The sequence below is a fragment of the Carboxylicivirga litoralis genome (assembly GCF_025499605.1).
Lineage (GTDB): Bacteria > Bacteroidota > Bacteroidia > Bacteroidales > Marinilabiliaceae > Carboxylicivirga > Carboxylicivirga litoralis.
In genome coordinates, this window is record NZ_JAFMVC010000025.1 from 1 (window position 1) to 57671 (window position 57671).

Sequence of the window (57671 nt, forward strand, 5' to 3'; positions counted from 1 at the left end):
CAGTTGGCTATTGATGCTTTTAATCCGAGTGAAGAGATTCCACAAGTGGAGGGAGCTACACATGTTCGTTTCATTCTGGCGACAGCTGCGGTTGACTTTGGCAACCAGAGCTACGAAGTGGATGTGAAAGATAGTGCAGATGTGGAATTATCTGCATTGGAGCAGGCTGCTATCAATCTGGATAGTGCGATTTCTGCTGATTTACCTCATCCGGTATTTATCGTGGTTGGTGTTGAATACCATCAGGAGGTGAATGGTCATATGTATCCGATTCAGACAAAGACGCATAATCCAATGGCGATTGTGGAGGTGGATAAGGTGTAACCACCTTATAGAGATTAGACATGAGTTGATTTACAGCTTGGCTTAAAAAAGACTTAATATGAGTGAGGCTTCATTGAATGGTAGTGGGAAAGTTGGTTTCCTGGGTGGCACCTTAATTAGTGTGCTGAATGGGATATCATTTGAGGGTGTTGTGGAGACGGTGTTTTATACGATACTTGGGACGGTGGTGAGTTTTGGTGTATCGTGGTTGCTGAAGTATTTTTTGAAGAATCACTCAAGGAAAGATTCATAGTTTTATCGATTAGGTTTCCCGATTAAATTCATCTAAGATTTTGATAACAAAATCAAGATTCTCGAACTCGGGGCAGGTTGGTTTTGGCGACAACGGTCGTTGATAAAGTGTGTGTTGGAGGGCTCTTGGATTGTTGGATTCAAGAGCCTTTTTTAAGTAGTTGTCTTACTCCCGAAGTATCGGGACTATTCGCTCCGGGTTTGCTCGAGCCGCAAGGGCTTTTACTTTTGTTCATGATATATTTAATTGTTTATTGTATTCACGATTTTCAATTCTCCTACAGTCGAGAAAAGTAAACAAAAGAGTCCGCTGATTGCACCATTCGATGACCCACTATGCAAACGCTACAGGAAAAATTTAAAGGATTTACAGCTTGGTATCAAATTTTTCTCTCCTACGCTTATTGCAGTGGGTACCCCATCTGCATTGGTGATATCAGAAGGGTAAATTTTAAAATGAGATGAAGATGAAGTTTTTAGAGAAGGTGACGGCTTTGTTGGGAAATAGTGTTTTTAAGGATGTGGGTGAGCTCATCGACCGATTTGTGACGACCGGCGCTGAGAAGCGGCAGATAAAAACGGAGCTTTTGGAACTACAGCACCGGCATGAGGTGGAGGCTGTGAGACTATCCCTAGAGGCAGAGCAGGAGTTTAATCAGCGTATAAAAGACTTGGAGGGCACGGCTAAGGACCTGCATCAATCGGGGTGGTTGGGTAAGTTGGTGTTGTTTATGCGTGGTGCTCAACGGCCTTTGTGGGGCTATTTTGTGGCGTATATGGATTATATGGTGTTTGCGGGTAACTGGTCGTTGAAGGGTAATGAGAAACTTGAATCGGCATTTTGGATTATTAATTTTTTGGTGTTGGGATTCTTGTTTGGGGAACGGGCAGTGAAGAATGTGGCGCCGTTGGTGAGTGAAATGATGAAGAAGAAATGAATCCCCTGCCGGGTGGGCTTGCTCAAGCCGCAAAGGCTCCAACTTTTTTCTACAGTCAAAAAAGTTGGCAAAAAGTCCGCTGATTACACCATTCGATGACCCACTATGCAAACGCTACAGGAAAAATTTAAAGGATTAGCAGCTTGGTATCAAATTTTTCTTTCTTTCGCTTTTTCCAGTGGGGCCCCATCTACATTGGTGATATCAGAGTTGATTTACAGGATGGCTAAAAATTACATTATGGAATTAAAGGTTGTGAGATATAGTAGTTCTGAGGAGAGTACTTTGGGGCTGTTGTTTATTGATGGGGTGTTTGCCTGCTATACGTTGGAGGATGAGCACAGGGCGGTTAAGGTGATGGGTGAAACCCGAATTTCTGCAGGGCGTTATCAGGTTGAATTGCGAACTTTTGGAGGCCATCATTGGCGCTATCTGCGAAAATATGGTGCAGATTTTCATAAGGGGATGCTGCAGATTATGGATGTGCCTGGTTTTACAGATATACTGATTCATAAAGGCAATGACGATGACGATACGGCTGGATGTTTACTTGTTGGGGATAGTGCTAATAATAACCAGGTAAAGGATGGTTTTATCGGGAGTAGTACGATGGCGTATAATCGGGTTTATGCTGTTATGAGGGATGCTCTAATTAATGGTGACTCAGTCTATCTGCAAGTTTGTGATATTAATTGAAACTTGAATACATCTAGCCTTAAACCCTTAAACCACCTTTTTTACAGCCTGGCAAATAAGTCAAGGTTGAGGGCGTAGCCCGAACCCGTAGGGCTTGACCTTTACTATTTGTTAGGCTGGGAGATTTTTGTTTAAGGATTTGAAGGCGGGTACTGGATGTGAGATATACGATGTTAGATTTATGATGTTCGGTGTGAGGTGCTGCTGGGGAGTCAGGTTGAGATTGAAGTGTGATGGTTTATTTTTGCTTTTCGAAGTGTAGTTTATTGCACTTTTATACCGGAAAATACAATTAGGAATGCGAAATCATATAAATAGTGCAGTTTAATGCTCTTTTATTGTGTGTAATTAAATTATTCTCTATTTTTGGCATAAATAGAGCATTATGTTGCACTTTTCGGAATTAATAAAAACCATTAAAGCTCGTAGAGAAATGCTGCAGGTCAACCAGGAAATGCTAGCAGAACTATCGGGTGTAAGTCTTAGAACATTAAAACAGTTTGAGAGTGGGAAAGGCAATCCCACATTGCAGACGATTAGTAAATTAGCTGATGCACTAGGCTTAGAACTCACATTACAAGTAAAACAACTAAATCCTGATAAATGAGACAAGCTAAGGTTCTTTATAAGAATGAGGAGGCAGGTTTGCTTACTCAACTGGATAATGGAACATTTGTGTATCGTTACCATGATGCATGGTTTAATGCGACGGATAAACCACCTATAAGTCTTACGCTGCCTAAAAATCTGCAAGAATATCAGTCTGAGTATTTGTTCCCGTTTTTCTATAATATGTTGCCAGAAGGGACTAATAAACAAATTGTTTGTCATGCCATGAGAATTGATAAAGAAGACCATTTTGGCTTATTACTAACTACTGCGAGCTATGACACCATTGGTGCCGTTAGAATTATTAAAGAAAATTCTTAAAGTCACCTATCCCCGAGACAAGCCTACGGAGTATTTCGGCGACTTTATTTCTGCTATCGCAGAAAACCGAGTTTTCTTTTATTAACCCCTCTGACCGATATAAATCGGCCATCTCCCCTGAAATTCAAGGGAGAAAAAAGCGGACCCCGAGGCAAGCCTCGAGGAATCATATTGATTAAAACTGATAATACATGAGTTTACCTGATATCCAAAATTGCCCAGGCACATTGAAAGAAGGGAATAAAACCTATTCATCAACCGCTTTAAAACGAGTTTTTAAAGGGAAAAAGGTCAGTCATATACTACCTTATGAGTCGCCAGCTACCAACGAAGTAACAGATGAACTGTTTGAGGATAATCGAAAAAGGATGTCTATTTCAGGTGTACAAGAAAAGTTCTCTGTTTTGTTGGACAAGAACAAATTACGCCTCATTAACCAAGGTGAACAAGGACAATACATTCTGAAGCCTCAACCAGGTGCAGGTAAGCATCCTGAAATGATGCCTTCCAATGAGCATTTAACGATGCAGATAGCCAGGCAGGTTTTTAATATAGAAACTGCCGAGAACGCACTCATTTTTTTTAGGAATGGAGAACCAGCATATATTACAAAACGATTTGATGTTAAAGATGACAACACGAAGTGGGCACAAGAAGATTTTGCTTCGTTAGCACAAAGAACACCACAAACACATGGCACAAACTATAAATATCTGGGTAGCTATCTTGAATTATTTGAGATCATGAAAAAATTTGTTCCAGCCTACAATATTGAAGCTCCTAAGCTCCTAAAGATTATATTGTTTAATTACTTGTTTTCAAATGGAGATGCACACTTCAAAAACTTTTCACTCATACAAACTGAGTTCGGAGATTATAAATTGAGTCCGGCTTATGACTTACTAAATAGCCGCATCCATATTGAGGATAAAGATTTTGCACTAGACGATGGCTTGTTGCCTCCTGCCCAAGCGATTGGAAAAGTGAATGAGCAGTTTTATAAGCTTGGGCAGATGGCTGGAATAACGGCAAAATTGATTGATGAAATTTTTAATCTATTAACGTCAAAAAAGGATGAAGTCCTTCGTTTAATTAGCCACTCTTATCTGTCTGATAAATTGAAACGCAACTACGAACAGGCGTATTTAACCCGATTAAAAAAACTAAGCCGGAAATAACTGTAAGATTGCAAAAGACTTATAAAGTGTTAAGTACAGCGTGTTAATAATCAGGACAATTGATGTGGGTTTAATACATCGCTATCCTTTCTTTTAACAAACGAATTATGTCGCATTTTTAGTAAATATTTGCGACATTCCAAGTTTCAGTACGAATAGGGACAAGCGCCTGCGGCTAGCGTGGGGATGGAAGCGCAATGAACGAATGAAGTTGACGTAGCGGGACGCTAAGCCTAACAAATGAGTGGTTTGCGGTGGAATGGCGGGTCGAGCCGACTGCGAGTGGAGCAAGGGTGGCAGATTGAGAGCGACCAAAGGAAGTGGAAAGTGCCATAGCTTGGCAGTGGAAGTATGGAACGGACAAGCCGAGGGCTGGCGGATTATTTGCTGTGGGTGGAGTGAATATGGAGTGTGCGGAGAGCGACGTAGCGGGACGCTAAGCCAAACGTGGGAAAGGTAAGTGTGCACTTCGACTCCGCTCAGTGACCGGTTGGTTGCATATATAGTGACTATAATATCAGAAAGATGTTAGAAGTGCATACTTGCGTGGGGTGGCGAAGTGGCTGAGGCGAGTGAGTGGTTACCAGGTGAAGTATGAGCCGGGTAAATGCGAATGAGGTGAGGCGACTGCAGGTACTGGGGAGCGGAGTGTGAACGGAGGCCAGAGCAAATAATATGACCCGAAGGGCGTAGCAGCCCGATGCCCGCCGCGACTAGCAGGCGAGCCTAACACTGGCAGCGGTTGTGGTGAGGGTTTATTGGCAGAACAGACGTAGCGTGACGCTACGCCCAACGAAGTGGCGGAACGCCAGGCTGAGATGACAATGTGCCCGAGACACAAGGAGAGCTGCCGTGAGGAAGACCGTGGGAACTGCAAAGGGCATGACAGGCTCATCTCGACTTCGCTCGATGACCGGGTAATGTCGGTTAGAGCGGAGAGATTGACTTTAGTGAGCAGCGCTATTTGAATGCCTTTGATAATAAATAAGGAAAATAGGGCTGCGAAAGCCTGGCATGAGCTTTTGCTGACAAGGGATGACTCACACCGATGGACCTGTTAAAAGAATGTAAAAGTTATAGCGTGAGACTGTTTGGTGTGGGGATTGCGTTAAGGATTGGAGCATTTGTTTGAGCTCTTGCGGCGATAGACGGAAAGCGAGTGCGGAAAGCCTGACCGAAGGGAACGCCCAAAATCAAGAAAAGTATGTTATTCATAAAATCTAAATTTCTGATAGTATAAGGAAAGTTGTTGTGTCTCCATAAGTCATTAATTTATCTAACAACTCTTGTAAATGAAGTTGACTTTTAACCGTGATTTTAAGATGTATATTCTGACTGCCGGTAATGCGATGTGCTTCTTTTACTTCTGGGAAATGAGTTATTTTTTCGATGACGTGTTTCAATTTTCCAGGAAAGACTTTGAGCAACATAAATGCTTCTAATGTGTTTCCGAGCTTTTTATTGTCAATGATAATAGTATATTCTTTAATAATACCTGATTCTTCCAGTCTTTGAACTCGCTCTCTTACAGCCGAAGGCGACAGGTTTATTTTCCTACCTAATTCGGCAAAAGAAAGACGGGAGTTTTCTTTTAGTATCTTTAGTAGTTGCTTGTCTATTGTGTCTGCCATTGAATAAACTGATATATGATTAATATTTAATTGAAACAATGGTGAAATTAATAAAAAACCTTTAAATCAGTTTAGCTGAATAGGTCTTAGAGGGTAATTTTGCAAAATGGATGTATATATTCTCTTCTAAAATTAACCAATAAGGGTTATATGATACTACTTGATGAAAAATTTAAAGCTATTGATGCAGAAAATGCTCCTGGTCAGGAAATGCGTCAGAATGAAATAAATCTCGATTCAATTATGCTAGGTGAGAAATTAGACGGCGTAGCAGTTGACTTCTCGCATGGAGATATTGATGCTTTTACTCCCATACCTGAAACTGCTAAAGTATGGATGGAGAGTTACAGTAAGGGTAGTTCACAGGCCTATACTGAATATCGAGGATTGAGCGAGATACGAAGCAAACTATCAGAAAACCTTGCCGAATTTACCGGACGAATAATTGATGCCAATCGAGAGCTGATTATTACTCCAGGAACACAAGGAGCCTTATTTCTTGCATTAGCTGCTACAGTTACAGAAGGGGTAAAAGTTGCTATTGTGGAGCCAGACTATTTTGCCAATAGGAAGTTAATAAAGTTCTTAGGAGGAGATATGGTGGCTATACCTCTTAATTACCTGGAAGAAGAAACTTTAAATGGATTGGATTTAAAAATACTTGAAGAGAGTTTTAAGGGCGGTGTTAAGGTGTTTGTGTTTTCTACACCAAATAATCCAACCGGACATGTTTATTCTAAAGCAACTGTTCTGAAAATAGCAACTCTAGCTAAGATGTATGGTGTGACATTGATTGTTGATCAACTCTATTCAAGGATGCTATATAGTGGAGAATCCTTTTTTCATCTCCGATCTGCAGATGTGCAGCCAGATAACTTGATAACCATTATGGGTCCATCAAAAACAGAATCATTAAGTGGGTTTCGTTTGGGAGTGGCAGTCGGAACACCGGAGATAATTGATAGAATGGAACGTCTTCAAGCGATTGTTTCCTTGCGCGCAGCAGGTTATAACCAGGGAGTGTTAAGGAAATGGTTTAATGAGCCCGATGGTTGGCTGGATAATCGCATTTGTGAGCATGAAGCTATACGGGATGATTTGCTATATATTTTCAGATCGGCAGGACTAAAGGTTGCAAGACCACAGGCAGGTAGTTATTTGTTTCCACAATTGCCGCAGTTAAAAGTTGACTTAACAACTTTTGTGCGCTTACTACGCCATCAGGCAGGCGTTATTGTTACATCGGGAACAGAGTTTGCACCACTTTGTACAAATAGTATTCGCTTGAATTTTTCACAGAAGCATCATGTTGCTACTGAGGCTGTTAAACGAATTGTTAAAATGGTAGAGATTTATCGATTATGAGTACTATTACAGTACAACCGATACCCCAAGGGAAATACTTACCGGCTGTACGTCACAAGGATGTGGTATATACTTCAGGTATGACACCGCGAAAGGCAGGAAAACTGAAATTTATCGGGCAAATAAAAGCAGATAAACCAATTGATAGATATAAAGAGGCTGTGCAGCTTGCCACGTCAAATGCGATTGCAGCAGCTGAGTCATGCTTAAATGAAGGAGAACGATTGTCTGTAATACTTCGACTTAATGTTTATTTAAATGCAGAGAGGGATTTTTTATACCATGCAATAGTAGCAGATTATGCAACAGATGCTTTGATAGAAAAGTTTGGGGTGAAATGTATTGGGAGTCGGATAGCTATTGGTGTTTCTTCATTACCATCGAATGCAATGGTCGAAATCTCATTGATAGCAACGGTAAGTTAATATTGCATTTTATAAGTTAATAGTCTATTTGTATTGCATCTTAATTCTCTTTTTTCGTTTTATCTTTTATGTGTCTTGTTTTAATAAGGTTTAGAAAATAACAGGCATATATATGAGATTGCAGCTTATTTATAGTTTGGATTACTAATTTTTTATTTCATTTTATTTTATTCTTCCAAATAGTAAATCATCTGTATTGATTAGGAATAATAGTATTTGATATGATATTTGAATCACTATTTAGCTTTTTCTATTTTGAGTATTAGGTGTTCCGAACTAAAGTTTTTTTTTACTAAACTATGATGGAATCATATCTGCATGCAAATAAATAAGGAACTTTCATTTTTTTGAATACAATTAATGCAAATAATTAAATAGTCCATATTTAGCATTAAATATCCATTTGAAATTGCTTACTGTTAGGATAGTTTTGCAATGTTAACTAAAGTGTGTAAAAGTTAATTTAAACTAAATCATATGAAATCTAGGAACAGGAAAAATCTAGACTGTATAGGTTTAATGCCTATTAAAGTATTACTCCTGGCTTTGTTCTTTTTAGGTGCAACGGCTATAGACGCATCAAGTGCAAAGAATAAGTCGGGAGGAGTAAGTCAGCAGGTTACAAGAATTACAGGTGTAATTGTTGATAAAACAAATGCCCCGTTGCCTGGTGTTAGTATCATTATCAAGGGTACAGCAACAGGTACAATTACCGATATAAATGGTAATTATAGTTTAGACGTGCCAAACCAAGGTACAATCATCGTCTCATATATTGGTTTTGAGACACAAGAAATCGTTATTTCAGGTGGTGTTTCTGTGTATGATATCGTTATGCTTGAGAATACAGAGGATTTGGATGAGGTAGTGGTGATTGGCTATGGTACTCAAAAGAAAGAAACTGTAACGGGTGCTATGTCAACTGTTTCATCCAAAGAGATTGTTGCGCAGCCTGTTAGTACAGTAACTCAGGCTTTAGCTGGGCGCTTACCAGGTCTGATAACTAATCAAGCAGGAGGACGCCCAGGCAAAGATGCTCCTACTATTAAGATACGTGGTATTGGAACATTGGATGCCGGAGCTGGTTCAAATCCATTGATATTAATTGATGGAATAGAGAGGGATCAATTAGCTTTAAACTACTTAGATCCAAACGAAATAGAATCTTTGTCCATCCTTAAGGATGCCTCATCTACTGCTGTTTTCGGAGTTCGAGGTGCTAATGGTGTTATTTTGGTAACAACCAAGCGAGGAAAACTTGGGCCTGCAAAAATTAACTTTAAGGCTAATGTAGCGTTAGTCCAACCAACAGTGGATTATGATTTGATTAATAGTTACCAGCAAACTGCTTTAGCAAACGAATACCTAGGTTTCGCTGGTAATTCCACTGATCCGTCAGCTCCTTATCCACAGGCTGTAAGAGAACGATTCAAAGGCGTGGTTGATGGTTCACCTGTACAGGCAGGAGACGAGTATTTGTATCCCAGTACTAACTATGAAGATTTAATGTTTAAGGATAATGCGATGCAGCAGCAATATAACTTTACAATCAACGGCGGAACAGAGAGAGTAAAGTATTTTGCTTCATTAGGTTATTTCCAACAAGGTGGCTTGTTCGAAAATCTGAATCCTAACATTGATGAAACAACCAATTACGAGCGTTACAATTACCGAACCAATATGGACGTTAGCATAAGTAAGACAACGTTAGCAAAAATAAATATTGGCGGTAGTTATAACAGAAATGTAGGTTTAGGTCAGGGAGGGTCTGAACCATCTCGTTCATATTACTGGAACATGCTCAACCACTCGGCACCGTGGGATGGTTATATGCATGATGGAAAAGTAGTTATGTTGCAGGATAACGCCAACTCAGTATTGCTCAACAGTGATATCAGGGGTTATAATATTGAATTACAAAATACAGCTGATTATAGCCTTATTCTAGAACAGAAATTAGACTTTATTACTCAAGGACTATCTTTTAAAGGTACTGCTTCAGTCATAAGTTATTTCAGAAATTACATTAATCGAAGTAAGGATCCGAAGAAAATACCCGTTTGGAAACCAGATGTACAAGCAGATGGTTCAGTTGTGTTTTATCAGAACAACGAAGATGTTTTACCATATAACTCAACCAGTCAAGGTAAATCAAGGAAAGAGTATTATGAGGGAGCTTTAAATTATAAGCGAACGTTTAATAGCGACCACTCATTCACCGGCTTAGTCTTATTTAATGCTGAAAAGTCACATTTTTCACAGTCTTATTGGAATGAAATACCTCGTGCTTATTTAGGTATGGTTGGTCGTGTAGCTTATAACTATAAGAATCGATATATGGTGGATTATAACCTTGGTTATAACGGTTCAGAGAACTTTGCTGAAGGAAAGCGGTTTGGGTTCTTTCCTGCATATTCAGCAGGTTGGACTTTCACAGAGGAGCCATTTCTTAAGAATCTAATCGGTGAAAAAATATTATCCTATGGTAAGTTCAGATTCTCTTATGGTACGGTTGGAAATGATAAGATGAATCAACGTTTCCTCTACCTACCAGATAAGTATAATATGGATGTATATAATTATACAGGATGGAGAGAACTAGGAATTAATTTTGGAGTTCCGGGAGAGGTGCAAAAATACCCTGTTGCCTATCAGGGTGCAGCGGGTAATCCTAATGTTACCTGGGAAAAAGCGGTTAAAATCAACTATGGTATCAACCTTTCATTCTTAGAAGGATTGATTAGCTTAAAGGCCGATTATTTTACGGAAGATCGCAAGGATATCCTAATCAATCAAAATGTAGTTCCCATTTATCAGCAGACGGGTGCTTTGGCACTAAACCTTGGACGAGTTAAAAACAAAGGTTATGAAATTGAGCTTGGTTGGAACAAGCCAACAAATAGTGGAAGGTATTGGGTTAATATGAATTATTCCTTTGCCCGAAATGAGATTATTGAGATGGACGAACCGGAGCAAGAGTTTGACTATAGAGCTAAAACCGGAAGACGCGTGGGTGAGATATGGGGCTACCAGCAAGAAGATTATTTTAGAACAGTTGAGGAAGCAAACGCTTATAGACAACAATTATGGGAACGTTACAGTGAACTGAATCCAGGTGCAGATGAAGGTTCTTATCAGGCTTATGAAATTTTTAATACCGGAAGCGATGTCTCGGCCGGGGATTTGAAGTTTATTGATAGAAATAATGATGGGGTTATCAACAACCTGGATGCCGGTTACATTGATATGGTTAGTTTCCCTGAATCTACCTTTGCATTAAATGCAGGTGTACAATTCAACAATATTTCGTTGTCAGTGCTGCTGCAGGGTGCTACGAATTATTCAATCAATTCACGCACTAATTATAGTCCTGTGCCGACCAAAGGTTCTATTATGAATTATGTATTGGAACGCTATACACCTGAAAGGTATGAAGCAGGCGAAACGATTAACTATCCTCGTTTGACGCAAACTAATGATAACTGGAGTTTTAATGGAACCTACTGGTATCAGGATGCCACTTACCTAAGGATTAAGAGTGTAGAGATAGGTTACACCTTTGATAAAAACAATCAATTTATTGAAAGCCTAGGTCTTGATAACCTAAGAGTATATGCAAACGGTTTGAACCTACTAACATTTACCGATATAAAATATATCGATCCGGAAACAACCAATGGAGAACTACGATATCCTAGCTCTCGAATTTTTAACGTTGGTGTAAGTGTACAATTTTAATAGTTAATTGAATCTGATATGAAAAATGATATGATAAAATATTTTAAAATAGTTGGGTTCGTACTTGTATTGGCGACAATATTCGGAGCTTGTGAAGGTGATTTTTTAGAGAAACCTGCCGGTTCAGATGTTACAATAGATACAGTCTTTGTTTCAACAAGTAATGCCCAACAGTCCATCTTTTTACTCTACCATGACGATTATTTTGGTGCTGATAATATTGCACTCAATTGGTGGGATAATCCACAAGGATATGCTAGTTGGTCTGAGATTGGGGATGATTTATACCCTTCTCATAAAGGTTTGGGAAATAGTAAAAATTATATTGCCGGTTCAGTCAATTCAGCATCTAACCAGATGTATGGACTCAATTGGTTGTATTTTGCTGTAAGAGGTGCGAATACCTTTATTGAAAAGGCTGGAACAATTCCTACTGTTTCAGAAGAAGATGCTGCCTATGTGGATAAAATGACAGGGGAGGCACATGCCCACCTGAGCTATCAGTATTTCAAAGCAATGAAGTTATGGGGAACGGTGCCTTGGGTCAATAAGCGATTAGATGGTAGTGAAGATGTGATACCACGACCTAGTTTCTCAGACTTTGTTGATAGTATGGTTGTTCACCTGGATGTGGCAGCTAATTTGTTGCCTGAACAATGGGAAGATCGCTGGCAAGGACGCTTTACCAGTGTAGCAGCCAAGGCTTTAAAAGCAAAGATATTGGTTTATGCTGCCAGTCCTTTGTATAATGGTGAAACACCAGGTTATGCTTCCGGTTATGAACATCCAGAAGTATTGGGTTATGGTTCATTTAGTAATGAAAGATGGAAGCGGGCAGCTGATGCTTGTAGAGAGGCCATTGATGCTGCTCATGCAGCAGGTTATGGATTGTATAAAGGGTCAGGTGAAGAAAAGAATATCTATGATTTGGCTATAAAATTAACGAATGAGCACATACTCTATCAAACCTTTGAGACTGTCAATAGTGAGGGTGGATGGAAGTATTGTAATAATATGATGAACTGGCCTTATGGTATTGGTTGGTATAACAGAACCGATGTGATGTATCAGCCAACTATTCAGCATATCGATGCTTATCAGTTGAGCAATGGAGCTTTTCCAATTGATGGATACGAAAATAATGATCCAACAAAACCAATTATCTCACAGGCTGGTATTGATGCCGGATATACTGACCAGAATTATCATGCCAATCGTGACACACGATTTTATCAGAATGTTGTGTATCATGGCTCAAAATTCGGAGAAAACTATAACGATAAGCTAATCAATTTTGATGCCGATCCAACAGTGCCTGATCGGACACATGGTGACCACGCTGAGTTTAAAACCAGTTTTATGACACGTAAATTTGTGAATGAAGCTCTTGGTGAGAGTCAATCAATTACTTATCAACCGGTACATCCAATATTACGTTTAGCAGATCTTTATCTTTTATATGCAGAGGCATTGAGTGAGTACAATGGAGCACCAACAGCGGATGCCATTTTTTACTTAAACGAAGTTAGAAGTCGTTCTGGAATGCCTAATTATGATGCTGCAAATTATAAGGGAGCCACCGATAAAGAGAAGTTTCATAATGCGATTAAATATGAGCGTAAAGTTGAGTTCTTCCTTGAAGCACAACGTTACTTTGACTTACGTCGTTGGAAAGAAGGAGATGAGCTAACAACGTATATGGGAGGTGTCATTATCAATAATGGTGCTGTATCGCGTATCAACATTAATTTTAGTCGAATTTTCAACGAAAAAATGTACTTCCATCCATTCCATAGCAATTGGGTGAATAATACAGAAGGGTTATACCAAAACCCTGGTTGGTAAACATTATTATTAATGCTTAAATGTAAATATGATGAGAAAATATAATATAATTTACTTTTCATTCTTAATGTTGTTTGCCATAAGCATAAGTGGATGGTCGCAAACAGACAGCTTGAATGTTAATTCAGAAAAAATCGATAAGAAGGTGAATATTGCTTATGGGCAACAAAGCTTTGGCGAGTTGACATCTTCAATATCAACAGTTAGTGGTGAGGAGTTAGAAAAAAGCTCTGCTACTAACCTAGGAAATTCATTGTATGGAAGATTACCTGGCTTATTTGTCATTCAGGCGAGTGGTGAGCCAGGGAAGGATTTACCCTGGTTACGAATCAGAGGTGCATCTGTTAATCCTTTGATTATTGTTGATGGTTACGAACGTGACTTATCATTTATCAACCCGGAAGAGATTGAGTCTATTTCAGTTTTAAAAGATGGAGCAGCGTTGGCCATCTATGGCATGAAAGGTGCTAATGGAGCCATTGTTGTAACTACTAAGCGCGGTTTGGAGCAGAAGACACAAATCAGTTTTTCTGTTCAGTCAGGTGTGCAGATGCCATACGAAACTGTTGATGTGCTGGGGGCAAAAGAATATATGACCATGTATAATCAGGCGGCTGTTAATGATGGTTTGTCTGCAAAATATTCTGCTGAGGATATTGCTTCTGCCGGAACAAGCCCTCGTTTTCCCGATGTGAATTGGGAAGACGAAGTGATCAAGAAATTGACAAATGTTTCTAAGGCCAATCTTGGAATACGCGGAGGCTCCAATTTTATAAAGTATTTTGTCAATTTTGGCTTTCTATACAATGATGGCATTTATAAGCCGGAAAACCCGGATATGAATTCCAATGCCAATATGACACGTTTTAATGTGCGATCGAATTTTGATTTACAAGTGACTAAGAATACGATCTTTTCGATGGATTTAGCCGGAAACTTTGATAATAAAGGATACCCTGCTAATAATACATTTGAAATCTGGAACGCACTATATACCTTACCGGCAAATGCTTTTAACATTAAGAACCCAGATGGTAGTTATGGCGGAACATCACTTTTATTGAACAATCCGGTGGCAATGTTGGAAACATCAGGCCGTAATAAAGTGGTTGATCAGTATTTGAATGCAAGTTTTAAGCTGACACAGGATTTTGATTTTATTACTCAAGGTTTATCTGCAAGCATTGGTTATGTGCTAGACCATAGTGCTAATAACTCTGATGGAACCTGGCGATATTTTCAAGTGAAGCAAATTGCTCCCGGGTATGATGATAATTACGAGTATTATTCGTACAGAGAAAATACAGAATATAATAACTGGAGCAACGCTGCAAGTACGCGTTTTTCAGTATTTGATGCTCAGGTATTATATGAAATGCCAGCATCCAACGAGCATGAACTAACGTTTATGGCACGATTCCAAAGTGATAAGGAATCGAAGGCGAACACTGATTTAACGCCTTATGTGACGAATAGTGTTGGAGGACGTCTGAGCTATGCTTATGGCAACAAGTATTTGTTTGAGGCTGCAGCCAGCTACTATGGGTCTGACCAGTATGCTGAAGGTAATCGCTATGGATTTTTCCCATCAGCAGCTGCCGGTTGGGTTTTCTCAAACGAGAGTTTTCTTGAAGATTCAAAACTACTTTCATTTGGTAAACTAAGAGCATCTTATGGAATTACCGGCTTAAACAGATATGCCAGTGGTCGATACCCATACAATCAATTCTATACCGGAGGTGGTTCTTTCCCAATTGGTCAGGATTGGGAGATGATGTATGGTTTACAGCCCGGAAGACTGGCGAATGTTGATACAAAATGGGAAGTTTCTGAGAAAATAAACGTAGGTGTTGATTTGGAATTCATCAAACAATTATCGTTCACCTTCGATTATTTTATGGATAAGCGCACTGATGTACTTTATATAGATTACAGCAGACCAGCTGTTACCGGTGCAACCTTACCAATTGAAAATATAGGTGAGATTCATAATACTGGTTTTGATACTAAAATCGGATTTGTTTCCAAGCCAGGCGACTTTAATTGGTATGCCGATTTCATGTTATCCTATTTCGATAATAGCATTGAGGAGATGGGCGAATCGTTGAGTGAAGGCAATTTATCGCACCTTAATAAAACCGGAGACCCGTACAATGCCATTTATGGTTATGAAGTTGAAGGGTACTATGAAGCTGGGGAAGATGCTACTTTGGCGCCAATTCAAACTTTTGGACCAGTTGCTGAAGGTGATTTAAAATACCGCGACCTGAATGGTGATAACATTATTGACGAGCGCGATATGACAATGATTGGTAATCGATTGGCAAATATTGATTTAGGTTTAAAGATAGGATTCAACTATAAGAATTTCGATTTTGAAGCTCTATTTCAAGGACAAATGAATCGTGACATAACCATCCATGATAATGCCATGTATCAGCCGTTTATTAAAGGAAATGGAGTGACTGAGATAGCAAAAGAAGATGGATTTCCTCGTCTGAGCCTGACTAATATGAATAACTATCAAAGCTCATCGTATTGGGTTCGCAAAGCAGATTTTGTCAAGTTGCGCCACGTGGAGTTGGGTTATTCATTACCAGAACATCTGAGCAGCAGAGTTAGAATGGATAAGGTTCGATTATTTTTTAGAGGTATGAATGTGTTAACACTAAGCGATTGGAAATATACTGATCCTGAATTTTCATGGATTGGCTATCCTCCAATGAAGACTTATTACCTGGGTGTTAATATTAACTTTTAGTAAGCGCATTAAATCTGATAGATATGAATTATAAATATAAAATATCAACATTCTTCATTTTCCTTGTAGTCCTTTTTTCTGCATGCCAGGATTTGGATATGGAAATGGAAACAGCGGTCGATGATAATTTAATGTGGAACAATCCGTCGTACATTGACCGATATGTGGTGGATTTAATTAGTACAATGCCTAATGGTTTTAAACCTGAAGAGTTTGGCAACGGTATATTTTATGCCAATGCCACCGATGAGGCAGAAAATTCAAACGCCACGGCACTTGTTCAAAACATGAATACCGGCAATTGGAATTCGGTAACGAATACCAACCAAGCCTGGAACAAATATTACAGAGGTATTTATAAGGTCAATTTATTCCTTGAGAAAGCTAAGGATATAAACTATGAAACCTATACTCCGTCACAACGAGATATTTTTCTTCAACGACTGGAGTATTATAAAGCTGAAGCGCGTTTCTTAAGAGCTCTTTTCTACTACGAATTAATCAAGTATTATGGAGGCGTTGTTCTTATCGGAGATGAATCTATTCAATTAATGGAAGAGCTAGATAAACCTGCTTTTGACGCCAGTCGCTCATCGTTCACAGACTGTGCCGAGTATATCTTAAGTGAATGTGATTATTTAATTGATAATGAGTTATTGCCTTTGCTAGATGAAGGAGCTGATCAGGGACGACCAAATGGAACAGCTGTTAAAGCCATAGCCTGCAAAACTAATTTATTATTAGCCAGTACAGTTTATAATATGTCCATAACTGAAGGCTCTGCAGAGCAAATGGCTTATTGGAAAGAAGTATTGGACTTAGCACAAGAGATCGCTTTTGATAAAGTATTTACATTCGGACCTTATGATCAATTTGACGGCACAAGTCCTGAAATTATCTTAGGGTATCGTCAAAAGGAAATTAACTATATTGAGAAGGCTAACTTCCCTGTTGGCTGCGAAGGAGTTAATACCGTAGGAAGTAGTTGTCCTACTCAGAATTTGGTAGACGCCTACCGAATGGCTAACGGGATGAAGATTGATGAAGCAGGTTCTGGTTATGACCCAAATAATCCTTATGCGGGCAGAGATGAAAGACTATTACATACTGTTATAGTTAATGGCAGTCATTGGGACGAAAGAAATACCTCTTCGCGCACTGTTGAAATATTCCGAGGTGGCCGTGATGGGATGGATAGAGACTATGGTACCAAGACAGGCTATTATCTAAGAAAGTATTTGGATCCAACATTGGACCTTAGACAAGGTCAGGTGTCAAACAGAGAATGGCCAATATTCCGATTTGCCGATATCGTGCTTATTTGGGCAGAAGCAGCCAATGAGCTATATGGTCCATCTACTTTAGGAGAATCTTATTTGACTGCAATAACGCTTCTAAACCAAACTGTTGTTCGTCATGGAGGTTTGCCTGAGATTCCATTGAATAGTTTATCACAAAGCGAGTTCAGAGAACGATTGAGAGAAGAGCGTTTTATTGAAATGGCATTCGAAAATATGCGTGCCTGGGACTTACGTCGTTGGGGAATTGCTCCACAGGTGCTTAGTCAGCCGGTTTATAAAATGGAAGTGACAAAAAGTGTTGATGGTTCATACAATTACCAGAAGCAGATGTTAGAAGATAGGTATTTTGAAACCCACATGAATTTATATCCAATTCCACAAAGGGAAGTAAATAATGGATTGGTTCAAAATGCAGGTTGGTAGTTATTTATAACGAATACTAAACAATGAAATTATGAAATATCTAAGTTTTATTATAGCAGCTTTTATCTCGCTTTCTACGTTTGCACAAGGTAATGTGCCAATTAAAGCGGATGGAACAACAAAGTACCTCATCAAAGTATATGATGGCGAAACGAATGAGAAGGTCTTGTTTAATAATAGTGCTCATGGCGATTGGAAAACAAAAATTCAGGTGGCTGATGTCTTTGACGGTTCTATGCCTCAACTTTGGTCTTTTCAGGCAACCGAAATGTATCCAGGTTATTTTAGTGTTATCAACCATGATGAAGAGTTAGCAGAAAATTCATTTTTAATGTCGTGGAGCTGGCATGCCTATATGGGCAGTAACAGAGATCCTAAGACAGAGTTGGAAATGCAGTATCGCTTTGTAGAAGTGAGTGACGGTTGGTATGCTTTAGAAACCATTGAAAAACCTGCTGGTTTGTACAATCAACCCTACACGCCAGGAGCCGATGCTTTAAATTTAAAACCAGAAGGCTATGTGGCTTTTAGAGATGTTAAAAGTGCAGACATTACTGCGGATAACATGGTGAATAAAGTCTTCAGATTCGAAGAGTTTGACCCATTAAAGCTCTTTTTGGAGACGATTGTGCGTGGTCAGCAATTATATGATAATAATCCTGATGTGTCAGAATCTGTGCGACTAGAACTTTTTAAAGTGCTTGAAAAAGCCAGAGCAACAAGAGTGTTTGGTAACGAAAGTGAGATGTTAGCTTTACAACCCTACCTGGACGAGGCCATAAAAAAGTTCAGTGAAGCGTTGGGGCTAAACTCTATCATTGCAGATGCACGTTTATTCATTGCTAATTCAGCAGCAAAGCAGGCTGTTAAAGATGCCTTTAATGCCATTGTTGAAGAGGCAGAACTGTTTTTAAACGCCGATAATTTAAACTATTCGGAAATAGAAAGCGTAAAAAATAAGATAGCAAATGCTAAAGCTTTGGTTGAAGCCTTGGTAGAAGCCGAAACTTTAATTGAATCGACAACAGATTTTGAAGAAGCAAAAGCTGAGCTTCGTCTTGTTATTGAAAATGTTATTACTGCCTTTAGTAATTCAGCCATTTCGATATCAGAGTTAAATGCACTGAAAGTTGAAGTTGATGATGCCGTAAAAGCCTTTAAAAAGGCTTTAGAAGCAGGAAATCCGGCACTTGTCCTTACGAATGCTGATTTTGAAAATGATTTAAGCGACTGGAATGTAGAATCGCCGACACCAGGAGCCGCTTATCCTGAAAACAAAGGGGTAGACGGTAGTCGTAGCATTACTACATGGAATGGCTCAGCCTACCAAATGAAGATTTATCAATCCATCAGCAATATACCCAATGGTACTTACATAGTGAGTTGCTATGCTCATACTAACGGAACCAATACCATAGCCATATTTGCTGAAGATGGGGTTAATAGTAGTCAGTTACCGTTGGTTAATGAAGGTGGCATTACGAAACGTGTTATTGAGTTGGAAGTAACTAATGGTACCATGCAGTTTGGTATTATAGGTACAGGAACTGATAACGAAATACCTGCCGGAAACTGGGTTGTATTCGACCAATTTGAGATTAAGTGGAAAGGGGTTTTTACCATCCAGAATGGTGATTTTGAGGATGATTTAAATGGTTGGATTAGTGAAGCATCAGAAGGTGTTCCTTATATGAGCACAAAAGGCGTTGGAGGTTCTAAAAGTGTGACGATGTGGAAAGGTTCTGATTATAATGCTTCAACCTACCAATATTTAACTGATGTTTATAATGGTACGTATGAAATCAGTGCCATGATTAATGCACAGATGGATGATTTATTTGTGTTGTTCGGTGAATCAGAAGCTGTGGAATCAACCGTGTTGTTGCCAGCATCCAGTGAATTGATTAAAAATACTGTTACATGTGAAGTTACAGATCGAACACTACGTTTTGGGATACGAGGGGCTGGTGATGGGAATACTATACCTGCAGGACGTTGGGTGGTATTTGATGAGTTTGCAGTTAACATGAAAACCATTGTACCGGAGTATGTAGACGTTACGCCATCAGTTGCTTTTCGAGGACAGAGTGCATCAGAGAATATTGGTTCAAAGGAAAATAACATTGTATTCTGGCAAGTTAATCAGAACCTTAATATTCGTTCATCGGCGAATATCGTTGTGTGCGATGTTTATTCTATTTCTGGAGTTTTAGTTAAAAAAGAAACATCGGTAACCAATAACTTGTGTATTCCACTTCAGAAAGGTATGTATATCGTACGTACCAAAAGTGAAAATGGAATCGTAGAAAGCAAGAAAGTTATCATTAAATAGTCTGTCAATTGAATAAAGGAGATTCTTTTAAGAAGGATCTCCTTTTTCTATTACGTTACTTATCAAGGGTTTGTTATTCAACCTAAAGCAATTACTATGCAGTTTCGATTTATCTCCTTCCTGATTTTTGGTCTTTTCCTTATACCACTAAATATAGCTATCGCACAAGATGCGGTTAGTCCAATAGTCGATTATTCATTTTCGAACAATACAGTTGTTGATGAGACCGGCTACTCAAATCTTTCGCTTTTCAACCAAACAACACTGTATCAGGACTCAAAGCGAGGTTCGGTTTTACGTTTCTCTGCTTTATCCAAGAGTTATGCGGTATTTGATAAGCAATTATTAGATTCAGATAATTGTACCATTTCATTCTTCTTTTATTGGGAGAATTCCAACGCTACTTCATGGCATCAACTCTTCGAATTACATGATGCTACAAACAATACAAATCTCTTTTTTACACCTCAAAATGGCTGGAGTGGTCAATTGAGCTCGCTGGTTAGTGATAACAAGGACTATAACTTATATGAGGTCGTTAATGGAGATCAACTACCACAAGACCAGTGGAAACATATAGCTATCGTTTTTGAAGGAAAGCAAGTGAAAGTTTTCATTGACGGAACCATGGTTAATAGTGGTCAGTTGATGTGTACTCCAGGGTTAATCAAAAATGGAACATTATACCTTGGAGGAAACCCAAACCGCTCTGATAATTATTACATATCTGCCCGGTTGGATGAATTAAAGATTTTTGATAAAGCTTTGGCATCAAATCAGGTGTCGGCATTATTTCAGGAAAAAGAGATTCCGGAATCAATTGATGAAGCAACGAATTGGCAATCAGTTGGCAATCCCATTGAACTAACCATCGACCTTACAGATAAGAAGCAAACAATACGCAACTTTGGAGCATCCGATGGTTGGAATACCGAGAAGATTGGAAAATATTGGCCACAGGAAAAAAAGGAAAAATTGGCTGAGCTGTTGTTTAGTACAGAAAAAGATGCAGAAGGCAATCCCAAGGGAATAGGCTTGTCAGCCTGGCGCTTTAATATTGGGGCTGGCACTACAGAACAAGGCGATGCCAGTAGAATCTCAAATGAAGACCGAAGAACTGAAGGATTTCTTAATGCAGATGGCGAAACATATAACTGGAACAAACAACAGGGACAGCAATGGTTTTTGCGAAAGGCAGCCATCGATTACAAGGTTAATGATATTATCGGTTGGCAGAATAGCCCACCTGTTCAATTTACCAAGTACAACCTTGGGTTCCGTGAATATGGGGCTTCCATGTCCACCATTCTGAAAAGAGAGTATTTTGATGCGTTTGCCAATTTCCTTGCTGACGTTTCAGAGCATTTCGAAGGTGAAGGTATCACCTTTGACTACATTAGTCCTTTAAATGAGCCACAATTTTCATGGTCGCCCTCAGAGTTTAGTGGAACGGTAACACAAGAAGGGACTCCCTGGACTAATCAAGAGATACACGATGTTGTGTCGGCCATCGATAATGCATTTAGTGCAAGAGGAGTCGATACAAAACTATTTATTACAGAGGCAGCGTCTGTGTCACATCATCTCGGTGGAACAGGACATGCAGATAATCAGCTGTATAATTTCTGGAACAGCAACTCCTCTCTGTCACTTAATAATAAATCATCCTTGGCCAATATTGTATCTTTTCATAGTTATTGGAAAGACCATGGAGCAACTTTGATTGACACTAGAAGTGAGTTGAATAGTAAAATTCAGAATCTTGCAACAGTACCAGAGGTATGGCAGACCGAATATTCTATGCTGGGAACGGGTTATCGTCAAGGTTATCCGGATGGGTATAAACTTAGCGAAATGGAGTGTGCTTTATCATTGGCACGTGTGATTATGACTGATTTAAATGTGGCTAATGTTACAGGATGGCAATGGTGGACCACCTTTGAAAAAGGAAAACATGGAGGGGAATCGAGGTTTAGTTTAATTGAAGCCATTACCAATTCAGCTATGTCAGATGGTACTTATCATCTAAATAAACTCTTCTATGCATTGGGGCATTTCTCGCATTTTATCCGACCTGGCATGACTCGCTTGACTTATTCGCGTTCAGATAATTTAAACATTTATAATGAAGCGAATGATATCATGTATTCAGCCTATACCAATGCCGACCAAACTAAGCTGGTGATGGTGGCTGTTAATTTTAGCGATCACGCCAAAGAGGTTAATATAAGTTTTGAAAATGGGGATAAAAAGGTGGAAAATGAGCAACTGTTTCTAAGTAATGCGCATTGTAGTCTTGCCAATCAAAAGATTGGTTTGGCAACGAATAATATAACTGTACCTGCTCAATCTATAGTAACCTATACAGCCGATTTATCACCTGATGTATCGGTGTCAGACAATACTGTAGAATTGGATTTTAAAGTCTTTTTAAATTCTGGAACTAAAGAGCTTGTTGTTCAGCTGTCAGAAGGGCATCAACCGGAAGAAATACGAGTGTATGATATAACAGGTAACTTATTAGCGAAGAAAATGGTTCGAAAAGGGCAGAGGGAACTTGTAATAGGTGCTAATCAACTAAGTAGTGGAACTTATTTGGTATCAGGCTTTAACAGACAGACAATATTGACCAGGAAAGTAGTTGTTTTTGGCAATTAAGAAAATCACACTAATTGAGTTAGGATGAAGAATTTATTACTATTTATAGTTTGTATAGCAGGTGTATCTTGCATACAAAAAAATGGAGAAGTAAAAATCCTTGTTGATGAAACGACACAGTATCAAATCATGCAGAGCTTTGGTGCTTCAGATTCGTGGAGGGTTCAATTTGTTGGAGAAAACTGGCCTATTGAGAAACGTAATCGTATCGCTGAATTACTTTTTAGTATGGACATAGATAAGACCGGCAATCCCAGAGGGATTGGTCTTTCAAACTGGCGATTTTATCTGGGAGCCGGTTCTGCAGAACAAGGTGATGCGTCAGATATTCAGAATTTATGGAGACGTTCAGAGTGTTTTTTGGATAAGCATGGACAATATGACTGGAGTAAGTATAAAGGACAACGCTGGTTTTTAAATGCGGCCAAAGCTCGCGGCGTCGATGAGTTTACTGCCTATACTATTTCACCACCAGTGTTTTATACAAAAAATGGTTTGGCGCATGCCACTAAAGGTGATTTGAGTTTTAACCTGAAGAATGAGTATTACGATGACTATGCCAAGTACCTTGTGGATGTACTGGAATATTTCGAGAAGCATGAACAAGTACACTTCAACTATATAAGCCCTTTTAATGAACCTCAGTGGGCCTGGGATAAGAACAACCAAGAGGGGACTCCTGCTACTAATGAGGAGTTATACAATTATATGCGTCTTCTTTCAGATGAATTATCGTCAAGAGGTTTATCAACGAAAATTTTACCAGGAGAAGCCGGGCAGCTTGATTATTTATATGAGAAAAAGGGTAAAAACAATAATGGCGATCAAATCAATGCTTTCTGGAATCCTTCCTCACCATTGTATATTGGTGAGTTAAAAAACATGGAATATGCTATCACGTCTCACTCCTATTTTACTACCTGGCCAATAAAGAAGCAAGTTGAATCGAGGCAACGATTGGCACGACGGATAAACGAAATTAATCCGGGATTAAAATATCTACAAACTGAGTTTTGTATCCTGGAGAAGAACCCTGAGATAACAGGCGGCTGGGAAAGAGATTTAAACATGCCAACCGCCCTATATGTGGCTCGTGTTATTCATTCAGATTTGACGATAGCCAATGCCTGCTCATGGGAATGGTGGACGGCATTATCACAGTTTAATTTTAAAGATGGCTTAATTCATTTGGATGATGGAAATTGTAATGGAGTCAAAAGTGATACCAGCCAGTTGAATCATGACTTGATGTATGACGGGCAAATTCAGGAAACAAAGTTGTTATGGGCTTTTGGCAATTTCTCGCGCTTTGTTCGACCAGGCATGGTTCGTATCGATGCTAAAATTGAAAATGATTTAAGCATTGAACAACGAGCAATGGATTTACAGGTGTCAGCCTATAAGGATTTAGGGAGTGGAAGTATCACGATGGTTTTAATTAATCATTCAGAACAAGAAAAAACCATAGATATTAATGGGTTTAAAGCTAAAACCATTGAAATGTATGTTACAGATAATGCACACAGTCTCGATAAGGTTGATGTAAAGAATAATGAAATAGTGATTTCTGAAAGATCTGTATCAACTCTTATTCTGAAGCACTGAAGTTGGGGGCTTCACAATAATGATATCGGGAAGTGATGAGGTTCAAACGACAATAGATTATATGAAGAAAAACATGAAGCAACTTATTGTACTGATGTTAGTTGCTATTTTAACAGCGCAGTGTAATATCTCAGAGAGTCCAAAATCAACTGCGACTCAGCCTCCTAATATCATATTGATAGTAACAGATGATCAGGGGTATGCCGATCTTAGTGCTTATGAACATGTTTCGGCCCATTGCAAGACACCTCATATGGACAGGATTGCCAAAAATGGTGTCTTATTCGATAATTGTTATGTGTCAGGACCAGTATGTAGTCCATCTCGTGCAGCTATCTATACAGGCAAGTATCAAGAACGGTGGGATCACAACATGAGTTGGGCACCAGGTTTACCTGTTAATGTTCCTACTATAGCCGAAATACTAAACAAAAATGGTTATGTGACAGGTAAGGTAGGAAAAAGTGACTTTGGTAAAAATTATCACAATCCTGAAGCGCGCGATTTTCCTAACAATCATGGTTATGACAGTTTTATTGGTTTTAGTGCTCATGCTCACGATTTTTGGTTATTAGATGAAGACATTGAAAAAGCTACACCTGATCCATATGGAGAGAGCGCTTCACTTGGCAGAATATTTCGAAATAAAGTTAAAGTAGGATTTAAAGATACTTATAGCACAAACCTTTATACAGATGAGGCTTTAATGTTTATTGAAAGTAACAAAGACAAGCCCTTTTTTCTTGATTTATCTTATAATGCAGTACATGAATTAATCCATCAAGTACCCGAAGAATACCGTAAAAAATGGGATGCCCCCAAAATACCCAATTACGATCCCTCTATGGGAACATATAACGATTACTATTATAAGTATACCAAAGTAGGTGATATAACTGATGAGGGGAAAAGAAAACTTTATTTGGCCAACTTAAATTGTCTCGATGATAATATTGGTCGATTGCTCAATGTTTTAGAGAAGCTTGAAATACTAGATAATACCATGATTCTTCTTATTTCCGATAATGGAGGTGAGCCTTTAACAGGGGCGAACAATTTGCCATTGACGGGTTCAAAATATACGATGCATGAAGGTGGCATACGGGTGCCTTTCATTATCTCCTGGCCAGAAGGATTGCCTAAAAATAAATTGTATCAACACCGTGTATCCGCTATGGATATTATGCCTACTTGCCTTGAGGCAGCTGGGGTAAATATGCATGGCGATTATGAATTTGATGGATGTAGTCTTATTGAACCAATCGCTATAAATATGCCGTCTGATAAAGCTAAAGACCCCCTTTGTTTTCAATTTGGTAAGCAGTGGGCTATTATTGATGATGGTTGGAAACTAGTTTATGCCGAGGATTATAAGCCACATTGGCGACCTATTACCTCACAAATACGACTTGGAGTTAATAGTGGTCAAGTGGGTCTTTATAATCTTAACACAGATATAGAGGAGCAAAATAATCTAATTGACTTGTTGCCCCGTAAAGGCGAAGAATTGCAAATGAAGTTTGACATGTGGTTGAATGATATGAAGCAAGATCATAAAAATTACCAATTCAAGCAAGTGGAGAAGATGGATTTAAAGGGGCACAAAAATTAATAAACATTGACATGAAAAATATCTACAAATATTTATTAGCTGGCTTTTGTCTTTTTATTACCGTGTATTTATTAAGCGGACTTTTAGAAACACAATCAAATAGTTTTGATTCAAGAGTACTTTTAGAGGAAGATGCCGAAGAAAGACCCGATGTACTTATTTCTGCTGAGGAGCAAAGTGTTAATATAAGGTGTCAGGAAAGAGCTTTAATACTTGGTAATACCTTAAAAAGTACATCCGACATGTCATCATATGCCAATGGGCAAATTACAGGCACTTGGGAGCAATTCCGTTTTTTAACTTATAAGGGTAGTCCATATGGATTTAGAACCGTTGGTTCGATCTATGACCAAAACAACGATATACTTTATGCAATTTCAGATCCAGGTCATATTTGGAAAATTAATCGAGAAGAAGGCAACGATTCCAACACCGATTGGGAGTTGATGAATCATAAACACAATTTCAATACATCTTATATTGATGGTTTGAATAAAGCCGATGGCTCGTTCAGAATGATACGCTCTTCAGATTATGGGATGCAATATTCTGACGATGAGGGTAGAACATGGATAGATGTAGCAGGTCTTGCATCTATTCAAAAATCGAATGAAGGGGCAGTAATAAAAACAGCAAGTGGCAATAGAGTATTTGTACTACTTAAAACGAGTTCTACGAAACTACAAGTTTATATTTCTGACGATGATGGTGTTACTTACAAGCCTATAGCTGCCAGTTTTAACCCAAATAGCTATTACGTTAAACTATTTAGAGTTGATAATTCCGAATCGGTATTTTTAGCGGTTTATGATTATTCAAACTCAAAAGTTAGCATTTATGAACATGCTTTAAATGACGATAATTTCTCATTAGTTAATACTTCATCAAATACATTTGTAAGCCTAGATAATATTTTTGGAACATATGCTAATGGCAATTATCATTTTTATGTAGGTACTAAATATACACATATCTATTATTCTTCTAACAAAGGTGCTACATGGTCATTAAAACAGATTGCTTCCGAAAGTGGAAATACTAATGTACGGGATGTACATCCGACCAAACCGAATGTAATTTTCAGAGGATATTTAGATGCGAATGTTTCGACAAATTACGGTACATCATTTTCAAATTTTGGGCATCGGTTAGGTTGGGACGTCCATCATATGAAGTTTTACGAAAGAAAAGACGGTAGTTATTTCTTCTTCTTGGGAAAAGATTTCGGTTGTTATATTTCAGATAATCCTGAAGTCTGGTCAGATTATACATCGTTAAACAATAAAGCACCATCACAAATGTGTTACGATGCAGAGCATGGTGAGAATTATTATAGCTCGTTTACAGCTAATCAGGATAGAGGTACAGTAGGTTTTCTTAACTCGGAGAACGAGGCCCCAACGGTAGATGTTAAGACGACAGATGGTTTACGAGTTACATTGAGTAATAAAGATGCTTCAGTATGGACCTGGATGTATTATGGTTCTATTTTTCACAAAACGAACTTTGCTACAGGTACTTCAGGTTTGGCAAGTATAAATTATTCAAATTCAAAATGGTGGGCTGCGCCAATGATTCCTTCTCCTAATAAGAATGAAGATGCAGTTTATTTGGCACATGGAAGTAAGTTAACAAAATTAACGTATAATCCGGAACAAAGTGAAATTATAAAAACATCTCATTATTATGACTTTGGGGTAGAAACAGGTAGTGAAATCACTGGTTTTGGCTACTCTAAAGTTAACCCTAAACGTTGGTACGTTTCAGTAAAAAATGGTGTTTTTATGTATTCGGAAGATGGCGGACAAACATTTACAAAATCTGATTATACAGGAACCTTGCCTAAAGCCAATGATCAGTCATATAATTATCATAAGAACCAACATGTCATTAGGGCATCAAATATTGATGAGAAGACTGTTTACTATGCAGGTATTGGAAACGTGTTTTTAATCAGTAAAGATGGCGGAAAGACGTTTACAAATCATGTAGCCGGACTGGATGTATATCGCATTAGAGATTTTGACTTTTCATCCGACGAGAAATACATATACGCAGCTTGTGGTGGCGCCGGAATCTGGGTGTATTCAGTTAATGATGATGTGTGGTACGAAATGAATGATGCACCAGTACCTTATGTAAACTTCACGGATGTTGAGTTTATAGATAAAGAAAACGCGGTAAGTTTTGCCACTTTTGGAAACGGAATTTTGACATTTCGCATCAACAGTGAATATCAACAAATGATTTATCCTGACAATCTAAGGTCACAACTTACGAGCGAAAGAAAAGTAATTTTACAATGGGACGATAATTCAGATAATGAAGATAACTTTGTGATTGAGCGTACTGATAATGGCATCTTTACACAAATTGCCATAGTTCCTGCTAATCAGACAACTTATACCGATTCGGATTTTTCTGCAAAAGGAAGTAAATATCAATATCGGGTTAAAGCGGTTAATTCCACTAGCGATTCGTTTTATTCCAATTATAATTTAGTGAAAGTATTACCAGAAGGTGAGGTTCCAAAAGATGGTTGGACTTTGGTAAGTGTTGACAGTGAGGATTATGTAAATCCTCAGCTTGGTACTTTCGCTTTTGATGACGACCCCGGAACATTTTGGTTTACACAATGGTCGGGAGCACAACCGCCGTATCCTCATGAAATAGTTATTGACATGAATGAAACGATAAGTTTCATTGGATTTAGCTATATGCCTCGTCAGGACGGGAAAAACGATGGAACCATTCAAGATTTTGAGTTTTATATTTCATCAGATAACACCTCTTGGACAAAAGTAAGTAGTGGTTCATGGAATGATGGTTCAACCACATTAAAAGAGGAGTTTTTTGGTGTTAGCCAAACGGCGCGATACATAAAATTAGTAGGCTTATCGGGTTATAATGGAACCAAGTTTGCGAGTTGCGCCGAGTTGTCGATATTAACACAAAAAAACGAACCTACCGTACCAAATGCACCACAGTTTGTACAAGGCGGAAGACTTACTGACACACAAATTGAATTAATTTGGCAAGATAAGTCTAATGATGAAACTGGTTTTGTAGTCGAACAATTTGTTGATGATTCTTTCAAGGCAATCTATACATCTGCACAAAATGCAACAAGCTATAATATTCTGAACACAAATAAAGACGAAACCTATTGGTTTAGAGTTTATGCCTTTAATAATGTAGGTAATTCAGTGTATTCAGATACCATTACAATTGGAACGAAAGCTTTCTCGGATGTGGGAATATTTGACTTGATTGATGAAGAGGACTTGAAAGTGTATCCTAATCCGGTTGAGAATGTATTGCACATTAACTACAGCCTCCATAATCTGTTTTCGGAATGGCGACTGTTGGATATGTCCGGAAGAACAATGAAAAGGGGAACCATTACCAGAGATGCTAATCAGATAACTATTCCAGTTCAAAATATTCAAACAGGTGCCTATATTATTCAACTTTGGGGAGAGAATGGTTCTGTATCAAAGCAGATAATTAAAAAATAGAAGAAATACCGCGAGTTGTGTTTGGCTAATCTTGTATGCTAATTTTTCAATAAAGCACGAAACTTTAGATAATGTGATTTTACAAATATTAATAGCCTGAAGGACTTAATCATTCAGGCTTTTTTCATATTGCGTACTTTCTTAACTAATGCTCCATTGGTAAAAATAGAATAATCCAAACAATAACATTATTGTCCATTTAAATAAAGATTGCAGTATGATACTTTTACCTTTCGTGTTAATAGTAAACATGATGATTACAAGATAACCAGGGAAAACCGATATTCATTAGTTAGCGCACAAATAGAAATCCAAAAAAATACATAATGAAATTATTATTCTTCATAACTGTTCTTTTCTTTATCACATCAACTGCCTACTCCCAGATGGTTGATGCAGAAACACCAGAAAATGTCCAGCCTGCCAATGATGTGATTGGGGGGCAATGGGACTTAAACTTTAGTGATGAATTTAATGGAAGTGTAGTCAACACAGTAAAGTGGAATATTGACAATAGCACTAAATCGCGAGCTGCACGTCCGGGGATTGGTATCTATGACTGGCGTTGGAAGCCAGAAAATGTGTCAGTTGAAAATGGCAACCTCATCTTAAAAGTATACAAGACTAATAGCACTTCAATGACCAATGGTTCCATCCAAAGTCACACCAAGTATACAACCCAATATGGTTATTTTGAGGCTCGCATTAAAGTAGGCGATGCGGCCAAAGGAACCCACACTGCATTCTGGCTTCAAGGACCTAATATGAGCAATGTTGATGGTACGGCCAATGACGGAGCAGAGATTGATATTTTTGAAACAGCCTGGACCGGCGATTATACCAAGTCGGTTGTTCATATCGATGGCTATGGTGATGATCATCAGGCTAGTACCAAAAAATATGACACACCGGGCATACACGATGGGTTTCATACATGGGGCTTTCACTGGACAGAATACTTCATGGATATTTATTACGATGGAGTCTTTAAGGTTCGGTATTCAGATCCTAAATGGGTGGTACAAAGTCCTGAGTTTTTGTGGCTCTCAAATGGTGCCAGTTTCGGCTTAACAGGTGACCAATATTTTAAGGATTTGCCAGTTGGTTTTTTAACACAAACAGAAGTTGATTATATCCGTGTTTGGAAAGATGTTACGCCAGCAGATGAACGCCTTTTAAATAAAGATAGTTGGGCCTTAGTATCAACTAACTCCGAAGATACCTATGGTAACAATCTGGCAAGCTATGCTATTGATGGTAACCCAATTACTTTTTGGCATTCAGCCTGGAAAGAGAATCATATACCTCACCCGCATGAAATACAAATTGATTTAGGTAAAACTGCCAACTGTAGCGGGTTTAGTTATTTGCCTCGCCAGGATCAGAATCCGAATGGAAATGTGGCAAAATATGAACTCTTCATATCAAAAGACACAGACTCTTGGGGAGAGCCCGTCGCTTCAGGAACATTTGACGCAGAAAGCAATAAAAAAAACGTTGAGTTTCCTAATACTGTTTTTGGTAGATACATCAAGTTTGTGGCTTTATCTGAAGTCAACAATAACTCCCTCACAAATGCAGCCGAAATTGATATCATGGGCGAATATGCAGAAGAGCAGGTAGGTATTCATGATGAGCTAAAAATGGTGAAGGTTTCAGCATATCCAAATCCATTTAGAGGTCAGCTGAAACTCGCTTGGGAACAGTCCAATGAGTTTAATCTCTGTCATATTTATTCGATGGACGGACGTTTGATTAATGAACAAAAGGTTGAGCTAGGTACAAATCAATTATTACTGAACATTGCCATGTTAAAACGTGGTAACTATGTTATTGAGCTAATTGGTAAGGAGGTAAGAGCGATTAAACAAGTGAGTAAACTTTAAATTCTCGATTCAGGCCTAATGCTTAACTAATTATAAATAACAAAGTACACCATTCTTATAGTGCGGTGTAAAAAGAGTATCCAAAATGAAAAAAACTAAAAGGTTAAAGTTTATAGTGTTGACACTGCTTTGTGTCACGGCATTCCTGGGAATGAATGCCCAAAGTAATGATTTACCGAATATTTTATGGTTGGTTATTGAAGATACTTCGCCACAAAATATAGGTTGTTATGGGAACGCCGCTGTGAATACACCAAATATTGACCAATTGGCAGCCGAAGGCGTTCGTTTTGCAAATGCTTACAGTACCGGAACAAGCTGCGCTCCAAGTAGGAGCACTATCATAACCGGGGTTAGAACTTACAAGATGGGCACCGGTAATCAGCGAACAACCTACCCAATACCTGATATGATAAAAGGCTTTCCTTATTATCTAAAACAGGCCGGTTACTATACCAGTAATAATTCAAAAACAGACTATAATACGTCAAATGCCGCAACTATCATCGAAAATTCATGGGATGAAAGTTCAAATTCTGCCGGTTGGTGGAACCGCCAGGCAGGCCAGCCATTTTTCTCAGTGTTTAATTATGCTAGTTCGCATCAGTCGCGGACAATGACCGAGTCGTACGATTATTATGTGGAAAATGTATTAGACGTGCTGCCTGATCATCTTGAAGTTGGAGAAAATGATTTTGACATGCCGCCATACCTTGCCGACACACCGGAGATGCGTATGGAATATGCACGAATGTACAATGGTATTTCACTGACCGATTATAATATTGGAAAACGATTACAAGCATTAGAGGATGCCGGTTTGAAAGATAATACTATTATCTTCTTTTATGCCGATCATGGGCAAGGGATGCCACGGCAAAAAACAAATGGCATTGGGCAAGGCTATAAAGTTCCGTTTGTTGTTTGGTTTCCTGAAATGTATAAGCATTTATCACCATTTGGAACGGGAGGGGTAGTTACTTCAGAGCAGATTAACTTTGCAGATTTGGCGGCTACTATACTAAGCCTTGCCGGCATTGAGGCTCCCGAATATTTTGATGGACGTGCCTTTTTAGGTACTCATCGTGCGGCTGCGCCCGAATATATGTTTGTGTCGAACGACCGGGTGGATAATGGCGTTAATGTCAACCGCGCTGTTATTAAGGAGAATCTTATATATGTACGCAATTTCACACCATTTCAGCCTGAGCAACGCTATATCAATTATTTTATTAAAGGCGAAATCTGTAAGTTGATGTATGAAGATTTTATAAGCGATAACTTATCAGCTCAACAGTCGTTTTTGTTTGAAAAGAGAACTCCGGAAGCATTTTATAATCTAAACGATGATATGTGGGAAATGAATAATCTCATTGATGATCCTGCTTATGCTGATGAGATAGCACAAATGCGTTCAGTTCTTGAGCAAAATATTCTTCAATCGAAAGATATAATGCTGGCACCCGAATATGATTATAAAAGATTGCCAGGAGGTACAACACCATATGAGTACCGGCTTACCGCGGCTTATAATATGAATGAAATCTGGCAGGCAGCATCTCTATCGGGTTTTACAGGAGATGATGTTAAGCAACAACAATTACAATTCTTAGGTCATCAAAATGATTTGGTACGTTACTGGGCTGCTGTTGGTCTTATGTCACAAACCGTCTTGTCATCAGCTGATTTAGAAGTGATGGCAACACACCTAAATGATAGTTATGAGCCGGCAAAAATATACCTGGCCGCAGCCATTTATGAAAACAATAAAAGCGAAACCGCTAAATCAATCCTGGAAGACTATAGTTTATCGACTGACCCTGATTTATCGTTAATGGCTATAGAACTTATTCAAAACATGGAAAGTTTTAAAGATTTTGGAGACCATGTTCTAAAAGTATATAATGAGACTAGTGGGGTAAGCAGTCTTTGGGCAACCTGGGCAAGTGCTGATGTTTTAATGTACCGTTTAAAAGCAGAAAATTTTGCTTTTAATTATGGGGCATCAACTATTACGGAACAGGTAATAACTGATTTTGAAACACCAATTAATGTTGTTCCGGCTTCAGGAGCTGCATTTAGTGTAGTGCAGAATACAGAGAAGTCAGCCATCAATCAAACCAATAACTGCGGACAATTAAAGCGGACGAGCACCAATTGGTGGGAGTTAATTGATATTCCATGTAACTTTTCAATTGCTGCAGATGAAGTTGCGTATTTGCATGTTTTGGTCAAATACCCGGCACAACCCGATGTTGTAGTTAGGCTAAATAGTATGGGGAACGAGATGAATCTTCGTACAATTCACGAATACGATGCTTTGGGCGAGTGGCAAGACCTGGTATTTATTCTTCCAGGTGGCAGTAGTGGTCTTAATGTGACAAATATAAGGTATATGGACGATTGTGGTTTTCAAAACTCACCTTCAGGTTTTGTTCTTGATAACCTGAGCAAATTTGGCTATATAGATGAAATCATTGTCAACAATAGTTCTGCACGAAGGAGCATTTCTACTTCTACAAAAACAGTGGAGATTGAGAAGGATTATAGTCTAATCGCTCGTGATCAATTTATTACTTTTCAATCCCATACAGGTCAAAATAGACAATTTGAGGTTTATGACCTTTCAGGGAAGAGACTTTTCTCTGCCAATAAAATCATACACAATTTTCGCGTTCCTAAATCGGGCATCTATATTGTCAGGATTGGGAATGCTATTGAAAAGATATTTGTACAGTAAATAACTCAGACATGAAAAATAAAAATATAGCAATAACAGCTCTTCTATATTCACTTTTACTTTTTGCATCAGTCAATGCTTTAGCTCAAGCTGATGAATCTTACCTACGAAATATACGAGATGAGTTTAAAATAAAATGGCCTAATAACAGAACCATCAACTTGGTTTTTCACGGGCATTCAGTGCCAACAGGCTACTACACGGCTGGAAATGTTTACAAGCTGGGTGCATATCCACATTATACTTTGGAGCAGATTAAAGGCAAATATCCTTATGCTGTAGTCAATTCAATCACCACTTCTATTGGTGGTGAGCAGGCAGAGAGAGGTGAAACGCGCTTTGCCAATGAGGTGCTTACCATGCGACCTGATGTTCTGTTCATAGATTATGCCTTAAACGACCGCGGTATTGGACTCGAAAGAGCAAAAGTGGCCTGGCAGAAAATGATTGATGCCGCGTTAGGACATACATTTACCGACAGAGATGGAAATGTACATGGTGTCAAGGTGTTTTTATTAACACCTACACCTGATACAAATGAAGATATACTGTCGGATGAAGCGCCATTGGCACAACACGCAGCACAAATAAGGCAATTGGCAATAGACAACAATGTAGGTCTTATCGACAGCTATGCAATTTTTAAGGAACTTGTAGAAAAAGGCGAATCATTATCTCCTTATATGGCTCAGAATAACCATGTAAATGCAACAGGGCATCAACTAGTAGCTAATAAAATAGCAGAGCTGTTTCTTATGGATGATGAAATTGTTTCAACATTAACACCACAGACGATAACAGATTTTGAAACACCAATTAGTATCACAACAGCTGGTGGTGCAGCCTTTGATATCGTAGGAAATCCCCTTAAATCAGGGATTAATCAAACTGATAATTGCGGACAAATTAAGAGAACTTCAACACTTTGGTGGGAGCTTCTTGATATTCCATGTGATTTTACAATTCCGTCCAATGAAGTCGCGTATCTTCATATTATGGCAAAATATCCTGCAAAGCCCGATGTTGTTGTCAGGCCAAATCAAATGGGAAATGAAATAAATCTCCGACCCATCCAAGAATATACAAATATTGGTGAGTGGCAAGACTTAGTTTTCATAATTGAAGGTGGTAGCTTGGGATTAGCAGTTAACAACATACGCTTTATAACTGATAATTCGCCAACGGGTTCTTTTGTTTTGGATAATGTTGATAAGTTTGGTTACATCGATGAGGTTGTGGTAAATAATAATCCTGAACCCAGAACAGAAGTGGCAACAGCGACTACCGAAATAGACGTAAAAAAAAAGTATATAATTACCACGAATAAGTACGGCACTATTAAATTTGAATCGCTCAATAATGAGATGAATAAGGTGGTGCTTTTTGACCTTAACGGAAAAGTGCTTTACACTGCTCACTGCAATGTTTTTAGCTATCAAACACAAAACCCCGGTATTTATATTGTACAGGTTGATAACAGTACTCAAAAAGTTATGGTTCAGTAATGCTTTTCAATGATTTTCCTTAATAATCAAAAAAGTTAAGGTAGCTGAAAAGTCAAAAATGTAAAAGCAGAGTATAGTTTTAGAAAATATTGATATGGCTATAGAAAAAAAAATTAAGAACATCATTTCTTACCTATTGGTATGTTGTACATTCTTATTGTATAGCTGTTCACCCAATGAAATCAATGAAATAGACCTGTCCGGACCATGGATGTTTCAGATTGATAGTCTGGATTGTGGTGTAAATGAACAGTGGTTTGCAAAACAACTGCCAGGCACTATTAAGTTGCCTGGCTCAATGCCCGAACAGAATATAGGTCATCCAGTAGGTTATGATACGCAATTTACAGGCAATATGTGGAAACAGTATCCGGAAGGTAAGTCGTGGTTTGATGATGAAAACTATAAACCATATTTGAGTAATGACAAATTCAGATATCCTTTTTGGTTAATTTCCGATTATCACTATGTTGGAAGAGCATGGTACCAAAAAGAAGTTATGGTGCCTGAAGACTGGCAAGGTAAGAGTATTGAACTATATCTGGAGCGTCCTCATTGGGAGACTTCTGTATGGGTTAATGGTCAATATGTCGGGCTTCAAAATGCTTTGGGTATGGCACATCGCTATGTTATAAGTAAGTATATTCAACCCGGTGTCAATCAAGTTACTATTAGTGTTGATAATCGCGTCAAAGACATCAATGTCGGTATTGATGCTCATAGTATATCAGATAATACGCAGAGTAACTGGAATGGCATTGTTGGCGATATTAAATTGGTGAAAAGAGATGAAATCTTTATTACGAATGTGCAGATATACCCTAATATAAAAAATAGAACGGCACGTTTGGAGATTCTGGTAAAGAATACTACTGGTCAATTGCAATCGGGTCAACTTCGGGTTGGAGCAGAAACACTTGATACAGATTCACCTCACAAGGTTAATTCCATGACTACTGCGTTTAATGTAGAGGCGGAGATGGATACGCTTGAGTTAATTTACGAAATGGGTGATGATGTGTTGTTATGGGACGAATTTAATCCCAACGTATATCAACTTTTTGTGCAATTGGAAACCGATGAGGCGAGCGATAAATGGGAAGGTAACTTTGGAATGCGCGATTTTAAAGCGGAAGGTAAGGGTTTTACAGTGAACGGTCGTCCGATATATTTACGTGGTACTCTGGATTGTGCCGTATTTCCTAAAACAGGCTATCCTCCAACTACAGTAGAGCCTTGGGAACGAATTATCAAGGTATGTAAGGCACACGGTTTAAATCATATCCGTTTTCACTCATGGTGTCCTCCGAAAGCAGCTTTTGAAGCTGCCGATAAACTAGGGTTTTATTACCAGGTTGAAGCCTCTGCATGGGCTACAATTTTGGGGGATAGTACAGCTTTGGATCATTGGATTTACGATGAAAGTGAGCGAATGATAGCCGAATATGGAAATCATCCATCGTTTTGCCTGATGCCATACGGTAATGAACCACATGGTAAAAATCATAGAGCTTATTTAGTTGATTTTGTAAAGTATTGGAAAGCCAAAGATGATAAGCGTAGAATTTATACAACAGGCGCAGGCTGGCCGCTTATTCCAGAAAATGACTTCCATAATACCCATCAGGGAACTCGTATTCAGGGTTGGAATCAAAACTTGAAAAGTGTCATCAATCGAGAAGCGCCACGAAGTGATTATGATTGGGAAAAAACCGTAGCACATTTAAAAGCCCCAATGGTTGCTCACGAAACTGGTCAGTGGTGCGTATATCCTAACTTCAAAGAAATGGCGAAGTATGATGGCGTTTTAAAAGCCACCAACTTTGAGATTTTCCAAAAAAGCCTGGAAGCCCATGGAATGTTGCATTTGGCAGACGATTTTGTAAAGGCATCCGGTAGGTTGCAAACCCTATGCTACAAGGCGGATATTGAAGCAGCCCTGCGAACAAAAGGTTTTGGTGGATTTCAGTTATTGGATTTGAGTGATTTTACCGGTCAGGGTACTGCTTTGGTTGGAATACTAGACCCATTTTACGAAGAGAAGGGCTATGTCGCACCTGAGGAGTTTAAGCAATTTTGCGATGTGACAGTACCTCTTGCGCGCTTCAAAAAAATGATATTTACATCGGATGAAGAAATAGCTTGTGATATTGAAGTAGCGCATTACGGAGAGAAGGAACTAAAACAAGTAATACCTACCTGGAAAATCGTTGATGCCAAAGGTGTTTTAGTTAAAGAAGGAGCATTAAGCCAGATAGATATTAGTTGGGGGCACAATATTCAACTAGGATCACTTAGTGCGTTTATTGATATAACAGAGGCTTCGAAATTTCAATTGCAAGTTGATGTAGAAGGTTTTATCAATACCTGGGACTTTTGGGTTTATCCTGCTAACTTACCAACAGAAGAAAGTGATGTATTGGTTGTGTCAAGCTTAAATGAAGTGGCAATTGCTAATCTAGAAAAAGGTGGGAGCGTTTTATTAACAATTGAAAAAGGAAGTGTCAAAGAAGATAAAGGCGGCGAAGTGGCTGTTGGTTTCTCCAGCATGTTTTGGAATACAGCCTGGACCAATGGTCAAAAACCGCATACTTTAGGCATTTTATGTGATCCAACACATCCAGCCTTGGCAAATTTTCCAACAGAGTATCATTCGAATTGGCAATGGTGGGATGCAATGAGCCATTCCAATGCCATCAATATTGAAGGATTTGAAAATACGCCAGAACCTATTGTCCGTATCATTGATGATTGGGTGACTAACCGAAACCTGGCCTTGGTTTTTGAGGCTAAAGTTGGTAAAGGAAAACTTATAATGACTGGTGTTGATCTTCAATCGACATTAGATAAAAGACCAGAAGCGCGTCAAATGCTGTATAGTCTGAAGAAATATATGGCAGGAGATTCCTTTAATCCTCAGACAAAAATATCAGTGGAGGAACTAAGGCAATTGTTTAATTAATATGGGCGTTTTCGTTGAAAAATAAAATAATGATGAATAAGATGCTATTTTGTAATCGTATTTGCCTGGTTCTAGGCATGCTAATGATGATGTTACTTTCCTGTACCAAGGAGAAAGAGCCTACACAGCCTAATATACTATGGTTAACATTCGAGGATACTTCGCCTCAATTTATCGGTTGTTATGGGAATGAAGAGGCACATACTCCGGTAATGGATCAGTTAGCGACTGAAGGGATTCGATTTACATCAGCGTTCTCAACCGGAACGGTTTGCTCTCCAAGTAGGTTTGCGTTAATTACAGGATGTAGAACCACCCGTTTTTCTACCGGACATCACCGTAGTTATTATCCAGTCGGTGATTCTATTGAAGCATTTCCTAAATACCTGCGCGATGCCGGTTATTATACTTCAAATAATAGTAAAACCGATTATAATACCTCAAAGCGACATCATTTTATAAAAACAGGTTGGAATGAATCATCTAATAAAGCAGGATGGTGGAAGAGACAACCAGGTCAGCCATTTTTTGCTGTTTTTAATAGTTTTCATAGTCACCAATCCCGTACTATGACTAATCCATGGTGGAAGTATAAAGAACAGATACTGGATTCACTAAATAATGATGATATAATCTCAGGCAATGAGATTGAAGTTCCGCCTATTTTCAATGACACTAAAGAGATGAGAAACGATTTATCTCGAATATATAATGCCATTCAATTAACCGACCAACATTTTGGAAGAATTCTAAAGAGATTAGAATCCGAAGGATTAAAAGATAGTACCATCATCTTTTGTTTTAGCGATCATGGGCAGGGTATGCCATGGGGTAAAACTTATCCGAGAGCTATGGGCTACCGGGTACCTTTTATCATATACTTTCCCAAGATGTATCAGCACCTATCACCATGGGGGACTCAGGTCGTAACAGATGCTATGATAGATTTTGTCGATCTACCGGCTACAGTCTTGTCATTGGCTGGTATTGAGCCTCCTCAATATATGGATGGAAATGCTTTATTGGGTCAATTTAAAGAAGGTTCCAAAAAGTATACCATTGGAAGTCTTGATAGATCGGGAGAGAACACCACATTATGTCGGAGCATCTCTGATGGTAGGTATATATATAACCGAAATTTCATGCCTTTTCAATCTGAAAAGCGCTGGCAAAAGTATTTCGACTTTTCTGATATATCGCAGCATATAAGAGAAGATTTCAAGAATGACAGATTAAACGAGGTTCAAGCTGGATTATTGAAACTCAATGGGAATACAACATTTTACCATCTTGAAGAAGACCCATGGGAAATATACAATTTAAAGAACGAACCTTCACTGGCTTCTATGATTAAGGACTTTGAAGTAGCATTGAAATCGGATTTAATCAAAAACAGAGATGCTCATTTTATTCCTGAGTATAGTTTAAAATTAAGCCAGCGAATTCCGTATGAATTAAGTAGGGATAATAACTTTTTCCCTGCTGAAGAAGTGATTGAACAGGCATTCAAATGTGGTGATCAGAAAGCCTTGGATAGTCATTTGAAAGGACTGAAGCATGAGAACGACATCGTACGCTATTGGTCAGCCGTAGGCGTCTATTCTCATTTTAGATTATTCGGATATGACAAAAGGATGGATGTAATTAGTACTGATGCGTATGCTCCGGCTGATGTATTTATTCAAGCGCTTAAATATCAGGGAAATTCATATAATGAGGACGCACAGAGTAAATTGCTAAAATATATTGCTAGCGAAAATGAGACATTAGCACCTTTGGCATCCCAGCTTTTATTGTTAACTCCTGAAATAGATGAGCAATTTCTGGAGAGGATACTTCAAACGTGTGCTAAGTCTGGTTTACCGGTGACAAAAGAGTGCGGAGAGTTATTCGAAAACAATTTTAAGGGTAAGCACTTGGAATATAAAATGTTCTGGTAATAGATGTTGTTCAGTAGTTAATTTTAAGGGATGAAACTAAATACAATTAGCATAATAATTATCAACATTGGCAGCTTTATTTTATTGTCATGTAATCAATATAAGGACTACAGTGGTGTACCATTTGAAGAAAAAAATATCACTGATTGGGAAAATCCTTCCGTTTGTGAAATAAACCGTGAACCACCTCGCGCCTATTTTATTCCATTTGCGTCAGAGGAAGAGTTGGATCAAGATAATATCTGGGCTTCATCATTCATTCAATCATTGAATGGGGAATGGTTATTTCATGTATCACAGAACCCATCAGAACGACCCCATTATTTCTTTAAAGATGATTTTGATACTCGTCAGTGGCAAACCATAAAGGTTCCTGCCAACTGGGAATGCGAAGGCTATGAATATCCTATTTATACTAATGTAAAATATCCGCATACTAAAACGCCTCCCACCATTCAAGACCATTATAACCCTGTAGGCTCGTATAAGCGAACGTTTGAAATACCTTCAGAATGGGATGATAAGGAAATATTTTTGCATTTTGGAGCAGCAGGTTCTGCGGTATATGTATGGGTGAATGGGCAGAAAGTCGGGTATTTTGAAGATTCTAAAACTCCTTCCGAATTTAATATCACCAAGTATATAAGAGCCGGTATAAACTCTATAGCTGTTGAAGTTTATAAATGGAGTGACGCCAGTTATCTGGAAGATCAGGATTTCTGGCGTTTAGCTGGTATTACGCGAGATGTATTTCTGATTGCGAGAAATGCTCAACACATACGTGACATCACAATAACATCAGATTTATCAGATGACTATTCAACAGGTGACTTTGAAATACAAGCAGAGTTGGCAGGGGTGGAAGGTAATGCGCCAGTAGTTGTATCTGCAAAACTTATGGAGCATGATGTAGAAGTCAAATCATTTTCAGCAACGTTAGCTTATGGTACGATTGATTTTAAAGCTGAACTAGCAAATGTGAAAAAATGGACTGCAGAAACACCTTATTTGTATAACCTCATAATTAGCTTGAGTACTGTTAAAGGTGAAGTGTTTGAGGTCTTGAGACAAGATGTTGGCTTCCGTAAAATTGAAATTAAGAACGCTCAACTTCTAGTAAATGGTACTCCTGTTTATCTAAAAGGTGTAAATTTACATGAGCACCATGACGTTACCGGGCACGTTGTTGATGAAGCAACTATGCTTAAGGATATTCAGGTAATGAAAAGTCATAATATTAATGCTGTGCGTACTTCTCATTACCCTCAGCCCGAAAGATGGTACGAACTGTGTAATCAATATGGACTGTATATCATAGACGAGGCCAATATCGAGTCACACGGTATGGGGTATGGACAAGAATCTTTGGCGAAGGACACCCTTTGGCAGGAGGCGCATTTGTATCGGACACGTAACATGTATCAACGTGATAAGAATCAACCATGCATTATAATTTGGTCATTGGGTAATGAAGCGGGTAATGGCGTTAACTTTTTTAAAACCTACGACTATTTAAAATCAGTCGATAAGAATAGGCCTGTTCAATACGAACAAGCACATGGAGGAAAGAATACTGACATTATGTGTCCTATGTATATGCGCATGGGAGGTATGAAAAAATACAAAGCCGAAAGAGGAGATAAACCATTGATTCAATGTGAATATGCACACGCTATGGGAAATAGTGTGGGTAATTTGCAGGATTATTGGGACTTAATTGAGTCAGAACCAATCTTTCAGGGTGGCTTTATCTGGGATTGGGTCGACCAGGGCCTGCTAACAGAGAATAGTGCCGGAGAAAAGTTTTGGGCATATGGTGGTGACTTTGGTCCAGATACCGTTCCAAGTGATGGCAATTTTTGTTTGAACGGATTGGTTAACCCTGATCGTGGGGTTAAACCTCACCTTTTAGAGGTTAAAAAGGTATATCAATACCTTAAGTTCAAGCCCATTGATGTTAAAAATGGTAAAATAGAGATTGAGAATAACTATGGATTTATTTCAAGTGATAAGTTCAATTTTGCCTATGAGGTAAAAGGAAATGGTTATTTGGTAAAAAGTGGAGAGATAGCCAATGTGGCTTTAAATCCTGGTGAGGCAGAAATCTATCACTTAGATATAGACTTTAAGCCAAAGCCTGATACCGAGTACTTTCTAAATGTTTACGCCACTTTAAAGGCATCCGAATGGTTGGTAGATGCAGAAACTATATTGGCCAAGGAGCAGTTTGTTATACCTGTTTTTGAAGAGCATATCAAGAAGAGAAAGTGTTTGAAAGAAGTTGAAGTAGAACAGACAGAGACAGGTATTGTTGTTACAGGGAATGAGTTTAAGGCACGTTTTGATTCTCAAAAAGGAAGCTTGACTTCTCTTCTGATAGACGGCAAAGAGATGATTTTAGAAGGACCTGTTACTAATTTTTGGCGCGCACCGACGGATAATGATTTCGGAAATGGTATGGATAAATGGGCTTTGCCCTGGAGAAAAGCCGGACAGAATGCAAAACTTGTTTCTTCAAACGTATTCACCACTAAAGATAAGACTTCAGTTTTAATCGAGTTTGTGCTTGAATACGCACATGGAGGTAAAATGCTTGGAGAAGGACAGGTGAGCTATATATTGGATGGGAATGGTAAAATTAAAGTTGATAATAGTATAATAATCACTTCAAAAGATGCTCCTGTCCTGCCGCGATTTGGAATGAATTTGATGATGCCACGCGAATTTGATCAAATAAGCTGGTATGGTCGTGGCCCACACGAATCGTATTGGGATCGAAAAACAAGTGCCTTTGTAGATATATACTCCGGTTCAGTTTCAGAACAATACTGGCCATATATCCGTCCACAGGAAAATGGGAATAAAACAGATGTGAGATGGATGAGTGTAACTAATAACAATGGATTTGGATTAAAGTTTACTGCTACTGAATTAATGGAAGTATCTGCTCATCATAATGCATTAGAAGACTTTGAGTCACCAGAGCGCACAGATGGACGACAGGTTAATGGTGTTCGTGTTGTTAATCGGCATACCACTGATGTCGTACCAAGGGATATAACTTCGGTGAATGTTGACTATAAGCAAATGGGTGTTGGAGGAGATAATAGTTGGGGTGCTCATACTCATAAGCAGTATTGCTTAGGTGAAAAGGAATACAGCTATAGCTTTACTATCGAAAAAGTGGAATAGTTGTGTATAACACCGTAATTGAATCTTAATAATGTAAAAATATAGTGCCTTCTTGGCTTAGTTTTAGTTCAATTATCTGGAATGAAATATAGAGGAAAAGGAAATGGTCTAGTATTATTAGTTCTAATTGGATTGCATTGTGTATTATTTTCTTGTAAGCAACCTAAAGTTGGTAATAGTGAACAACCCAATATCATCGTTATGCTAGTGGATGATGCAGGATATGCTGACTTTGGATTTGCCGGAAGTAAGGATATAAAAACACCTAATATTGATAAATTGGCCAAAGATGGTGTCATCTTCACCGATGCGCATGTGACAGCATCTGTGTGTGGGCCATCAAGGGCCGGATTAATGACCGGTAGGTATCAGCAACGATTCGGTTTTGAGTGTAATCCTGATAGTCATACTCGTGGCATTGATTTACGTGAAAAAACAATTGCCAATGTGATGAAATCTGCCGGATATGCCACTTCTGCTTTTGGCAAATGGCATTTAGGAGGGGAGGAAGACTATAAACCTAATACAAGGGGCTTCGATTACTTTTGGGGCTTCTTAGCGGGTAGTCGTAGTTATTTTCATAATAGTCACCAAGATGTCAAAGGAGCGATTCACTCCATTAGAGAGAACGATGTCTTCACAACTTTCGAAGGCTATTTAACAGACCGGTTGGGAGAGCAGGCCGCTAAGTTTATTCATGCCAATAAAGAAAAACCTTTTTTTATGTACTGGGCACCGAATGCAGTACATACACCAATGGAAGCTACGGACGAAGATTTAGCTTTGTTTGAGGAGCATCCGCGCCAAAAACTTGCCGCAATGACATGGGCATTAGATAGGGCAGTTGGTACCATTGTCAAACAATTGGAGGACGACCAGATTCTTGATAATACCTTGATCTTCTTTTTGAGTGATAATGGCGGTGCGCATAACAATCAGTCGTCAAATTTACCACTAAAAGGCTTTAAAGGAAACAAATACGAAGGCGGGCAACGTGTTCCTTTTTTTATGCATTGGCCGGCTAAAGTTCAGGGTGGGCAAATATATAGTGGACTCAGTTCATCTCTTGATATTTTTGCATCGAGTATAGATGCTGCTGGTGCTGATAAGGTGCATTTTGGGGATTTAGATGGTGTTAGTTTACTACCTTTTGTGATTGACAAAGAAGAAGGTGAGCCTCATGCGGAGTTATACTGGAGAAAACATGAGGCAACTGCATTGCGTAATGGTGATTACAAATTAATTAAAGTAAACAGAATAGGTTACCGCATGTATAACCTCAATGATGATTTAGGAGAAAGTAGAGATTTGAGCCAGCAAGAAACAGAGACCTTTAATGAACTATGTGCAAAAATGGAGCAGTATGACCATCAAATGCTTGCACCCTTATGGACTGAAGGGCACACATGGGATACTATCACCTGGATGATTCATGAAGATTTAATGTTGAATAAAGATGTTCGTGTAAAGGAACCCAGAGAGTTAAGGCAACTTAAAGAGCAAAGAGTAGAGTTGTAATCACATAATTGTAAAATAGAAATAGAGGCTTGAAGCAGGGAGTTAGAAAATACTTTGCTGCATTATCATTTTTGTGTTGAATCATAAACTACATTTGGTTGCGTTTTCGATAATGAGCAGGTGATTGCAACATGATTCTTTTAAATGTTCTTGAGAAATAGAAGGGGTCGTTGTAACCTAAGTTGTTAGCTACCTCGGCAATGCTCAATTTTGTAGTGTCCAGCCATTTGCAGGCTTCCTGCATTTTTAGGTGATTGAAGTATTCCATTGGAGCATGTCCGGTTTTTTCAGAAAATAATTTAGAAAAATGAGAATGACTATAACCAATAGCATTTGATATCTCGTTTAGCTTAAGGGGTTTGTTGATATTTTCTTTCATGTAGTTAATAGCTTGTGAGGTAACATCATGTTCAGTCTCCTTTTTGATTTGTCTAAACTGATTAATGTATGTAAAAGAGGCCATTAAGTGCCAAAGGCAAAGGTTCGCATATTCAAGGTTCTCCCGACTATAGCCCAGGGATAAATTCACAATTATTTCAACAAACAAATCTATTCTCTCTTTATTTCTGGATATTGGTGATGGAGTAATTTCTTTTGTTTGTCCAATAATTTTGGAGAAGAGGTGTGATTTGTCACCTGCAAAATGAATCCAATAAATATTCCATGGTTCTTTCTTGTCAGCATAATAGGTATGGGATGTATTTGCCGGAATGATGAAAAAATGGTTGGGAAGAATTTTATGCTCTTTATTGCCTATTTTAATCCATCCTTTTCCTTCGAGGTTGTAGATTAAAATGTGCTCCGATATTCCTTCTTTTCTGGTTCGATGGTGAAATTTAGCATTCGGATAAAAGCCAATATCTGTCACATATAAGCTATTAATTAATGGATTTTTCTTTATGGTCTCAATTATCATTCCCGGTACAACGATTACAACTTCGCCCGGGAAACCCTCAATTCTTTTTGGCATAACAAGACTATTTTGAATGTTTAGCTGATTTTAGTGTGTCTAAAAATACCTGTTTTTAATAAACCAAATGTAACACTCTCATTCAAAAAAAGAACAGGTGGAGTGGAAATGTTCATGAAATAGTTTCACGGAATATGAAATAAGATAATAATCCATGTTATAGGGAAAAATGATATTTATATCCAAACGTGTGTTTTCTATATTTGAAATGCTTAAAGTGCTCTTTAAACTTTATTAGCTTTTGTTTTCGTAAATAGCCTTTTAGCAATAAGTTAACTGTTAATCTAATTTTATTATTATGAAAAAAACTACTACTATTTTTTTAGTGTCATTATTTATGTCATTATTTAATGTTAATGCTCAAAATCTGGTTGATTTTGAATCTGCAATCACCCCAACACCTGCAGGAGGAGCTACCTTTGCAACGGTAACAAATCCGGATAAAACAGGCTTGAATGGCACCTCTAATTGTGGACAATTTGGCAGAACAGACGCTACCTGGTGGGCATTAGTGGATGTACCATGTAATTTCACAATCCCAGCAAATGAAACGCGATATGTGCATATTATGGTGCTATATCCAGCTCAACCGGATATAGGAATACGATTAAATACAGATGGAGATCCTACCCCAAGAACACTTAACCCCTATACTGATTTTGGGGTGTGGCAGGATTTAGTTTTTGAAATGAATGTTAGTACCTCAGAAAAAACTGTTACGCAGCTTAGATTTATGGGAGACATGGGCTATCAAAATGATCCAGTAGGTCAGGTTGTTAATAATACAGATAAATTTGGTTTATTTGATGAAATCATTGTAAATAATGATCCTACACCTAGATCTACAGCAACAGTAATTGGTTCTGACGCTCAAGAAGCCAGTTTTGTTCTCTACGCGAAAGATGGTATGATTAAATACCGTTCGAAGGATAATGCATCGGAGCAAATATATGTTTATAACAGCACAGGAGCTGTTGTTGAAACGTATAATACAAGTCAGTTCGATTGTGCAGTAGCTCCAGGATTATATATTGTGAAGGTAGGGAATGACACAAAAAAGCTTATTGTAAATTAGAACGATAAGATGAGAATCATCGTTTTATAGTATATTAACATAAAGAGCCTTAAGTCACTTTAAATACAAAGGAGTGTATTTAAGGCTTATCTTATCAAATTTTGTTTATAAAGAAACGATTGGACATATGTTTTATTAAAACCGAAATTGTTTCAAAGTATATATTTTAAATATACCACTTTTAGCTCGACAGATTAACCGTTTGGAAATAATAAATTTAAATATTATGATTTTAAGGAATCTTTTTTTACTACTGACAATTAGTATCATATTTTTTAGTTGTGATAATGCTACTACTAATAGTGATAAGCCGAATGTAGTTGTAATAATAGCAGATGATTTTGGCTGGATGGATACCGGTTTTCAGGGAAGTGATTTTTATGAAACTCCAAACCTAGACAGGCTTGCTAGTGAGGGAATGGTTTTTACAGATGGGTATGCATCGTGCGGTGTTTGTTCTCCAAGTAGGGCCAGCCTCTTAACCGGGCGATATACGCCGCGTTCAGGTATTACTGATTGGATTAAGGGGTATCAGGCAGATAAGACACCTGAGGAATTGAGCGAATATGCAATGGTAGGGCCACAGAATGTTTACAACCTTCCGCTTGAAGAAACAACATTAGCTGAGGCAGTTAAGACGGCAAACTACAAAACCTGTTTTGTAGGAAAGTGGCACTTAGGGGAAGATTCTTTGTATTATCCACAATATCAAGGTTTTGATAAGAATGTTGCCGGTTGGATGAAAGGAGGACCTAATGGACAGCGTAAGGAGCAACGCTCTTATTATACACCCTACAATAACCCCTATTTAACAGATGGACCGGAGGATGAGTTTTTAACCGACCGATTGGTTAAAGAAAGTATTTCATGGATGGATAAGAATAAGAAAGATCCATTTCTTATGTACTTGTCATTTTATACGGTGCATACACCTATTCATCCGAAACCTGAAAAAGTTCCTTACTACAAAGAAAAGGCCATTAAATTAGGATTAGATACAATGCCTCATTTCTACAACAAGGTGCCTTGGATGGAGAACTGGCCAGAGAAAAAGTGGCACTGGAAGGAGCGCATGGTGCAAAGCAATGCTGAGTATGCTGCATTGATAGAGAGCATGGATGAAAATATAGGTAAGGTTTTGGACTATCTTAAAGTGTCTGGTTTAGATGATAACACGATTGTTGTTTTCACATCAGATAACGGAGGCTTATCAACCGCCGAAGGCTCACCAACCTGCAATGCTCCGCTAAGAGGAGGAAAAGGCTGGTTGTATGAAGGAGGGATTCGTGAACCATTTTTGGTTAAAATTCCAGGTAAAACAAAGCCAGGTAGTGTATGTAGCACGCCTGTTCATTCTGTCGATATATATCCAACCATTTTGAGTGCATGCGGAATTGATGTGCCCAATAAGAGTGAGATTGATGGTGTTGATCTAACACCATTAATGGAGGGTTCAGCTCTTAATCGAGAAGCTTTATACTGGCATTATCCACATTATGGAGGTAAAGGAGACCAGCCTGCAGGAGCTATACGTAAAGGGGATTATAAATTGCTTGAGTTGTTTGAGACAGGTGAAGTGCAGTTGTTTAACCTAAAAGAAGATATTGGAGAAACAAAAGACTTATCAGAAGAGCAAGCTGAGTTGACAGAAGAGCTTTTAAATGATTTAAGAATCTGGAGAACTGAAGTGGGAGCAAAAATGCCAATGGAAAACCCTTATTATAAATTTAAATGAGGGGATGATGAGAAGGGTTTTATCTAATACTTGTTGGTTGATTGTGGTGTTGGTGATAAGTTGTAGCTATGCTAATGGGCAAAATACGGCTAACTTAAAAGTGTATGCTAATGACCGTCTCCCCATTAATCCAGATATCTTTGGTGTGAATAACGACTGGAGACAAATAAGTAATACGGCTTTTCCTGATTTTATATCTGCATTTGAGGCGATTGATTATGGTGTTTTTCGCTTTCCTGGAGGTTGGGAGTCGGAATATTATGACTGGGCAAGCAATTCAACACCAGCCTGGGGGGCTGAATCACCTGCAGTACCTGGTGCATCGGTGGCTAGTCTAAAAAGCAATGTGAGTAATTATTCCATAGTTGTTCCTACCAGATTAGCGATGGACGAAACGTATGGTTCTGCAGAATGGGATGCAGCTCTTGTAAGTTTAAAGCTAATTGCTAAAGATGCAATTGACAGGGCTGATCCGAAGGCTATTAAGTATATTGAAATTGGGAATGAGTGGTGGTTGCAATATGCCGGAGGTTCGAGTCGTGCTAATAAGTTGCTCAAATACTCAAAGATTGCCATGACTATTGCGGGGTATATAGATGGTCAATATCCCAATCGTGCCTTTAAACTGTTGGTCAACGGTGATTATACGGTGCCATCTGAGTTTTCAACCATGAAAGAACACTTTACTGAAGCGTATGATGCTATAGATGGAGTTGCACTTCATACCTATACAGGGTATACAACCGATACACATGATATTGCATATCTAGGGAAAGGAATACAATCCTGTGCATCAAATTTTAATTCCTTAAAGGAGATGTGTGTTTATGCATCTGAATGGATGCCATCGCGAGATTATAATGAGCGGCGTCTTTATATGGAAGCAGCCAATATCTTACCCGACATCTTTCATATCTATGCCAGAAATAAAGTTGAAGCTGCAGCTTATTGGCCGCCTGTTAATAATTCGGTACCAGGCTTAGGTCTGGTGAATTGGAATGCTTCGGTTACATTCCCTTGTGGTCAGATTATCGGTGATATGGCCAAATCCTTCAAGGGTGAAGTGGTAAGAACCATTTCTGATGATATTACCATTACCGGAGCATTGCAGGATGAGAGTAATCTGGTTTTGTATGTTACCGGTAAAGATTATGCCGAAACAGATGTAACAATCAGCCTCAACGGATTTGCTGTCGAAGCCATAAAGTCGGTTAAAAAGTTAAGACCTTATGATTATTCGCAAACCGACCTGGCAAAGCCATACCTTGTAGAAAACGCTTCAGCTAGCTTAGGTGCGGATGAAGTAAGTTTCACAATTAATAGCGCAGGGAGTTACGAAATTTTTAAAATTGAACTTAGTGGTCATTTAGTTCAGGATGAAGATATAACCTTAATTGATTTTGAAAAGCCTGTGAATGCAAGTCCTGCCTTTGGAGCTACTTTTAAGAGGGTAACGAATGAAATTAACACAGGCTTTAATGCGACATCTAACTGTGGGCAAATTGGCCGAACAAGCGTAAATTGGTATGAACTAGTAGACTTGCCATGCGATTTTAGCGTGCCGGCCAATGAAAAACGTTATGTGCATATCCTTATCGCTTACCCTGAACAGCCAGATTTTGGTTTGCGTATTAATGAAGAAAGTGCAACTATTCGATCGATGAATCATTATACTGACATTGGTAACTGGCAGGATATGGTCATTGAAATTGACGGAGGCACAAGTGGTAAGCAAGTTTCTCAACTTCGTATATCTGGTGATATTGGGGTAGAGAATGATTTGGGTGATTACGTTCTTAATAATACTAATAAGTTTGGATTGATTGACGAAATTATTGTCAATGAAAACTCTAATCCAAGAACGGTTGTAACAGCTATTGATACAGAAACGAAAAGTCTTAATTATAAATTATATGCGCAGCAGGGCGTCATCTATTTTGAGGGGCACGATGGGCGCATGGCTCAAATTAGCATCTATAATAGTTGTGGTGCATTAGTTTGGGCTTCGTTTGATAAACAATTTGAATATAAAGTACCAACATCGGGCTTATATATTGTGAAAGTAGGATTCACCACTAAAAAATTGATGGTGTTGTAATTGAAGATAAATTCAGGTTATAGGCGGTTGATTCAAGTAAATGACTTAACCGCTAGATGAAAAAATAGTTAGGTTATGATTAGAAAAACGGTTTTGTTAAAGTGCTTGGGGTGTTTTTTATTGTTGTCAATGAGCTTTTGTATGGTAAATGCTCAGAATACAATTTCACTTCAGGGGAAATGGAAAGTTAAGCTTGATCCGGAAAATATAGTTAAGCAAACGGAACAGATCGCTAAGGATTTTGATGCAGAAGTTATTTTACCGGGTACAACCGATGTTTTTAAACTCGGAACGGCTTTAAATACGGATACAATTCAGAAGCCATTTGAGCACCTTTTTAGAGAATTTTCGTTTGTTGGTAAAGCGTGGTATCAACGTAAAGTTGATATCCCTAAGGCATGGAAGAATAAAACCATCGATTTAAAACTTGAGATGGTCAAGTGGACATCAGAACTGTATGTTGATGGCCAAAAAGTGGATGCGCAAAATAGTCTTATTGCACCTCATAGGTACGACCTAACGGATTATCTTACTCCAGGTGAACATATTATTACCATTGCAGTTGATAATACGAAAAAGTATGACGTTGGTCTGTCTCATGCCTATACGGAAGAAACGCAAACAATCTGGAATGGTATTTTGGGAGATATGGATATAACAGCACATGATGTAGTTAGTATTAATCATGTTGCCACTTATCCTGATGTGGAGAAGAACCAGGTGCGTCTGCTAATTGCTATCAATAACAGTCAAAAAAAGACTGTAAAAGGGGAATGTATTCTAAAAGCTAAAGTAGGCGATTATGTAGTTGAAGAGATGGTGTTCAAGCAAATTTTTAAAGCAGGAAAAGATACTATTGAATTAAATTATCCCTTAGGAGAAAAACAGTTTCTTTGGAGCGAGTTTACGCCCAATGTATATGAACTTAATGCTTCTATTATCGGAGGTAAAGGTAAGAAGCAGTTTAAGAGCTCATATGCCACTACATTTGGGATGAGAGAAATAATCTCTGATAAACATTTTTTTAGATTAAACGGGGATAAAATATTTTTAAGAGGTACACTAGATTGCTCGATCTATCCTAAAACCGGTCACCCGCCGACAGAGCTCAAAGATTGGCTAAAAATTATGCAAGCAACCAAGGATTATGGCATGAACCATATTCGCTACCATTCGTGGTGTCCTCCAAAAGCAGCCTTTGATGCTGCTGATCAATTGGGCGTTTATCTTCAAGTAGAATTGCCTAGCTGGAGTTTTGCTTTTGGCAAAGATTCACTAGACAACGATTTTTTTAACGCCGAAGCAGAACGTATTATTACAGAGTATGGCAATCATCCTTCACTTTGTCTGTTTACTCTTGGTAATGAGTTGGAAGGTGATTTTGACTATATGAATCAGATGGTTATGGGATTGCGCCAGCGAGATGCGCGACACTTGTATTCAGTGACCGCTTTTACCTTTCAAAAAGGACACGGTAAATGGCATGAGCCATCTGATCAGTATTTTATTACCCAAATCACTAAAAAAGGTTGGGTGAGAGGTCAAGGCTTCTTTAATGATTTTGCCCCTAATAGTAAAGATGATTACCGTGCGTCTATCGAAGGGGCTGGAGTGCCTTTAATTGCGCATGAAATTGGTCAGTATTCTGTTTATCCTAATATGGAGGAGATAGTTAAATACGATGGGGTGCTGAACCCTTATGCGTTAGTTACTATTCGCGAAGATTTACGTGCGAAAGGCCTGTTGCACCAGGCTGCTGACTTTACTCTGGCGTCAGGTAAGCTGGCAGAGCTGCTTTATAAGGAGGAGATGGAGCGTGCTTTTAGAACACCTAATCAAGCCGGTTTTCAGTTGTTACAATTAACCGATTTTACGGGACAAAGTACAGCTCATGTTGGACTCTTAGATGCATTTTGGGAGTCAAAAGGAATCATTACTCAGGAATCATTTAAAGCATTTTGTTCAGAATCGGTTCTTTTACTTAGAACCGCACAGTTTATTTACGAAAATGACGAACATTTCAACGGTATTCTTGAATTTGCCAACTATTCAGCCAACACCTTAAACGATGCTACTCTTGAATGGGTGCTTAAAGATCAGCAAGGCAATGTATTTAAAGAAGGAGCTATTCGTAATAAAACTGTTCAACAAGGTGAATATTTTATTTTTGGTGAGTTGGATATTGATTTATCTGCACTTGAAGAAGCTACAAACCTTACTTTGACAGCTCAGATTAAAAATACAGATGTTGTTAACAGTTGGGATTTGTGGGTTTATCCAACCAGCACAAAGACCGTCATAGACAGTAAAGTGGTGGTGACTGCAGATTTGGATGAAGCCATTGCTGCTCTCAATAATGGAAGACGAGTGGTTTATACTCCTTCGTCGCGAAATATTAAGAAAAAAGTGAATGGTAAATTCGTGCCAGTATTCTGGAGTCCAGTTCATTTTCCTAAACAGGCAGGTACAATGGGAATACTGTGTAATCCGGATCATCAAGCGTTGGCTGATTTTCCAACAGACTTTCATTCCAACTGGCAATGGTGGGATTTAACGCGTGAGATGTCGGCCATCGATATTTCAGAATTGGACTCAAAAATTGCACCTATTGTACAAGTCATTGATAATTTTGCTCGTAATGCGAAGTTGGCTGGCGTTATGGAAGTAAAGGTTGGTAATGGCTCCTTGTTAGTATCAGCATTTGATATTACCAATAAACTGGAAGAGCGACCTGTGGCGCGTCAGTTAAAACAGTCGTTATGTGCATATGCAGCAAGTACAGATTTTAATCCAACTGTTGAAATAGCTGAATCAGATTTGAGAGATTTGTTTTTGAGTCATCATCCTTGGCAGAATTCTACTGTTCTAGAAAGTACACCTGGACAAAAAGGGTATGAAGCAAATAAGGTACTAGATGGAGATCCGAATACTTTGTGGCATACTCAATGGGGAGGCAATGAGCGAGAGATGCCCCATGAAATAATAATTGATGCCTCAGAGCTTATTTCCATCAAAGGGATTCGCATTGTTCAGCGCGGCACAGGAAAAGCGAATGGGCGTGTTAAAGATTTTGAGGTGTATATTAGCCAGGATGGTCAATTTGATCAACCCCAGATAACAGGTCAGTGTAAGGAAGGGGAGGCTTATCATGATGTTTTGTTTTCGCAAAAGTACATGGATGAGAGTCGCTTTAAATGCAGGTTCATTAAGCTTAAGATTCTTTCATCCGAGAATGGGAACCCATATACAGCGATAGGAGAAATTGAAATAATTGAATAAGCCTTTTATGATGTTTTTTATAAATGGCGTTTAGCATTTCATTGTGCATGTTTCGATATTGTATGTGATATTGAAACATGCACAATTTGCATATAAAGACCAGATAATGTGTGTGATGGATAGTTTTTCACTAGGGTGTTGTATGAAATTTATATTTTTTATAGTAATAAAAATGTCCATGTTATAACCCGAATCATCCATTTTATTTTTACGTAAGTAGTGCTTTTTTTGTAATAGTTAATTAAAGTCCTTTTTTAAAATGAATAAGACGAAATATAATACAGGTTATTTGTTAGGCATATCAATGGTATCCGCACTAGGAGGTTTGCTTTTTGGGTACGATTGGGTTGTTATTGGTGGAGCAAAGCCTTTTTACGAGCAATTCTTTCAAATTGCTAATCAACCAGCTATGCAAGGGTGGGCAATGAGTAGTGCTTTGATCGGCTGCTTGATTGGAGCTGTATTGTCAGGTATGTTAAGCGATAAATACGGACGAAAGAAGTTGCTGATTTTTGCCGCTTTCATGTTTACATTATCAGCTATTGGCACGGGAGCTACCAATAATTTCACCATTTTTATCATTTACCGATTGATTGGGGGTGTAGGTATTGGTTTAGCATCTACTTTATCACCTATGTATATTGCAGAGGTAGCACCTGCTGAGATGCGAGGTAAGTTTGTATCGTTAAATCAGCTAACCATTGTATTGGGTATTTTGGCTGCTCAGATTGCTAACTGGCAAATTGCCGAGCCCGTTCCAACACATTTTACCAATGCTGATATCCTGGCATCATGGAATGGACAAACAGGGTGGAGATGGATGTTTTGGGCTGAAACTTTACCGGCAGGGCTCTTCTTTATTCTGATGTTTCTGATACCTGAAAGTCCAAGGTGGCTTGCAAAATCGGGTAAAGAGTCGAAAGTAGAAGCTATACTTAAAAAGATTGGTAATGCCGAATATGCACACCAGGAGTACATCAATATCAGAGCAACCCTGAATAGTAAACAAGAAGAGCTTAGTTTCCGTAGTTTATTAAAGCCGGAATTAAGAAAAGTTATAATCATTGGTGTTGTTATTGCTGTTTTCCAACAATGGTGCGGGATTAATGTAATCTTCAATTATGCCGAAGAGGTTTTTAAAGCTGCCGGTTTCGGTGTTTCAGATATTTTAATGAACATTGTTATTACTGGTATTATCAATGTTGTATTTACATTCGTGGCCATTTTTACGGTGGATAAATTAGGTCGCAGAACATTGATGTTAGTCGGTTCATTAGGATTAAGCTTTGTGTACATTCTAATAGGAGCAGCATATTTTTTCAATATTTCAGGTTGGATTTTATTGCTAATGGTATTAGTAGCCATTGCAACGTATGCCATGTCCTTGGCACCTATTGTTTGGGTGGTTATTTCTGAGATATTCCCCAATAGAGTAAGAGGTGCAGCCATGGCAATTTCTACCATTGCATTGTGGACTGCCAGCTTTCTGTTGACATATACGTTCCCTCTTTTGAATGATGCTTTAGGGGCTGCAGGAACCTTCTGGTTGTATGGATTGATTTGTTTGGCAGGTTTTATCTTCATTAAAAATAAGTTGCCTGAAACCAAAGGGAAGTCATTGGAACAAATTGAAAAAGAAATAATCAAGTAGTTAAAATAAAAGTCTTATTCTCTGTTTGATGTGTTCTCACAGAACCGCATCATGGGAGAAAAATATCAAATAGTAAAGAAATGGAATCTGTTAAAGCGTGGCAAGAAAAGTTGACGATCCCTACTTACGAATTGGGAAAGTCAGAAGTTAATCCCGTGTTCTTTGAAAAAAGAGTTTATCAGGGGTCTTCAGGTAAGGTGTATCCTGTTCCCTTTATCGACAAGGTGTATGATCATAAAGTGGATAAAAACTATCAGGGAGTAATGCTTGAAAATGAGTTTGTAAAATTAGTGATGCTGCCCGAAATTGGTGGTCGTATCTTTGAAGCTCAGGATAAGACTAACAAAGATTATAATTTCTTTTATCAGCAAAAAGTAATTAAGCCAGCCTTGGTTGGTTTAGCGGGTCCATGGATTAGTGGAGGAGTTGAGTTTAACTGGCCTCAACACCACCGCCCGGGTACCTACTTGCCAACTGATGTTTACATCGAAGAAGAAGCCGATGGCGCTAGAACTATCTGGATGTCAGAATATGATCCAATGTACCGTTTAAAAGGGATGCATGGTATCCGACTTCGCCCAAACAGCTCATTAATAGAATTGCGTGGACGCTTGTTTAACCGTACGCCGTTAACACAAACATTCTTGTGGTGGGCCAACGTAGCAGTTGAGGTACATAAAGATTACCAAAGCTTTTTTCCACCTGATGTGCATTATGTGGCAGATCATGCGGTGCGTGCACAGAGTAGTTTTCCTTATGCTGAAAACGATTATTACGGCATCCCATATCATGAAAGATCCGGGAAAAATGATTTACGTAACTACAATAATATTCCGGTGCCAACCAGTTACATGGTTTGTGATACTAAATACGATTTCTTTGGAGGATATGATTTTAAAGCCGAAGGTGGCTTTATTCACGTGGCTAACCGTCATATTGCGCCAGGTAAGAAACAGTGGACTTGGGGTAGTGAAGACTTTGGTCGTGCATGGGATCGCGAGTTAACCGACGAAGGCGGACCATACTTTGAATTGATGGCAGGTGTTTATACTGATAATCAACCAGATTTTACTTACCTATTGCCATACGAGACAAAAACATTCTCGCAATTCTGGTGGAGTTATAAAAACTTAGGTCCGGTACAAAATGCCAATAAAGATTTGGCTATCCGTTTGGAGATTCAACAAGGAAACAAACTGGATTTAGGTGTGGCTTCGAGCAGTAAATTCGAAAATCTGAAGTTTGTATTGTTGATCGGAGACGATAAGAAGATATTCGAAAATAAAACCGTATCGCCTGATAATCCTTGGAAAGATAACAGCATTCAGATTGAAGCAGGACAAGAAAACGCTGTTTCACTGATTGTTTGGGATGAGTCAGGTAAAGAGTTGATTGCTTACCATCACCGTGAAGTGAGCAAGGAACGCAATCGTAAAGTGGCATTTGAGCCTAAGCAACCTGAGGAAGTCGAAAGTAATAATGAATTGGAATTAATTGGTGAGCACCTTGAATTGTATCGTCATCCTACTCGTTATCCTGAGCCCTACTGGGAAGAAGCAATTAAGCGCGATCCGAGAAGCTACAAATC

General features: G+C 38.6%; 33 protein-coding genes (1 of these 33 running past the window's edge). 31 read left to right on the forward strand and 2 right to left on the reverse strand.

What is annotated here, in order from left to right; translation table 11 throughout:
• From J1N10_RS17300 to J1N10_RS17330, 7 genes are all read left to right on the forward strand, one after another.
• Nucleotides 1-324 (forward strand): hypothetical protein (locus J1N10_RS17300; RefSeq protein WP_262327990.1); only part of this gene is annotated, 324 nt, incomplete at its 5' end.
• A 58-nt stretch (nucleotides 325-382) separates the two neighbouring features.
• Entirely contained in the window at nucleotides 383-577 is a 195-nt protein-coding gene (locus J1N10_RS17305; protein WP_262327991.1) for a hypothetical protein, read from the forward strand.
• A 466-nt stretch (nucleotides 578-1043) separates the two neighbouring features.
• Nucleotides 1044-1514, forward strand: a complete 471-nt coding sequence (locus tag J1N10_RS17310; RefSeq protein WP_262327992.1) for a holin family protein — start codon at nucleotides 1044-1046, stop codon at nucleotides 1512-1514.
• 240 nt (nucleotides 1515-1754) lie between these two features.
• The gene (locus J1N10_RS17315; RefSeq protein ID WP_262327993.1) at nucleotides 1755-2210 is read left to right on the forward strand and encodes a DUF5675 family protein; all 456 of its coding nucleotides are present in this window, start codon (nucleotides 1755-1757) and stop codon (nucleotides 2208-2210) included.
• Nucleotides 2211-2595: 385 nt separating this feature from the next.
• Nucleotides 2596-2817 (forward strand): helix-turn-helix domain-containing protein, encoded by a 222-nt coding sequence (locus tag J1N10_RS17320; RefSeq protein ID WP_262327994.1) that lies wholly within the window; start codon nucleotides 2596-2598, stop codon nucleotides 2815-2817.
• On the forward strand, nucleotides 2814-3140 hold the full coding sequence (locus tag J1N10_RS17325) for a HipA N-terminal domain-containing protein (RefSeq protein WP_262327995.1): 327 nt from the start codon (nucleotides 2814-2816) through the stop codon (nucleotides 3138-3140). Before J1N10_RS17320 ends, J1N10_RS17325 begins: the two co-directional genes overlap by 4 nt.
• A 191-nt stretch (nucleotides 3141-3331) precedes the next feature.
• Nucleotides 3332-4318: a type II toxin-antitoxin system HipA family toxin gene (locus J1N10_RS17330; RefSeq protein WP_262327996.1), complete on the forward strand. Its 987-nt coding sequence runs from the start codon at nucleotides 3332-3334 to the stop codon at nucleotides 4316-4318.
• A 1220-nt stretch (nucleotides 4319-5538) separates the two neighbouring features.
• Here J1N10_RS17330 and J1N10_RS17335 read toward each other — a convergent pair.
• Nucleotides 5539-5949, reverse strand: a complete 411-nt coding sequence (locus tag J1N10_RS17335) for an Lrp/AsnC family transcriptional regulator (protein WP_262327997.1) — start codon at nucleotides 5947-5949, stop codon at nucleotides 5539-5541.
• 150 nt (nucleotides 5950-6099) lie between these two features.
• On the opposite strand from J1N10_RS17335, the gene J1N10_RS17340 reads away from it, so the two are divergent.
• From J1N10_RS17340 to J1N10_RS17425, 18 genes are all read left to right on the forward strand, one after another.
• The gene (locus J1N10_RS17340; protein ID WP_262327998.1) at nucleotides 6100-7314 is read left to right on the forward strand and encodes a pyridoxal phosphate-dependent aminotransferase; all 1215 of its coding nucleotides are present in this window, start codon (nucleotides 6100-6102) and stop codon (nucleotides 7312-7314) included.
• Nucleotides 7311-7739 carry a RidA family protein gene (locus tag J1N10_RS17345; protein WP_262327999.1) on the forward strand — a complete coding sequence of 143 codons (429 nt, stop codon included), beginning with the start codon at nucleotides 7311-7313 and terminating at the stop codon, nucleotides 7737-7739. Before J1N10_RS17340 ends, J1N10_RS17345 begins: the two co-directional genes overlap by 4 nt.
• Before the next feature lie 477 nt (nucleotides 7740-8216).
• On the forward strand, nucleotides 8217-11477 hold the full coding sequence (locus J1N10_RS17350; protein WP_262328000.1) for a SusC/RagA family TonB-linked outer membrane protein: 3261 nt from the start codon (nucleotides 8217-8219) through the stop codon (nucleotides 11475-11477).
• Nucleotides 11478-11495: 18 nt separating this feature from the next.
• Nucleotides 11496-13322, forward strand: a complete 1827-nt coding sequence (locus J1N10_RS17355; RefSeq protein ID WP_262328001.1) for a RagB/SusD family nutrient uptake outer membrane protein — start codon at nucleotides 11496-11498, stop codon at nucleotides 13320-13322.
• A 28-nt stretch (nucleotides 13323-13350) separates the two neighbouring features.
• Complete coding sequence (locus tag J1N10_RS17360; RefSeq protein ID WP_262328002.1) at nucleotides 13351-16083, forward strand: SusC/RagA family TonB-linked outer membrane protein; 2733 nt, start codon at nucleotides 13351-13353, stop codon at nucleotides 16081-16083.
• A gap of 23 nt (nucleotides 16084-16106) precedes the next feature.
• Complete coding sequence (locus J1N10_RS17365; protein ID WP_262328003.1) at nucleotides 16107-17807, forward strand: RagB/SusD family nutrient uptake outer membrane protein; 1701 nt, start codon at nucleotides 16107-16109, stop codon at nucleotides 17805-17807.
• Between the two features lie 31 nt (nucleotides 17808-17838).
• Nucleotides 17839-20139 (forward strand): T9SS type A sorting domain-containing protein, encoded by a 2301-nt coding sequence (locus J1N10_RS17370; protein WP_262328004.1) that lies wholly within the window; start codon nucleotides 17839-17841, stop codon nucleotides 20137-20139.
• Nucleotides 20140-20235: 96 nt separating this feature from the next.
• Nucleotides 20236-22797 (forward strand): glycoside hydrolase, encoded by a 2562-nt coding sequence (locus J1N10_RS17375; RefSeq protein WP_262328005.1) that lies wholly within the window; start codon nucleotides 20236-20238, stop codon nucleotides 22795-22797.
• A 24-nt stretch (nucleotides 22798-22821) separates the two neighbouring features.
• The gene (locus tag J1N10_RS17380; protein ID WP_262328006.1) at nucleotides 22822-24402 is read left to right on the forward strand and encodes a glycoside hydrolase; all 1581 of its coding nucleotides are present in this window, start codon (nucleotides 22822-22824) and stop codon (nucleotides 24400-24402) included.
• A 61-nt stretch (nucleotides 24403-24463) separates the two neighbouring features.
• On the forward strand, nucleotides 24464-26014 hold the full coding sequence (locus J1N10_RS17385) for a sulfatase family protein (RefSeq protein WP_262328007.1): 1551 nt from the start codon (nucleotides 24464-24466) through the stop codon (nucleotides 26012-26014).
• An 11-nt stretch (nucleotides 26015-26025) separates the two neighbouring features.
• Nucleotides 26026-29532, forward strand: coding sequence for a discoidin domain-containing protein (locus J1N10_RS17390; protein ID WP_262328008.1), 3507 nt, complete (start codon nucleotides 26026-26028; stop codon nucleotides 29530-29532).
• A gap of 326 nt (nucleotides 29533-29858) precedes the next feature.
• Complete coding sequence (locus J1N10_RS17395) at nucleotides 29859-31418, forward strand: discoidin domain-containing protein (protein ID WP_262328009.1); 1560 nt, start codon at nucleotides 29859-29861, stop codon at nucleotides 31416-31418.
• 85 nt (nucleotides 31419-31503) lie between these two features.
• On the forward strand, nucleotides 31504-34158 hold the full coding sequence (locus tag J1N10_RS17400; RefSeq protein ID WP_262328010.1) for a sulfatase-like hydrolase/transferase: 2655 nt from the start codon (nucleotides 31504-31506) through the stop codon (nucleotides 34156-34158).
• 11 nt (nucleotides 34159-34169) lie between these two features.
• Nucleotides 34170-35663, forward strand: coding sequence for an SGNH/GDSL hydrolase family protein (locus J1N10_RS17405; protein ID WP_262328011.1), 1494 nt, complete (start codon nucleotides 34170-34172; stop codon nucleotides 35661-35663).
• Nucleotides 35664-35757: 94 nt separating this feature from the next.
• Nucleotides 35758-38625 carry a sugar-binding domain-containing protein gene (locus J1N10_RS17410; protein WP_262328012.1) on the forward strand — a complete coding sequence of 956 codons (2868 nt, stop codon included), beginning with the start codon at nucleotides 35758-35760 and terminating at the stop codon, nucleotides 38623-38625.
• 29 nt (nucleotides 38626-38654) lie between these two features.
• Nucleotides 38655-40565 (forward strand): sulfatase family protein, encoded by a 1911-nt coding sequence (locus tag J1N10_RS17415; protein WP_262328013.1) that lies wholly within the window; start codon nucleotides 38655-38657, stop codon nucleotides 40563-40565.
• Nucleotides 40566-40595: 30 nt separating this feature from the next.
• Entirely contained in the window at nucleotides 40596-43757 is a 3162-nt protein-coding gene (locus J1N10_RS17420) for a glycoside hydrolase family 2 TIM barrel-domain containing protein (RefSeq protein ID WP_262328014.1), read from the forward strand.
• An 81-nt stretch (nucleotides 43758-43838) separates the two neighbouring features.
• Nucleotides 43839-45275 carry a sulfatase-like hydrolase/transferase gene (locus J1N10_RS17425; RefSeq protein ID WP_262328015.1) on the forward strand — a complete coding sequence of 479 codons (1437 nt, stop codon included), beginning with the start codon at nucleotides 43839-43841 and terminating at the stop codon, nucleotides 45273-45275.
• Nucleotides 45276-45363: 88 nt separating this feature from the next.
• Here J1N10_RS17425 and J1N10_RS17430 read toward each other — a convergent pair whose 3' ends face one another.
• Nucleotides 45364-46245 carry an AraC family transcriptional regulator gene (locus J1N10_RS17430; protein WP_262328016.1) on the reverse strand — a complete coding sequence of 294 codons (882 nt, stop codon included), beginning with the start codon at nucleotides 46243-46245 and terminating at the stop codon, nucleotides 45364-45366.
• A gap of 298 nt (nucleotides 46246-46543) precedes the next feature.
• On the opposite strand from J1N10_RS17430, the gene J1N10_RS17435 reads away from it, so the two are divergent.
• The 6 genes from J1N10_RS17435 to J1N10_RS17460 form a co-directional block, all read left to right on the forward strand.
• The gene (locus J1N10_RS17435) at nucleotides 46544-47320 is read left to right on the forward strand and encodes a T9SS type A sorting domain-containing protein (RefSeq protein WP_262328017.1); all 777 of its coding nucleotides are present in this window, start codon (nucleotides 46544-46546) and stop codon (nucleotides 47318-47320) included.
• A 226-nt stretch (nucleotides 47321-47546) separates the two neighbouring features.
• Nucleotides 47547-49055, forward strand: a complete 1509-nt coding sequence (locus tag J1N10_RS17440; protein WP_262328018.1) for a sulfatase — start codon at nucleotides 47547-47549, stop codon at nucleotides 49053-49055.
• Between the two features lie 4 nt (nucleotides 49056-49059).
• Nucleotides 49060-51153, forward strand: a complete 2094-nt coding sequence (locus J1N10_RS17445; protein WP_262328019.1) for a hypothetical protein — start codon at nucleotides 49060-49062, stop codon at nucleotides 51151-51153.
• Between the two features lie 141 nt (nucleotides 51154-51294).
• On the forward strand, nucleotides 51295-54432 hold the full coding sequence (locus J1N10_RS17450; RefSeq protein ID WP_262328020.1) for a discoidin domain-containing protein: 3138 nt from the start codon (nucleotides 51295-51297) through the stop codon (nucleotides 54430-54432).
• Nucleotides 54433-54691: 259 nt separating this feature from the next.
• Entirely contained in the window at nucleotides 54692-56083 is a 1392-nt protein-coding gene (locus tag J1N10_RS17455) for a sugar porter family MFS transporter (RefSeq protein WP_262328021.1), read from the forward strand.
• An 80-nt stretch (nucleotides 56084-56163) separates the two neighbouring features.
• Nucleotides 56164-57671 carry the 5' end (the start) of a DUF5107 domain-containing protein gene (locus J1N10_RS17460; protein ID WP_262328022.1) on the forward strand. It continues 1816 nt past the right edge of the window, so the window shows 1508 of its 3324 coding nt (coding positions 1-1508); it begins with the start codon at nucleotides 56164-56166; the stop codon falls past the right edge of the window.

What these genes read in the sequence shown, in the direction of transcription:
- J1N10_RS17305 (WP_262327991.1), top strand. Translation starts at nt 383, where the DNA reads ATGAGTGAGGCTTCATTGAATGGTAGTGGGAAAGTTGGTTTCCTGGGT.
- J1N10_RS17310 (WP_262327992.1), top strand. Translation starts at nt 1,044, where the DNA reads ATGAAGTTTTTAGAGAAGGTGACGGCTTTGTTGGGAAATAGTGTTTTT.
- J1N10_RS17315 (WP_262327993.1), top strand. Translation starts at nt 1,755, where the DNA reads ATGGAATTAAAGGTTGTGAGATATAGTAGTTCTGAGGAGAGTACTTTG.
- J1N10_RS17320 (WP_262327994.1), top strand. Translation starts at nt 2,596, where the DNA reads ATGTTGCACTTTTCGGAATTAATAAAAACCATTAAAGCTCGTAGAGAA.
- J1N10_RS17325 (WP_262327995.1), top strand. Translation starts at nt 2,814, where the DNA reads ATGAGACAAGCTAAGGTTCTTTATAAGAATGAGGAGGCAGGTTTGCTT.
- J1N10_RS17330 (WP_262327996.1), top strand. Translation starts at nt 3,332, where the DNA reads ATGAGTTTACCTGATATCCAAAATTGCCCAGGCACATTGAAAGAAGGG.
- J1N10_RS17335 (WP_262327997.1), bottom strand. Translation starts at nt 5,949, where the DNA reads ATGGCAGACACAATAGACAAGCAACTACTAAAGATACTAAAAGAAAAC.
- J1N10_RS17340 (WP_262327998.1), top strand. Translation starts at nt 6,100, where the DNA reads ATGATACTACTTGATGAAAAATTTAAAGCTATTGATGCAGAAAATGCT.
- J1N10_RS17345 (WP_262327999.1), top strand. Translation starts at nt 7,311, where the DNA reads ATGAGTACTATTACAGTACAACCGATACCCCAAGGGAAATACTTACCG.
- J1N10_RS17350 (WP_262328000.1), top strand. Translation starts at nt 8,217, where the DNA reads ATGAAATCTAGGAACAGGAAAAATCTAGACTGTATAGGTTTAATGCCT.
- J1N10_RS17355 (WP_262328001.1), top strand. Translation starts at nt 11,496, where the DNA reads ATGAAAAATGATATGATAAAATATTTTAAAATAGTTGGGTTCGTACTT.
- J1N10_RS17360 (WP_262328002.1), top strand. Translation starts at nt 13,351, where the DNA reads ATGATGAGAAAATATAATATAATTTACTTTTCATTCTTAATGTTGTTT.
- J1N10_RS17365 (WP_262328003.1), top strand. Translation starts at nt 16,107, where the DNA reads ATGAATTATAAATATAAAATATCAACATTCTTCATTTTCCTTGTAGTC.
- J1N10_RS17370 (WP_262328004.1), top strand. Translation starts at nt 17,839, where the DNA reads ATGAAATATCTAAGTTTTATTATAGCAGCTTTTATCTCGCTTTCTACG.
- J1N10_RS17375 (WP_262328005.1), top strand. Translation starts at nt 20,236, where the DNA reads ATGCAGTTTCGATTTATCTCCTTCCTGATTTTTGGTCTTTTCCTTATA.
- J1N10_RS17380 (WP_262328006.1), top strand. Translation starts at nt 22,822, where the DNA reads ATGAAGAATTTATTACTATTTATAGTTTGTATAGCAGGTGTATCTTGC.
- J1N10_RS17385 (WP_262328007.1), top strand. Translation starts at nt 24,464, where the DNA reads ATGAAGAAAAACATGAAGCAACTTATTGTACTGATGTTAGTTGCTATT.
- J1N10_RS17390 (WP_262328008.1), top strand. Translation starts at nt 26,026, where the DNA reads ATGAAAAATATCTACAAATATTTATTAGCTGGCTTTTGTCTTTTTATT.
- J1N10_RS17395 (WP_262328009.1), top strand. Translation starts at nt 29,859, where the DNA reads ATGAAATTATTATTCTTCATAACTGTTCTTTTCTTTATCACATCAACT.
- J1N10_RS17400 (WP_262328010.1), top strand. Translation starts at nt 31,504, where the DNA reads ATGAAAAAAACTAAAAGGTTAAAGTTTATAGTGTTGACACTGCTTTGT.
- J1N10_RS17405 (WP_262328011.1), top strand. Translation starts at nt 34,170, where the DNA reads ATGAAAAATAAAAATATAGCAATAACAGCTCTTCTATATTCACTTTTA.
- J1N10_RS17410 (WP_262328012.1), top strand. Translation starts at nt 35,758, where the DNA reads ATGGCTATAGAAAAAAAAATTAAGAACATCATTTCTTACCTATTGGTA.
- J1N10_RS17415 (WP_262328013.1), top strand. Translation starts at nt 38,655, where the DNA reads ATGATGAATAAGATGCTATTTTGTAATCGTATTTGCCTGGTTCTAGGC.
- J1N10_RS17420 (WP_262328014.1), top strand. Translation starts at nt 40,596, where the DNA reads ATGAAACTAAATACAATTAGCATAATAATTATCAACATTGGCAGCTTT.
- J1N10_RS17425 (WP_262328015.1), top strand. Translation starts at nt 43,839, where the DNA reads ATGAAATATAGAGGAAAAGGAAATGGTCTAGTATTATTAGTTCTAATT.
- J1N10_RS17430 (WP_262328016.1), bottom strand. Translation starts at nt 46,245, where the DNA reads ATGCCAAAAAGAATTGAGGGTTTCCCGGGCGAAGTTGTAATCGTTGTA.
- J1N10_RS17435 (WP_262328017.1), top strand. Translation starts at nt 46,544, where the DNA reads ATGAAAAAAACTACTACTATTTTTTTAGTGTCATTATTTATGTCATTA.
- J1N10_RS17440 (WP_262328018.1), top strand. Translation starts at nt 47,547, where the DNA reads ATGATTTTAAGGAATCTTTTTTTACTACTGACAATTAGTATCATATTT.
- J1N10_RS17445 (WP_262328019.1), top strand. Translation starts at nt 49,060, where the DNA reads ATGATGAGAAGGGTTTTATCTAATACTTGTTGGTTGATTGTGGTGTTG.
- J1N10_RS17450 (WP_262328020.1), top strand. Translation starts at nt 51,295, where the DNA reads ATGGTAAATGCTCAGAATACAATTTCACTTCAGGGGAAATGGAAAGTT.
- J1N10_RS17455 (WP_262328021.1), top strand. Translation starts at nt 54,692, where the DNA reads ATGAATAAGACGAAATATAATACAGGTTATTTGTTAGGCATATCAATG.